Raw genomic sequence first — 57,671 nt, 5'->3', positions numbered from 1 at the left:
AAAATCTCAAGCGTTCCCTTCTCACCATCGACTAAAACCAGATCGCCATCACGCAACTTAGCGATAGCCCCATCGTCTAATGCTTCTGGTGACACATGGATCGCAGCAGGCACCTTGCCTGAAGCGCCCGACATCCGCCCGTCAGTCACCAGAGCAACCTTTTGCCCCCGCGCCTGTAGAATAGAAAGCATTGGTGTCAGGCTGTGTAGTTCTGGCATGCCGTTGGCTTTTGGCCCTTGAAAGCGAACAACAACAACCACGTCGCCAGTCAATTCGCCTGCTTGAAACGCCTCTTTCACCTGCACTTGATCCGAGAAGACGCGACATGGCGCTTCAATAACCCGGTTTTTCTCATCAACAGCAGAAACCTTCATCACCGCAGTGCCAAGATTACCATCAAGGCGTTTTAGCCCACCCGTCTCTTGAAACGGCAATGAAACAGGTCTGATGATGCGGTCGTCGAGGCTTTCTGCAGGTCCATCAACCCATTCAACGCCGTCATCTGTCAACTTTGGCTCTTTGGTATGAGAATAAAGCCCCTCACCCATGATCGTTTTCACATCTTCATGCAAAAGACCATTATCAAGAAGATTACGGATAAGCAGGCCAAGACCGCCAGCAGCGTGGAAATGGTTCACGTCAGCAAGGCCGTTTGGATAAACACGCGTGAGAAGCGGAATGGTGTCTGATAGGTCGCTAAAATCTTCCCAGTCGAGGATAATGCCACCTGCCCGAGCCATAGCGATTAAGTGGATAAGTAAATTCGTCGAACCGCCGGTTGCATTCAATCCGACGATGCCATTTACAAAGGCCTTCTCATCCAAAATATCACAAACTGGCGTATAATTATTTCCCAGTGCGCTCAATGACAAAGCATGAACAGCACCTGCTTTGGTCAAGGCGTCGCGAAGTGGTGTGTTTGGATTAACGAAACTCGCACCGGGCAAATGCAGCCCCATGAATTCCATCAACATCTGGTTCGTATTCGCCGTGCCGTAAAAAGTGCAAGTACCTGGCCCGTGATACGACCCCATTTCGCTTTTCAAGAGTGTGTCACGACCTACTTCACCTGTTGCAAATTGCTGGCGAACTTTAGCTTTCTCATCATTGGAGATGCCTGAAGTCATCGGGCCCGCTGGCAAAAACACAGTTGGAATATGCCCAAAGGCTTGAGCGGCGATCACAAGACCTGGAACAATCTTGTCGCAGACCCCAAGAAATACAGCAGCATCATATGTGTTGTGGCTAAGCGCGATACCCGCAGACATGGCGATAGCGTCGCGAGAAAACAGGCTAAGCTCCATTGACGCAGTGCCCTGTGTCACACCGTCACACATTGCAGGAACGCCACCAGCAACTTGGGCGGTCGCACCAATTTCACGCACCGCTTGGCGAATGGCGTCAGGATATACTTCAAACGGTTGGTGCGCTGAAAGCATATCGTTATAGGCAGTTACAATACCTAAATTTCCAGCGTCCTCTTTCACCATAGCAGGTTGGTCTTCCACCACCCCTGCATAAGCGTGAGCTTGGTTGCTACAACCGTGAAGTGAGCGCGCTGGCCCATCAGGCTTTGCCGCCGCCATATTAGCGAGATAGATGCTTCGAGTTTTTTCACTCCGCTCAATAATGCGGTCTGTGACACGTTTTAGTTTATCGTTCAGCGGATGCATTGTGATCAACTTTCTGCGTAATGAATTTCTAAAGCGGAGTGCCCTAAAATTGCGCGCACAGGCGCTTCTTTTTGTTCGCTCATCGCTTTGGCTAAATTAAGAGCGTCTAACTTTGCCTTCCCCACAATAAGCAAGTGAAGGTTGGCGCTGTTTACCAGCACTGGCGCGGTCAACGTGATCCGTTTTTCATCACCTGAAACAGGTGTCACAGCCGCAACATTGCGCTGGCAATCCAAGGAGATCGCCTCTTCAAGCCCTTCCGCCTTTGGGAAGAGACTGGCGATATGCATATCTGCACCCATACCAAGAACACAAACATCAAGCGGGAGCAGTTTTTGAACGCGGTCGTGCAATTCTAAAAGCCCAGCCTCTTGCTCACTGGCACTACTGTGGAGTGATGAAAACTGGGCGTCTTTAGCGTGGTTTATAAGCAGGTTTTCACCAACGAGCTTAGCATTAGAGCGATCAGAAGTTTCATCAACCACCCGCTCATCAGTTGTCGTCACTGTGACGCATTTCCAGTTGATATCGTGCGCCGACAATTCCTGCATGAATGGTGCAGGTGTGGTTCCACCTGGAATGGCAAGACTAGCATGACCGCGCAATTTAATCGCCTGATCAAGTTGATGAGCAACAGTTGCAGCTAACGCCTCGGTTTGCTGTTCGCGGCTATCATAACGTGTAATCAAATCAGTCACTCTCCAAGCCCTCGCCAGCGCCGACCGTCCTTGTGAACCATCATAAGTGCCTCTTCTGGCCCAGCACTTCCAACTTGATACCCGAATGGTTTTTGAGTACCCGCATCCCAAGCCGCAATAATGGGATCCATCCATTCCCAAGCGGTTTCCAACTCATCGTCACGCATGAACAATGTTTGATCACCACGGATAACATCCATGATCAGACGCTCATAAGCATCAGGCGTTGCTTGTGAACTATCAAGTGCATCGGCAAATGACATATCCAGTGGTACTTCCGCCAAGCGCATACCACCTGGGCCGGGTTCTTTGATGGTCATTTTCAAAGTGATCCCCTCATCCGGTTGCAAACGAATGATGAGCTCATTGCCTTTAAGTGGCGCATTCATTGAGAAGATAGAATGCGGTGGTTTTTTGAAGCTAATAACAATCTCGGAAATGCGCTGACGCAGTTTTTTGCCGGTTCGCAAATAAAACGGCGTTCCAGACCAGCGCCAGTTGGAAATGTCCACCTTCATCGCAACGAAACTTTCAGTCCGACTATCTGGGTTCTTCGCATGATCAACGTAATTTTCGCCAGCCTCAGAACTGCGATATTGTCCACGAACAACATCTTCCGCCGCAATCGAATCCAGCGCGCGTAACACCTTCAGTTTTTCATCTCGAACCGCATCAGGCGTAAATCGTGCCGGTGGCTCCATGGCGATTAGGCATAGCAATTGTAGAAGGTGGTTTTGCACCATATCGCGCATAGAACCTGATTTATCAAAATACTCACCACGCCCCTCAACACCCAGTGTTTCGGACACTGAGATTTGGACATGATCAATATTTTGCGCGTTCCATGATTGCTCAAACAATCCATTGGCAAACCGCAATGCCATTAAATTTTGGACCGTTTCTTTGCCAAGATAATGGTCGATGCGATAAATTTGTTTTTCTTCAAAGTTTTGGCGTAGCTTTTGGTTTAGCTCGCGTGCACTGGGAGCATCCTTACCAAACGGTTTTTCAACGATAATGCGCGAGTCCGCGGTTTTAATGCCATACTCGCCAAGCTTTGAAGCAATGTCGCCAAACAACGACGGCGCGACCGATAGATAAAAAGCGCGGATCACATCTTCACGAAAAAGGTCGCGGAGCGTGTCCCACCCAGCATCACCAAAGACATCAATTGGCACATAATCGATGAGGCCGAGAAATTGCTCTAAGGCTTCTTCTTCGTCTTTCGCGACCGACGCGAATTCATGAAATGCGTTTCTGATCGCATCCACAAACCCAGCCTGATCCATGTCGCTACGTGCGGCGCCGATTATTCTGGCCTCTATAGGCATCTGCCCCGCAACGAAACGTTTAAATAAACTCGGGAAAATCTTTCGTTTCGCGAGATCACCCGTCGCACCAAAAACCACCAAATCAAATGGTTGCACCGGAATTGTTTTTGCACTCATAACGAAAGCTCTTGGTTGGACATTGGGTGGCACACCTAATTAAATTTGGCATGGCACGATTGTCGGAAATGACCTGTATAAAAGACTAAACTCGGCCATCTCCAATGAGTGGCCGAGTAAAATCTCAACTAATTCTCGTCAAATGATACCAGTGCCATTCCAGAGGCACCAATACTAAAGCCTATAAAGACCTATCAAGAATCTTCAAAATCTGAGCTTGGTAAGCTTCTTCCGTCACAAGACCCTTGTCTCTTAATGACTTCAATTTAGCCAATTGCTGTTCTGCACTGCCGCTTGATCTTGCGCGCGCTGGCGCAGCGCTGGCTGCAGGTGACTGAGCAACAGATGGTGTTGCAGCTTGCTGCCGTTGCCCACCAATTTGGCCAGCACCAGCTTGTGTCGCTGAATCCAAACCAACCACGACCCAGTCATTACGTACTTTTCCGTGTAGGCGTGCTAACTTCACACTGTCAGTTGCTAAAATGTCGACAGCAATCCGTGATTTTGAGCTTCTTGATCCATCTCTGCCTTGCAACGATTTGCGTGTCTTGCGGATCCCAAATCTATTCGCACTAGAATCCACAGCACCTGTTGCGCGGCCGGCATCATTCAATGCAGAACCAAATATGATGTTAAGTCGGTTACCGCGATAAAACGCCCGCCCTGATGTAACAACGCTAGATGAAGCAAGTAGTTGCTGTCCTGTGCCACCGCGGCTAGATTTTAGGGAAAAGAAAACATCTTGGCCTCTACCCGCTTGCCGGAATGCTTGGACAAGAAAAGGAGTTAGCGTTCTCGCGTCATCATCTAGAAACAAAAAAGACGATCGCTTGTTGCCCCGTGCTCTTGAAACAATATTACCTAAACCGCTCTTTTTTTGAACTTTAAGTGCCCGTAGGGCAAAGTAGACATCACTGTCGCTAAACGAAATGGGATGCTGATTGGATGACGTCTTTTCCGCATCTACAATTTTCACCACACCCAGGGGTGACCGCCAAATATCTTGAGCGCTTGTCGTCGGTGTTGCACCAAAAGTCGCGATTATCGCGACAGCAAACGCAGTTACCCAACCAACAACCATCCGGTCTTTTGAACGTTTACACACAGCACTGGTATTTAGCATATTCTCTAGCTCCAATAATAATAATGGAGAGGCAGAAAATCTGCCTCTCCAAAACTTATACGTTAAATTTTAGAGTTCGAAAACCTAAAAACGTACAGACAATTCAGTAACAATACCGTCGAAACCACCGGTATCGCCTGCAGAGTTTTCATCTTCGTCTTGGTTTACATATTCAACTTTGAATAGTGAACGCTCATCGATGAACCAACCAGCACCAACTTGTAGGCGCTCAAGGTTACCACCATCAACATCATCTGTTGTGTTTCTAACTTGAGTAAAGCGACCAGCTACGTAGAACTTGTCTTTCAACAAGAACTGCTGAATGCCTACACCCCAGAAAGAAATTGAGCTTTCACGTTCGATAACACCGATAGTATTTGGGTTACCACCAGAAGTTTGGTTACCGTCTGCATCAACAAACGAGAAATCTGATTCAGCAAAACCACCCCATGCACGGATCAATGTGCCTGGACCGAAGTTCTGTGAACGGTATTGCGCGTTGAACTGAAGGATTTGACCATCAACACCTGGCAACAAGTTTTGGTGGAAAATACGTGATGACTGACCATCACCATTGCCACCGTTACCACCGAAGCGGTTGTTTGAAGCTAGGAAGTAGTTGTCGCCGTCACCAGCAAACAAGCCATCAGTCTGTACGCCGTCAAGTGAGAAAATGCCTGCAACGTTACCAACTGCAACAGAATCACCCTGACCGATTTGGTCGCCACCGCCACCAAGGAAGAAGCGTGTGCTGAATGATAGACCAGATGTTGTATCTACACCTGCACCAACCAAAAGGTTGAAGCCTTTGTCTGGGTTTGAATCGCCACCAAATGTTGGAACTGTAACCGCTACGTCAGCGCTGTATGACTTAACAAAGCCATCAAGCTGATCGGAGATTACAAGCTGTGCGCCTGATTGAGCAGTACCAAAACTTGTTGGTGAGTTACCGATCAATGGGTTGCCCTGAACAACAGAACCATCTGAGAAGCTGTGCAAGCCATCAAATGTACCAACACCGATGTTACCAGTTTTCAAGTGAACTTCTGGACCATCGTCGAGGCCAGCCAAACCTGTAAGGTTCAAATCAATGAAACCGAAGTCTTGGTTCAATGAGAATGGGTCTAGACCTTGGAAGTCATTTGGCTCTTCCGCAATATCAACAAACGCGAAAATGTTGTCTGTGATGTGGAAAGTTAGTTCCAAGTTAAAGCGAAGACGCTGGAAGCTTGGGTCTGTGTCTGCATTGATTGGGAAGAATGCTGAGTCAGAATCTGCCTCAAGTGCATTGAAGTGCTGTGCAGCACCCAAACCAATTTTCAAACGGCCACCAAATAGTGTTAGTGGATCTTCTTCAGCAGCTGGTGCTTGAATTTCTTCAAGGTCTGCTGCGTTGGCTGTGCCCACCATTGGGAAAACCAGCATTGTAGTAGTTAGAAGAGCTAGTGCGCTGTTGCGTCCTGCCCCGATCAAGCGTTGCCCTAATGTCTCCGCTCTTTCCATATTTTCGATCATTGTAATCCTCCATAAATCACAAGTGGTTGGGTATGTAAGGGTAAACACACCCGTCACATGGCCTAAATATCCACGATTGAAGGGAAAAACGTCAATAGTTAACGAGGCATAAACGAAGCGATTGACTGGAAAACTCGGCCATTTCTCCAAATCACCAATACTAAACAACCTTAAAGATGTACATTTTTGTCTTGAAAATCGATATGCTTAACAGTTCCATTATTTTATTAAGTGGTCGAAATTATCATTTTTAGTAAAATTTTATATTAAATTACAATAACTTAGAATTTAACTCGTAAGACTTTAATCAATCTTCTTTTTCAAAAAAATACACCCCAAAAAATGTCATGTTGCAAATTAGCATCAACCCAAACTAATGTTCCGACCGTTATGGAAAATCGTGGACTTGACAAGTTTTTATATTGGATTTGCGTCAATAAACCACCAGTGCCTTGAATCTTTTCATGCCGACTCGCCTTTCTGAAAAAGACGAACCGTCGAATCGAACAACCTAATAATTTCGACACGAGAAATAATACAAGTTTTGCGCAAATTTCGTATCGTTTGAAAGCTTATGGAATCACATGTAACACCTGAAACACAAGGTGAATTCGCTGCCCAAACCCCCGTTTTTCAAGCAATAGTACGCACTTGAATTAGCCTTTTAATTTACAAACGGATACAGCCGTGCAGGTGCAAATCCACACAACAATGCATGGAAAGAGCACAACAAGCTAGAATAATTGAGGGAGAAGAAACTGTCTAAATTGACAGTATAGTTTCCAAGTTAAATGAGCTACGCAACCCAAATTACTTGGAAATTTCGCACAAAAATGCACGTTAATCAGCCTGAATTGGCGTTCAAATATTGATTACGAGCCGATTTGCTCACGCCAAGGCGGAACAGCGCCCGCTTGGGAAACTGTATAGGCGGCGACATTGTTCGCCATATTCAAAGCATGATGTAGATTATCATTGCTAATGTCAGCAAGGGCCGTCTTTGTTAAACACCCCTTCTCTTCAAGGCCCGCCAAGAAGCCCGCATTGAACGTATCACCGGCGCCAATTGTATCGACGACCTCGACCTTTTTTGCGCTCTGGTGGCACTTTCCAGCTTTGTTATAAGCTGTAACCCCCGCAGAGCCTTCTGTCATTAAGACGACTTTCACGCCTTCTTGCAGCCACTTATCAATCGCTGAATGATGATCGCCGCCCTCGATAATCCAATCAAGGTCCTCGTCAGATACCTTCACAATATCAGCCTTTGAGATCATGCGATTGATGCGGGCACGGTGGCTGATTGCATCAGTAATGAAACTTGTGCGGATATTAGGGTCCAGCGAAATAACGCTATGTGGGGCATTATCTGTCAGCAACGCCTCATAAGCGGAACCACAGGGCTCTGGGATAAGGCTTATGGCACCAAAGTGAAATGCGCTAATCGCTTGAGAAAAACTTGGAATTTTATCGGCACTCAACGAGCGCCCAGCAGAATTTTCATCAAAAAACGAATACTGTGCTTGGCCGTTTGTTAGCTTAACAAAAGCAAGCGTTGTCGGTTGGTCAATTCGGACACAATATTGGGTATCAACTTTGGAATTTTGAAGCGCTTCGATCAATTGATCGCCAAACATATCCGAAGAGATGCCGCTTACCATTCCAGCATCGAGGCCAAGCCGCCCCAATGCTATTGCTGTATTAAAAATCGCCCCGCCAGCGACAGGATAAAACACATCCTCGCCGCTTGGTAGTTGACGAGGAAGCATATCAATTAATGCTTCGCCGCAGCAAATGATCACCGCAAGCGCCCTCCACTGTCTTTATCAAACATATGGATATTTTCAGGATCCGCATTGAAGTGCACAGTATCACCGCGTTTGACGCCTGTTAATTCGACAGCCTTAGCCACAAACTCAACACCAGTCTCCGTGGTAATATGTCCAAGCACATGGTCACCAAGCTGCTCAATAAGGTCAAGCTTACCAGAAATAAGCGCTTGCGCTTTTGTGCAGCTAACCAAGTGTTCAGGTCTAATCCCAATCACTATGTTTTTGCTCAATGCATCAGCGGCAACTTTAATTTTCTTAGCGCCACCAATAGCAAGACTCTTACCTGAAGCCTCGCCATCAAAGAAATTCATTGCTGGACTGCCGATGAAACTAGCCACAAACAGATTATCTGGGCGGTTATAAAGCTCCATAGGTGGGCCAACTTGTTCAACACGTCCATCCCGCAAAACAACAATTTTGTCAGCGAGTGTCATCGCCTCAACTTGGTCATGGGTTACATAGACCATCGTCGCTCCAAGGCGCTCATGAAGGCGTGCGATTTCAAGCCTTGTTTGGCCGCGAAGAGCTGCATCAAGGTTTGATAACGGTTCGTCGAATAGGAATACCTGAGGTTCACGTACAATCGCACGACCAATGGCAACACGTTGGCGTTGGCCGCCTGACAAAGCGCGCGGTGTACGTTCTAAATAGCTCTCGATGTCGAGAATTCGAGCTGCTTCACGTACGCGTTTTTCAATTTCAGCTTCAGGTGTCTTGGCTTGTTTTAAACCAAACGCCATATTGTTATAAACTGTCATGTGTGGGTAAAGCGCATAGGTCTGAAACACCATAGCAACACCACGTTTTGAAGGCGCCACATCGTTTACGACATTATCGCCAATCGACACATCACCGCTTGTAATATCTTCAAGACCAGCGATCATTCGTAGCAATGTAGATTTGCCGCAACCAGATGGTCCAACAAAAACGACAAATTCACCATCTTCAATATCTAAATCGACGCCATGCATAACCTGCAGATCGCCATAAGACTTCTTTACATTCTGAATTGTTACACCGGCCATGATTGCTCCATTTGTTTAATTGCCGACAACATACAAGGCACGAACTCGCCATAACGTTCAGGCAAGTCCCCCCATAATTGTTTTGTTTTGGCAAATTTCTCTTCTGCGCCAACCTCCAAGAGAGGTTCAAGCTGCCCCCACAAAGGTTCATGATAAATAATATGTACTTCACCTAATGAGAACCGCTTGGCATAAACATACCAACTGGCAATACTCGCGAAGCTCTTATAGGGCGTTATGCCTTGCTCCAGGCATGACTCGATCGTTGGACGAATATAGATGGTCATCTTAGAAAACCCATCCATACAAATCCGTTCCAGCTGATCAGCGAGCGCTGGATTAGAAAAGCGATCAGCAACCGTCTCAACATAGACGTTCTTGTCAAACGGCACATCAAGATCAAGCCCTGGCAAAACTTCGCTTTTCTCGAAATCGTAATAGAATTGCAGCAGGTCCGCCCGATCCATAATCTCGTCAAATGTATTTAAACCGGCAAGAGCACCCAAGTAACAAAGAGCTGTATGCCCACCATTCAATATTCTGATCTTGGTCTCTTCAAACGGGTCAACATCATCAACAATTTCCACACCAACTTTATCAAGTTGGGGAGTTGGTGCTGTAAATTTATCTTCTAATACCCATTGCGAGAACGCTTCGGCATGAATTGGATTGAGAGATTGACCAGGAAAGAGTGCTTTGATCTCAGTTTTCAAAGCTCCCGTTGCGCGCGGTGTAATTTTGTCCACCATCGAACAGGGAAAGCCAACATTTTCATTGACCCAATCAATCAACTCGTTTTCGCCACAAGCTTTCAGATAAGCTTTGAAATTACGCGAAAGCATTTTTCCGTTTGCCCGAATATTGTCGCAACAAAAAACGTTAATCGGTTGGTCAATCGTGTCAGCCCGCCCTTTAAGAGCGCGCAGCAAATAAGCATAAACTGAACAGCATTTCTCACCGGCGATTTCGCTCGAAATAAGTTCATCATCGAGATTAAGCGTCATATCGTCGTTTAGATAATAACCGCTCTCTGTAACCGTAACAGAAATGATATGGACACTCGGCAAGCTCGCAAGCTTTTCTGCCTCATCACTATCATTACTCCAATCGGCAAACCGGCAATGCGATCGCACCATTCGAAACGTTTCATCGCCATTTGGAGCTATAGTCTTCAGTAAATAGCCATCACTGTCCGAGATTGCATTGAAAGATTCACTTTCGCTCTCTCTCAAATTCACAGCCGCAATACCCCAGCGCAAATCGCCAGTTGATTCCATATAGTCATCAAAATAAACGGATTGGTGAGCACGGTGAAAGGCACCATAGCCTAGGTGTAAAACGCCAATATCGCACGCTTTATTATCGTATTTCGTTTTCTTAACTACGGGACTACACGTGTCCATTAGGCTGATACTCACTGTAATTCCAAACTATCGGACACAAGGCCTTTAACGGCTATTTCTCGATATTCTTTGGGGGTCAATCCCTTCATCTTCAGGAATTGTCTGTTGAAGTTTGCTAGGTTTTGAAAGCCTACATCAAAGCAGATTGTTGAGATCTGTTTGTCCGTTGAATAAAGCAACGAACAGGCTTGGCTGATGCGAACCCGATTAACGAACTCCGTAAATCTATTGCCAGTTACAATTTGAAAATTCCGAGAAAAAGATGTTGTGCTCATACCGGCCATTTTGGCGACAATCTCAAGTGAGATATTTTCAGCAAAATTCCCGGAAATATAATCAACAACTTCTGCAATACGGGCCTGTTTCGAATTGCCTTCAGGATGAACCATGCCAGCCACTGAAAGTGGCCGTTTTTCGGCATGCTCATTCAATCTGTATAAGAAGCGCAGAAAAGAGACGATACGCTCGACCCCTTTTGCATCTCTGATGCGCTTTAAATGAGTGCGAGCCATATCAGGGCTAAAACCAGTGAACTCAATTCCCGATTTCGCCAATTCCAACAAAGGAACAAACTCACGAAATTCAGGAAAAGCCTTTGTCAGCTGATCGATATTTTCTTGGCTAAACTGAACCAGCATATCACGCACATCCACGGGTGTAGGATTGGTGTACTCATCCGTAATCCAATTGTGCGGTAGGTATGGGCCTGTCAAAAACAAAGAACCAGGTTCGAATTCGCCGATATGATCGCCGATAAATGCTTTTCCATGCGTCTCAGCAACGAAATGCAATTCGTACTCCGCATGGCTATGCCAACGACAAAGTTTCGTCGGCCAGCCATGTTCAAGATAGCGGATACTTTGTATCCCGCGATCCACATACTCAAGTTCTGGTTCAATAATCGACATCGTTCACCACAAATTTCAATTAAAATGCCAAATATAGAGTCGGAGATGATGAAAGCTTCATCATTTGACCGCACCGAAAGTAAGGCCTTGCACCAATTGCTTTTGAGTAAGCCACCCAAAGATCATGATAGGAGCACATGCCAACATTGATACGGCAGACAGTTTCGCCCAGAACAAGCCTTCAGGACTAGAGAATGACGCAACCAAAGATACCAAGGTACCTGCATCACCTGAAGTCAAAGCAATCGACCAAAACGCTTCATTCCACAACAAGACGATCGACAACAACGCCGTCGAAGCAAGACCGCCCCATGCAAGTGGCATAACAATTTGGGTAATCTCGTTCATCGTCGATGTTCCATCCATACGACTTGCTTCTAGAATTTCCTTCGGAATTTCGCGGAAATAATTGAACAAGATCATCATGATAATCGGAAGGTTGATCAGTGAATAAATGATAACCAGCGCAATGCGTGTATCGAGCAAACCAAAATACTGAGAAATCAGGTAGATCGGCATAAGCACACCAACAGCTGGAAGCATTTTCGTTGAAAGCATCCAAAGCAGAATGTCTTTCGTCCAACGCCCCGGGCTAAACGCCATTGCATAAGCACTTGGGATAGCAATCAACATAGCCAAAGCTGTACCGCCAACACTTGTAATGACCGAATTCCAAGCGTGCTTCACGTAATCTGTACGCTCGTTGATCAGTGTGTAGTTTTCAATTGTCGGATCAAAGAACAGCAAAGGTGGCACTGCGATCGCCTGCCCTTCTGTCTTGAAACTTGTCAAAAACATCCAGAAAATTGGGAAGAAAAATAAGATCGTTACAACCCATGCTGCGGTCGTTGCAATCCGATTTTTGAGAACTTCTTTTTGTTTATCAGTCATAGCCACACCCAATTAAACCGTTAGATTTTTGCCGACAGCCTTCACGAGGAAGTATGCGACAATATTAGCTAAGATGATCGCAAAAACGCCACCCGCCGAAGCGCTACCAACGTCAAAGCCAAAGAGAGCTTCTTGGTAGATGAGGAATGTTAAGTTCGTCGATGAAGTACCAGGTCCGCCACTTGTTGTGACAAGGATTTCAGCGAAAACTGAGAGGTGGAAAATCATCTGGATCATAATCACAATTGAGATCGGTCGAGCCAAATGAGGCAGCGTTAGATTCCAGAATTTTGCCCAGAAGCCTGCACCATCAAGGGTGGCAGCTTCCATTTGTTCACGATCCTGACTTTGCAAAGAGGTCATGAAAATAAGGATAGCAAACGGGGTCCACTGCCAACTCACTATCAATATGATAGAAAAGAGCGGGAGATCTGCGAGCCATTCGATGGGGGTAGCCCCAAAGAAGCGAGATACAACGGCGAGTAGACCTTGAATAGGGTCCATCATCATGTTTTTCCAAAGCAGCGCATTGACTGTTGGCATGATAAAGAATGGAGAAATCAACATGACCCGCGCAATGCCCCGACCAGGGAATGGACGGTCAATCAAAATAGCAATCGCGAGGCCTAAGAATACTGTTATTGCGAGGACGGAGCCAACCAAAATAAGCGTATTTAATACGGCAGGCCAAAAACGAGGATCGGTATAGAAGAACTCGTAGTTCGACCACCCAATAAATCCAGACAACTGAGGCTTCTGCAACAGGTAGCGCTGGGTCGAGAAATAAACTGTCATTGACAGTGGCACAATCATCCATATGAGCAATAAGATAATGCTCGGCGCTTGCAGCCATCTTGCTAAAGTCGGATTCATGATGCCTCCTCGGTGGAAAAAAGCTCTGGTGCACGAGGCACCAGAGCCGTTACGTAGATGCTCCGGAAATCATCCAAACCGGATCATCGACTACTTCTTAGTAATAGCCAGCCTTGCGCATTTCGCGGTCGGCAGCTGCTTGGGAGTTCTTCAAAGCTTCCTTAACTGAGATTTGTCCAGCAAGTGCAGCTGTCATTTGCTGACCTACCGCAACACCAATTGACTGGAACTCAGGGATCGCAGCGAACTGTACACCAACATATGGTGATGGGTTCAGCGTTGAATCTTCTGGGTTAGCAGAAAGGATAGCTTTAAGCTCGGCTTCATCAAAAGTCGCAGCTTCCTGGAACTTAGGATTGTCGTAAGTAGACTGACGTGTACCAGTTGGAACACTTCCCCAGCCGTTTCTTGAAGCTACAAGCTCGATGTACTCTTTAGATGTCGCCCATTCGATGAACTTTTTAGCATCGTCAGCTTGCTTTGATCCAGCAGGGATCGCAAGAGACCAAGCCCAAAGCCAGTTAGCGCCCTTAGTGGTCACTTTCTGTGGAGCTTGTGCGAAAGCCATCTTATCAGCAACTTTAGACTGTTTTGGATCTGTTACGAATGACGCAGCAATTGTTGCATCAATCCACATACCACAACGACCTTCGTTGATGAGTGCGAGGATTTCATTGAATGAATTACCTTCTGATCCTGGAGGACCATATTTAGTTAGAAGGTCTACATAGAATGATACAGCAGCTTCCCACTCTGGGCTATCAAGTGCTGGTGTCCAGTCTTGATTAAACCATTGTGCGCCGAAGCTGTTTGCCATGGTCGTAATAAACGCCATGTTGTCGCCCCAGCCTGGTTTACCGCGCAAGCAGATACCAAACACGCCATCATCTGGCTTGTGAAGTGCTGCAGCTACATCTTTAATGTGATCCCAGCTTGGGTTGTCTTCGATTTTAAGACCAGCGCCCTCAACCAAGTCCTTACGGTACATGATCATTGAGCTTTCGCCGTAGAATGGTGCAGCATAAAGCTTACCATCGTAGCTCAAGCCACCGCGCATAGCTGGCAAGATGTCATCAACATCGTAGCTAGCATCGAATTCCAACGGAACAAGCCAATTTTGCTTACCCCAGATCGGTGCTTCGTACATACCAATTGTCATAACGTCGAATTGGCCGCCTTTAGTGGCGATGTCTGTTGTAACACGTTGGCGTAGAGTGCCTTCTTCAAGTGTTACCCAGTTAAGTTTGATACCAGGATTCGCTTTTTCGAATTCCGGTGTAAACTTTTGCATTTCTACCATGTGACCGTTGTTTACAGTCGCAATCGTTAGTTCGCCAGCGAATGCTGTCAATGCAGTAGTCGTTGTGAACGCAGCTGCCAACATACAGCTCTTAAATGCTTTCATTGTTTCCTCCCTAGAAATTAACTCAGCTTTTTGAGTAGGTTAAATCTACAATGAAAACCCTACCATCGGGCTAGTATTAATCAACATCATAATTGTATTTTTTTGCGGGCTATTTTCCCAAATCACAATATTAGCGTTCTTAAAGTATTAGTCGCTGGACATTCCAATCCACAACGACCATTCTGCGATTGCTAATACAACCTCATGCACCAGCACCCTTCCCCACAACTTATGTTCGCCAAATTTGATAGATAGAAATTATAGTATAATTACATAGACTTAGGGTTTTTCAGTTTGATGCTTCACCATTTAAACCGCACCCAAAAAGTGTACTTTATAAAATATCACCGAGAGAGTATTCATAGAGCAACGCAGACAACTTTTATCGTCAAGAGAAACTAATTTTACTATAGCCTCATCGATAATTGCCTGATTTTTATGCAATTACTCTTGTTATAAATTAAGTGGATTATTTTGTTTTACGCACTGAGGTAATGCAGCCCCTATTCTACAGGTAGAGGTATAAAACTACTTCTAGCCATGAATGCACGTTAGAAACTACAGCTCAAAATAGTAATGGTCGAAGCTATGGCGATTATGAGATTTCGCGCATACTGGTTTGCTTAAAATTTATCATTACAGCGAAAATCACTCTGTGACGCAGCCCATCCACATTTGGATTTATTGGAACGAAAGCAACCCTGCTGTGGGAGAACCAAGATATACAAAATAACTGGGAGTTAATTATGGAGCGGGTAGCGGGAATCGAACCCGCATATTCAGCTTGGAAGGCTGCTGCACTACCATTGTGCTATACCCGCATCCGTTGATCACTATAACACAAAAAACCAGGGGTTGATGGTGGAGGAGGTTGGATTCGAACCAACGTAGGCATAGCCAGCGGATTTACAGTCCGCCCCCTTTAGCCACTCGGGCACTCCTCCCTATCAACGTAACGAGCGGGTAAGCTCGCCTTTCGTCAAATTTGACGGGATATCATCTGGTAATCAGTGATGATCGAACTGGTTTATGGCGATATGGAACCGACCTGTCAATGGAAAATAACGCGGTAATTTCAACTCTCTCTGTTCTTTCTTGGTTGAAGGGTCTAGGGATGGTGAAATTGTGAAACACAAAACCATGGATACGCTTGAACATGAGCACGAGACGCAACCAAAATTCCTCAAAGTCGGGTGATCAAAAAAAACAACAAAGACACACGACAAAGCCGAAGAAGCGCCCCTCTCTTGGACTTAGTGGTGACGAAATTGTGCTTTATGGCTCGCACGCCGTTACAGCTGCGATCGCAAACCCGAACCGACAGATCAAACGATTCCTCGCAACGGAACAGGCTGCCGACAAACATTTTGATGAAGCCAAAGCGCGTGGGCTTACCATTGCTGTCGTTGATAATGATGAGATCAATGCAATCACGGGCGCTGGTGCCGTTCACCAAGGCCTCGCCCTTATCACCCGCCCCTTAGAAGGTGGCGACATTCATGATGCTGATACCATGTCGTTGGTTGTCGTGCTGGATCAAATCACCGACCCGCATAATGTCGGCGCAATTATTCGTTCAGCCGTTGCTTTGGGCGCTGAAGCCGTAATTTCAACGCACAAGAACGCACCGCGCGAAAATGGCCTCATGGCAAAAATCGCTTCTGGCGGATTAGATCATATTGAGATGATACAAGTGAGCAACCTCGCGCAGACGCTTGATAAGCTCCAAAGCTTCGACTTCTTGACCGTTGGCCTTGATAGCGAAGGCCCCAAAGACATGACCGAGAGCTTACACGGTAACAAGATCGCTCTTGTGCTTGGCGCCGAAGGCCAAGGCCTAAGACGCCTCACACGGGAACGCTGTGACATTCTGGCGCGTTTGGACATGCCCGGCGAGATTAAAAGCCTCAACGTATCAAATGCCGCCGCCCTATCGCTTTACCTAGCGCGGCAGCATCTTGGAAAGACAAGCAGCGAGGCTTAACTCTCGTCTATTGGCAGTACCCTGCCCCAGAACGGACAACGGTCGCATTATCTGCAACTGAAATGATTCGTGCGCGGCGATTGCAGCGCGCGATTTCCTGATCGCTCAATGTCTGCTCAGGCTTTATCAAGGTTGAGGATCCAATTGAGCGCTTGTCGCGCACTTGTTTTGTAAAGGCTGAAAAAGTCTTCACATTGCGGATGATGTTCACACCGGCATTTTCTTCAACAACCACCAACGCATTGGCAGGAACGGTTGCTGCAAAACCAGTCACAAGCATCGACAAAGCGAGTGTTACGGACTTAAGCATTGTTATTTTCATCATTGGCTTACTTGCTCCCTTGAGCATCAGATTTAAAAGTAAGCGCACCACATCAAGCGACCCGCAAAGGCCGCCCGCACCGTGGTTAATAAAAGGTAAATGATGAATTTAATCAAGCCCATCACGCTTTATTTCTGAAATTCCCCCTCACCTTATGGTGTTGAACGCATACAGCGAACAAGCCACTTTTTTCCCTCCAAATCACTCACCAAACCTGAAATCCGGTAAGAAAATTTGACAATCTCAACACCAAAACAGCGAGATGATACATTCTATGTCTGATTTCTTAGTTTTCGGCTTGATATCCCTTTAGCTTTTCTGTAACCCAGTCCGTGGAGACGTGGCCGAGTGGCTGAAGGCGCGCCCCTGCTAAGGGCGTATACGGGGAACCGTATCGAGGGTTCGAATCCCTTCGTCTCCGCCACTAATTCTATTTAAATTCTTGTTTTTAAATAGGTTGTTTGTTTTAGAACCCCTTCAATCATTACCATAATCATAACCAAGGCTTTGATTGCATCGTCAAACGACCCTTTGTGCAACCTTTGTGTTTTCCATCGCATTCCACGATAAAACGCTTCGAGTTCTGATTTATCAAATTTCATAACATTGCCAGACCGTGAGCCAGTCAAGCGTCTGAACGCAATCTTGTCGTTGGCTGATCCTCCCCCACTGAATTGGTCCACCTGATTTCATTCCAGGCCGCCTACTAGGTTAGGCCTACGACACGGCTTGCTATGTATTCGCGACACCTGAACATCCAAACACCGAAAAGTGCCATAAATAAACTGCCAATCCCCCATAAGAAAATACCGGTTAAAGTTTGGAATTTCCCCTGCCGCGGATTATATCGCGCATCAAAAATGTCTCCAACATCACCTGAAAAGCGGATAGCCCTGTGGCTATGGCGGTCTCCTTTAAATTCGCCTTCGACAACTTGATAAGTCTCATGCGTCCGCTTTTTTCGCTTTTTACAAATTCAATGCTTTCAGCAGGTGAGAGGCCACAACAGCCCTCTCTAGTTCTAGCTCTAGGCTATTCCTTGTCCCAAGCAAGATGAGGGTCTGATACGGCTCTCTCATTACGCCCATGCCGATAACCAGAAATCGCCGTGTAGACCTCTTTTCTTAGACGATTAAGACCACCCAATGCCTGAAATTCATCGGGCGTTCTTGCTGGATTAAAATCTGAATGCTCGCAAAAATCGTCACTATGGGCGTTCGCAAAATCCTGCTTTGGAATTTTGATGCGGCCAATTTCTTGAAACGGCATCACGTCCTCGCTCCAGTCCGCTGATGCATCTTCAACAGAAACCGACCCGTCATTGACCTGTACAGATAACGCAAAACACGCAGGCGCAACATCGAGATGCTTTTTCAAATTTCCCCTTAAATAATTAGGGTTGCTCTTATCGAGATTTAACACGACATCGGCTTGGTCTACTGTGCACGCCTTTGCTGTATATTTAATCTGTTGCTTGTCACCGAAACCATAAGGCGACATTGAAAAATACTGCATGTTGAGCGGCGTGGTAATTTCCAAACTGCTGTTTGTGTAAGCATCTATAAATGGCCGTATACGCCAGCTGAATGGATTTAAATTTGGCATGAAATATTTTCTCAAGCCATCGGGTTTGCCAATAAGAACCCCAGCTTTCACAAAGTCGAAATAGTCCACTGGATTAGGTGAGAAGAAAACCGGATAATTGCCAAGAAGAATATCAAACTGATCAACAGGCCCCGTTTCCGATGCTTTGGTTGTTGGTGGCGTATTGAGAATTTTCAACGCTAAACCACGGCCATCAAAATCAATATCATGGCGAGGTTTGAAAGCACCATTGGAAAAGCGCACCCACGCCTTATATTCCGCGCCCGCATTGGCAAACATGCCCACCTTCAAATTCTGAGGCAACTCGTCTTCAACCTCAAACGTTGCCTTCAAGCAGCCATGAGATTTCGCATGTGCATCCCGCGTTACCGTTCCTGGCTGAGCACGAGTTGCCCCTTCCAAGTCCGCAATAATTTGTTTGATGATCGCATCAAACGTTGCACGCTCAAGATCTTCCGCGCCCCTCAGCTCTGGCGGCAATTTGTTCTCAAATTTATCCGCTCCCCACAAAATCGCGGTCACGCCTATAAGGCTTAACCCTGCTATTTTTAAGGTTTTACTCAACCGTGACATCTAACAAACCGCCTATAATGTTTTCAAATAAGCGATGAGCGCCATGCGATCCTCGTCGCTAAACTTTTCATTGCCGTAATCATGCCCTCGGTTGGTGTTGCCATCAACAGAGTTCAAAGCACCACCCGTACTGTTACGCGCCTCAAACAGAAAACGATTTGCTTCCGTTTTATTGGTGATGAAACCGACCTTAACTGGATCATATTCATAACTGCCCGTCCAAAACCAATTAGGACGCTGGTCTGCAGGCAAGAGTAAATCATACAATGTAGGAACCGATCCATTGTGTAAGAAAGGCGCTGTTGCCCATATGCCATTCAAAGGGCGACTTGTGTAACCGAGATAATTGTTTCTTACATCATGTCCCGAAAGCAGGAGACAGACCCGCAAACAGTCTTCCAAACGCTTCGCTTTATCAGTCTTTCGATCGTAGTTTTGCCATTCGCTGCCCAGCTCAACCACGGACGCGTCATCATCAATTCCACCTATTCCTCTGGGAATACTCGGCGCACTTAAGAAGCTAGTACCAATCAATTCAGTCACATTGCTCTGATTGGCAGCCAGAATACCCGCAACCGTTAGGCTCAAAAGCTTACTTGCTTCTATCTTCTCACCCAAGGCAACAGGATCACCGCGCTCAATACTCTTGAAATCAACATTAGACGCAACCGCCCGATCACTGCTCCACAATCCTGTGCGCAGCGTCGCTGAATAAGCATTGCACGCCATCCAAGGATCGGTAGACAGTTTTTCGATGCGCTGATTGTGTAGGTTTTTAGGAAGGTACTGTAATCGCTCTTCAGCAATTTTCGCCGAGCTTGCTAGATAGTTCTCCTGAACAACGATGTCCCGCTTTGTATCCGTGCGGTCGACCACATCATGGCACAGAAGACAATTTTGTTGATAAAGGTCCTCCCCTCGCGCAACGAGCTTTGCCTCGTTCTTTTTTTCCTCTTCATCATGGGGACCAAAAATCTTTGTCGGCCATTTAGGCGAGCGCATATGTTCTGTTGATTTTTCAAGGCTGTATAGATTTTTAAGATCAACGCTTGATGCAAAACCATCTTTATCGATCTTTTTCTCAACGGTCACATCCCCAAAAACACCAATAAATTCGCCCATATTTCTGGCAAGTGCACCAACATCAACACCCCAAAAATAAACCCGTGGTGCAGCACCGTTATATTGCACCTTATTGTATTGCGGCGCGCTCCAGATGAAAGGGATACTTACCGGCGCATCAGGCTGGTTAAATTCTTGATCGCCATCTTTAAGCAGCAAGGCGATCTTGTTGTAGATGTGGCCAAAGGCATCAATCCTGCCATACCCATATTTGACGAAGGTGAAATTGCTAGAAGCCTCTCGTTTTTGCCAATCAAGAACCTTTTTAAACTCGGTTCTCAGTTTGTCGCCATATTCAGCCTTAGCTTCAGCATCCACCAAAATCTTCGACGCAAAACGGTCCCACTTGGCCTTTTCGATATACGTCTCTTCAAGCGCTAAATTGAACTCATACATAAATGACTGGAAGTTCATAAGCGAACCACCACCATCAACTCTCATTTCCTGCCCCTTGTAGGTGATACGGGAGGTATGGCAGGCAGAACAGGTAAATCCAGCCCAATATTCTTTATCTGTTTGGTTCGGCTTCCATCGTAATTGAGTGCGCGAAAAATTAAGGTCAGATTGATTATTGAGCGCCATTCCAAGCGTCAGCTGCGCCAAATTCTCACGATCGGGCACATGGACTCTTCTTGGAATAAAGTTATGAGATTCTACGTGGTCTGGATCCATAAAAAGAGCCGTGGATCCCCGCTGCTCCAGCGCTTCCATCCATTCAAGCGGCAAAAGGCGCGAACCTTGGGTTGCCTCATACCAAAATGCTCTCGATTCATCATCCCAGCCTTGATCCAGCTCAACATTAATCGCAGGATCGTCAGGCGATGCCTTATAGGCACCCTCACTATAGTTTTGGCCTGAAAAATATTGAGTACCAATAAATATTGCTTCCAGTATAAGTACAGGTAATACAAACCAAAATATTCGCTTCATAAGCACTTCCCGAAATTATTGCTTAATAAGCATGTATACTGACGAGATAAGGCCAAGTCTATTCACAATTGACCTAATCTTGATCACATTTGACAGCCAAAATAGATTGGCCAGATAGAAGCTTGATGATAAATTATGTCGAGACGAAAACGAGACGCCCTTTATGCGTTAACACCGCTCCTTCGCGCGTTTAAATTGGAACAGTTCATGTCTATCTCGATTAAAGCCATTTTGACTTTTTTTATTCTCGCTGTTTCCACGAATCTCGGCTCGTTACGCGCCCAAGACACCGCAGCAACTTGGCAAGCTGAGCAGACGTTTCGCCGCGCAGCACATGAAGCTTATCTCCAAAAACACCGCGTTGATTATGCATGGTTTGCCAAACATGCATTCAGTCAGAGCGACGGCATACCTTTCATTCTTTTAAAATTACTCCCACGGGTCGCGCCTGAGCATTGGGGCAGCAAAGAGAATTTCCTTGATGTCGTTGGTCTCTTCCACGATGAACGTGACCTCAATTACCCCATCGCAAGCGGCATAGGCCTGAGCTTTTTCAATCGAGAAACTCTGCCAACCGATAGCGTCGATTACACAAGTGTAACCTGTGGCTCTTGCCATATTGGCCGCATCAAAGACGATGATGACAAGACCATTTATCTTGATGGCGGGATTAATTCAGAATTCAACATCGTTCAATTCAAACTGCGCATTTTCAAATCTGTGCAAGCCATTGTTGACGGCGCAAGGGACGACGCTGGCAAGCGCGAAAAAGCCTCGACTATTTTCTTAAACGCGCTCGATAAAGTTCACGCGGAAAACCCGAATTACTTTTATCAAAACTACCAATACCAAGGCCGCCACCTAAACGCAGACTATGAACGCTCCCAAATTGAAAACTTTAAGCGTCAAGCACCGAAACTCATTGATGCCTTCATAACCAAAGCAGAACAAGACTATGAGGCCTTAGAGATCTTAAAGGATCAAAGTTACAAAGCGCTCGGTCAGGCTTTTTGGGATGGTACGCCCGGCATGGCGGACGCAACAGGCATCAGCACCACCGGCGGCTTCAACAAAATAGAGGGCTTTTTTGATCGCCTTATTGCTTGGTGGTTTATCAAACCACCAACACCAGGCATAACCGACTTCATGGCCGTATGGCAGCAAGATAGACGGAAAGTTAGCTGGGACAGTGACAAGCTCAATATTCATAACGGCGGCGGCCAATGGAACGGCAATATTCCGCTGCCGATTTACCGCAACCTTGCAGCTCAGCTAACCTCGGGCTTGAACGACAATGATATTCGTGTTTCCGCTTATTCAAGCAAGTTGCTGAGCGCTCTACCCGCCCCTGTTTATCCTTTTGAGGTGGATACCAAACTTGCGAGCAAAGGCCGCGCTCTTTTTGAAGAAAATTGTAGTGCCTGCCATCGCGATAATAACGGCACAGTCTATGACAACCTAGGAACAGAATTTAATCGCGCCAAGATTGTAACCTCCCCCATTCGCGATGCGGGAGTAGCGCGTCTTGCAAGCGTTTGTTCGCCTTCCACGGAAGTAAAAATACACGGTCAATCCGCGCGCCCTTGCGCCGAGTTTGACGGCGTTTCGCTTGTTGGCCGCGAAGACCTGATCATGGCAGACTCAGGCCAGCAGCTTGGATACAACGCCCTTCCCCTTGGTGGCATATGGGCACAAGCCCCTTACCTCCATAATGGCTCTATCCCAACGCTCTACCACCTGCTGATGCCTAAAAGTAGACCCGATCAATTTGTGAAAAGCAGATTATCTTACGACAAGACCAAACTGGGCTTTTCATGGCAAATGCCTTTATCCGATAAAGATCAGAATTCTGCCGCTTACGTCTTTGACACCAAGATAGCCGAGGTTTTAAGCAACCAAGGTCACGACAAAGACATTAGCGCCGACAGCAACACTTATAAGCTAGACTGGTCGAACGACCCTGAAGGCGCAAAGGCGCTGATCGAATATTTGAAAACGCTGTAAGCGGGCAATTAACGGCGAGGCATTCAAACAAGCGGTTCATGTGGTGTTGCGCGGAAGTCATCGGCGTAGCCTCTGTATAGGCCCAATATTTCGCTCATCATCTGGCGTTTGCCAGCGTCCATATCTGCGATAGCGCGTGCGGGACGGCCTGCCCAAACTTTCCCTGATGTAAGACGCTGCCCTTGTTCTGTATGAGCACCAGCTGCCACAAGGACATCACTTTCAACCACGGTGCCAGCGGAAATACGCGCACCGATACCGATCAAACTGCCTTGCTCAATCGTGCAGTCAGATAGCGTTACGTTGTGGCCGATAGTAACGCCAGGACCGAGCACGATATCTGTTTGGTTGCAGGTTAGAATGCTGTTGTCTTGGATATTGCTACCCGCCCCAATTAAGATGCGATGAGAATGTGCAGCAAGTTTGCAGCCATACCATATTCCAACACCATCCCCAGCTGAAACAGTCCCCTGCACCAGTGCGGAAGGCGCAACGAAACAATCTGGTTTAGTCGTTGTCTCGATAGTCTCACGCTCAGCGTTGGGTTCTGCGTTGCGAATATTCTGGTGGTACTCATGCAGTTGAGCTGCCGCAAGCTTTGCGACTGGCTTGGCGGGACAACCCCTATAGAGCCAACCACCTTCCAACTGGCTACGAGGAAACACAACCGAGCCAGCAGAAATGACCGCACCCGCGCCAACGCTTGCACCGTCGAGAATAACGGCATCACGTTCAACCACACAGCCATCCCCCACATCGCAGGCATGGATGACAACATTGTTTCCGCAGGTTACTCGGTCACCGATATTCGTGGGGTAAATATCGTGGGCGATGTGCACTGTTGCGTGGCTGCCTAGGTGGAAGTCATCACCAATTACAACGTCATGGCCATCAGCACGCAAAACGGCGAAAGCACCGAGCGATGCGCGGTTGCCAAGTGTAACGCGACCAAGGACAACAGCGCCCTCTCCCGCATTGGCAAGTTCGCCTTTGATGCTAGGAGAAATACCATCATAAGTCGCACGTAAGGGGATGAAGTTATCGGCCATCAATTTTCTTCTTTTCATGGAGCGCATGGATCACGGCGGATTGTCGCTCACCAATGTTTCAATATTTCTCCTGCAGAGCATCTAAAGATGCAAGCAAAATACTGTCATCATCAACAGACGATAGGAAACACCCATCCTACATGTATTAAAACTGGATGGGTTGTACTACACTTCGATAAACTCATCTAAGCACAACGCTCGTGATAGAAACCCTAGGGAATAGTTTTCGGCACAAGACATGGACGCGAAACTAGACACAATCGATCTCAATCGAACGACGGTTTTCCCAACTGTGCGCAGGGTCTTTGGTCAGCCAAAGTGGCTTCTATTTATGGCCGCCTTGGTTATTCTCACAACGGTTACAATTTGGCAATCTGGCAAGGCCGCCATGATGGTATCACTCACCCGTTTGGAGAGCGTTTCACAGGAGCGGGTGAAGCTCTATCGCACAACCCTTGAAACGGCCCTCAATACACTTGGCCATGTGCCTTTGCTCGTCGCCCAACATGATGCCGTGCAAGACCTGTTACAAGAAGGCAGCGGCCTGCAAGATGTGCGTGATTATTTATCGAGTACTGCAACGGCATCTGGTGCGGCTGTTATCTTTGTTCTGCAGCCTGATGGAACAACCGTTGCTTCCAGTAATTGGGCAAAAGAAAAAAGCTTTGAAGGGCGCAATTACGGTTTTCGCCCTTACCATCGCGACGCGATTGAAGGTCGCGAAGGGCGTTTCTTTGCGGTGGGTTACACCACGGGGCGCTCTGGCTATTTTATCTCGCGACCCGTTTTTTCTGATGATGCGATCAGCCGTATTTTAGGGGTCGTGGTTGTCAAAGTTGAGCTTGAGGGCGTTCAAACAGCTTGGCAAGAAGGTGGTGAGTTGGTCATGGTGACCAATAAAGACGGTGTTGTCGTTTCAGCCTCCAACCCCAATTGGCTTTTTCGCACGCTCAGCCCACTTACAGCTAAGGTCAGACAAAGGATTGACCGCAATCAAACCTTTGTTGGGCAAGACCTCGAGCCGATTGATTTCAAAGAGTTTTCAATTGGCGGCGTGAGTGCAGTCCACGTCAATCAGAGTGCCTACTTAAAAGCATCCGCGCAGCTGTCTTCACCACAATGGAGTGTGCATTATTTAGCAAGTATGTCCTCTGCAAAAACCACTCGATTGGTGGTGATGTTGTTTCTCGCTGGCGGCCTTTTGTTCATTCTGGTTGCTCTATTATATTGGCAGGAAAAAACACGCAAACGGCAGCTCTTACGAGAGGCAACCGAAGCCCAACGCATTAAAAAGATCAACACCAAGCTGACCGAAGAAATTGCGGTACGCGAAAAGGCTGAGGCTGACCTTCAAGTAACACAAGAAGAATTGGTCCTAGCGAGCAAAATGTCAGCCCTCGGTCGTATGTCTGCGGCGATTGCCCATGAGGTGAACCAGCCGATTGCCGCTATCAAGACATTTTCCGCAAGCGGGCGATTGCTGCTTGAACGCGAGAAATATGAAGAGACGGAACAAGCGCTGATAGATATTGGGGAAGTTACCGACCGGCTTTCAAAAATCACAAGCGACTTGAAGTTATTTTCCAGAACCACAAACCAAGAAAACACCGACATTGCTCTGCCAAAACTACTGTCCAAAGTACTGCGTGAATTCCGACCTAGATTTCAAGAACACAGCATCGGTTTAAAATATACGGGCCACGAAGGCGACTTCATCGTGCGTGGATCGGACCATCGCTTGCAGCAGGTCATCTCAAACATTTTGACCAATGCGCTTGATGTTTTAAAAGACGGCGAGCAGGCGAAATCCCTTGATATTTCACTACAGCAAGAAAACGACTTCGCCCTCCTCCGCTTCATTGATAATGGACCGGGCATTGATGAGGCAGTACTCGATAAAGTTTTCGATCCCTTCGTGACCACCAAACCACTGGAGCAAGGTGTCGGCCTTGGGCTTGCTATTTCTTTTGGCCTTGTGGAAGAAATGGGCGGTATGTTACGAGCCAGAAATAGCGAAACGGGCGGCGCTGTCTTTTCAGTCAGGTTGCCGCTGGTTCAATCTGGGGCGGATTTATTGAGTAATGTGGAATGAGTAAGCAAGTCATCCTGATTGATGACGAGAAAGATATGCGACGTTCTGTTGAACAGTGGCTATCTTTATCCGACTTCAACGTCCAAGCATTTGGTGATGCTAGAACAGCTTTGGATCATATTGATCAAAGCTTTGAAGGCATCGTTGTTAGTGATGTCAAAATGCCAAATATGGATGGCATGGCACTGCTCGATGCTGTGAAGCAGAAAGATGCCGATATCCCTGTAATCTTGATGACAGGCCACGGTGATGTCGCAATGGCAGTGGATGCCATGAAGCGGTCTGCTTATGATTTTATCGAGAAACCCTTCTCACCAGAAAAACTCGCGGAAACTGTCGCAAGAGCCTGCGCGAAACGGGCATTGGTTTTAGAAAATCGCCAACTTAAAGATCGCCTTGGTCAGGCAAGCGGGTTATCCCGTTATATTATCGGCGAGAGTGCTGCTATACGTGCCTTGCGTGCTGATATTGCCCATATTGCCTCAACCAATGTGAACGTTCTCATCAACGGCGAGACAGGGTCCGGTAAAGAACTTGTCGCCCGCGCATTACATGAAAGCGGCGAGCGGGCCAGCAATGTCTTTCATCCGCTCAACTGTGCCGCTATCCCAAAAGACTTATTTGAGAGCGAATTTTTCGGACACGTAAAAGGAGCCTTTACTGGCGCTGATGCGGCTCGGATTGGTGCTTTTCAATATGCTCACAATGGCACACTGTTCCTCGACGAAATCAACGGCCTACCGCTTGATATGCAGGTAAAATTATTACGTGCATTGGAAACAGGCACCGTTCAAAGGGTAGGAAGTAATGAACCTGTCCAGATCAATGCGCGCGTTATCTCAGCGGCAAATGAAGACTTGCAAGATGCAATCCGAGAGGGCCGTTTTAGAGACGATTTTTATTATCGTCTCAACACAATAGAAATCAACGTCCCGCCCCTTCGCGAACGCATGGAAGACATCCCTCTCCTGTTCAAGCATTTCGTCGCCATTGCAGAGACGCAGTTCAATTGCACGGCTCAACCCGTCGATAGCAATGGGTTTGCCGCCCTCCATGCCCATAGCTGGCCGGGTAATGTGCGTGAATTAAAGAACATCGCCGAGCGATACACCCTCGCCCGCTCTGATGAACAAACAAACATCGAAAACCTGATCAGCCGGACACACAAACCATCTGAGCAAAGCCGTCCATTGCATGATCAAGTCGCCGATTTTGAACGGGCTCAAATTGCCATCGCGCTTGACCAGAACAATGGAAACATAAATGCGGTCACAAAAGCGCTCGACATTCCCCGCCGTACATTAAACGACAAAATGCAGCGCTACGGACTTAGTCGCAAAAAATAGGCAATTTTCTGCCGATCAAACACACCGCCTCGGCAGGTTTCCGCCGAAGACAAGATGATGCTTATTCTGTTCTTTCTGCAATAACAGTCGGTTAACGGTTATTGCCACGCTGGCACATATGTTGCTACCCTCTCGTCAGCTATTCAAAGCTACGCAAGCTAAAAAATCTTCGGGAGGAAGAAATTGAAACATTTTTCACTTAAAAGCACAGCCATTGCTGTCGCTACATCTGCAACACTCGTTCTAGGCATGGGCGCTTCAGCGCAGGCCGCAGAGGAACGCAGCTACATTCTTTCAACCGCATCAACTGGTGGCACCTATTACCCAGTCGGCGTTGCAATCGCGACACTGACAAAAGTAAAGCTGCAGCCGAAGCAAAAAATCAGCATGTCAGCAATTAACTCCGCTGGCTCTGGTGAAAACGTACGCCTTCTTCGCGAAGGTGAAGCACAGTTTGCTATTATCCAAGGTCTATTCGGTCACTATGCTGCAACAGGCACTGGCCCCGTAAAAGCAGACGGTCCGCAAAAAGATTTGCGCTCTGTTTCTATGCTTTGGCAGAATGTTGAGCAGTTCGTTGTTTCAGCTGATGCAGCTAAAACAGGCACGATCGAAGACGTCGTTGCTCTTAAAGGTCAGTCTCTGGCACTTGGCAGAAAGAACTCAGGTACAATCGGTTCCAATGCTACGATCCTTGCTGAATTTGGTATCGACATTAACACCGACTACAGCCTTGTTCACGGTGGTTACGGCCCTTCTGCTGATGCTGTTGCTGATGGCAAAGCGGTTGGCATGGGTACACCTGCTGGTGTTCCAACGGGTGCTGTTACAAAATTGTTTGCATCAAAAGGTGAAGGCGTGAAATTGCTTTCATTTACAGATGAACAAGCAGCAAAAGCTGATGGCGGCAAAGGTCTTTGGACTAAGTTCACAATTCCTGCTGGCACATACCCAGGTCAAAAAGACGACGTGAGCACAATTGCACAGCCAAACTTCCTTGCAACACACGCAAGTGTTGATGAGGACGCGGTCTACCAGATCACGAAGACAATGTACGAGAACCTTCCGTTCTTGAACGCAATCCACCCTGCGACAAAAGCGATGGCTATTGAACGCGCGATTGGTGGCCTTCCAGTTCCGCTTCATGCAGGTGCTGCGAAATACTACAAAGAAGTTGGCATTGAAATTCCAGCAAACCTAGTAGCCCAATAAGTATCTGTATCACATACACCTGATGGCCATGGAAACTTGATCTTTGATCCCTCCAGTTGGAGAGTTTTCATGGTCTGGGGGCGTGCGGTCCGGAGCTGTGCGCCCCTTTGATTTTTACAAACTTAAAAAAGATTGCAGGCTACAGCTATGACCGAACTTGATAAGTCCGCCGAAGGAAAAGCCTCCTTCCTCGAAATGGCCACCATCACTCTCGCTATCGCACTAGCCATTGGCCACATTTGGATGAACACGTTTGGCAATGTCTCTACCCTGATCCAAAATGGTTTTCACTACGCAGGTTTCGCCCTTCTGTGTGCCCTCGCCGTTCCTGTCACGCAGAATGCATGGGCAACAAAATCGGGCATACAATTCATAAACATCGCTTTTGGTGTCTTGGTTGCAGCCTCTGCCATCTATCTCGTTTTCGCAGAAAATGCGATTTATGAGCGTGGCGTTCGCCTCTCCGTTTTTGATTGGATCGCAGGCGCCGTTGTTATTCTAGGCGGCATCGAATTCACCCGCCGCACAACGGGTTGGATCATCCCGTCACTCATCATCATTGCGCTAACCTATGCAGCGGTATGGGGCGCTTATGTTCCTGGTGTCTTTAAATTCCCTGGCCTCTCAATCGAAACCTTGATGTTCCGATCTATTTATGGTGACGACGCTATTTTCGGCAATATTGCGCGCATCTCATCTACCTTCGTTTTCCTCTTTATCATCTTCGGTGCTTTTTTATTAAAGTCAGGCGCTGGTGATTTCATTATCGACCTTGCCCGCGCAATCGCTGGACGCACAATTGGCGGGCCTGGTTTTGTGGCGGTCATTGCCAGTGGCCTTACGGGCACTATTTCTGGTTCAGCCGTTGCCAACACAGCTTCCACAGGTGTGATCACGATCCCCTTGATGAAGCGTGCTGGTTTTCCAAATCATTTTGCAGGCGGCGTTGAAGCGGCCTCTTCCACTGGTGGGCAGTTGATGCCTCCAATCATGGGCGCTGGTGCTTTTGTTATGGCTGCAACCACGCAAATTCCCTACACAACCATCATCTCTGTCAGCTTTCTGCCTGCGATCTTATATTTTGCAACCGTTGCCTTCTTCGTACGCATCGAGGCAAAACGTTCCAATGCAACAGCCATGATGCACGAAGAACAACCGCCTTTAATGAAAGTGTTGCGTGAAGGTGGGCCACAATTCATTCTACCTGTGGCATTGCTGATTTATCTACTCGTCTCAGGCTACACGCCGACTTATGCAGCAGGCTGGGCTATTCTAACTTGCATCGCCGCTTCTTGGCTGACACCACGCCGCATGGGCATCAAAGAAATTTTGGGCGCTCTGGAACTTGGCTCCCGCAATATGATCATGACAGGCGTTCTGCTTTGTACAGTTGGCCTTATCGTCAACATCATTACAACGGCAGGCATTGGCAACACATTCTCGTTGATGATTTCCAACTGGTCAGATGGTAACCTGTTCGTTGCAATTGTGCTGGTCGCCCTCGCCTCATTAATTCTCGGCATGGGTCTACCGGTCACAGCTGCCTATATTGTGCTTGGCACCCTTTCAGCGCCGGCGCTCTATCAACTCATCTTGCAAAGCCAAATCGTAGACATGATGGTGGCAGGCACTTTGCCAGAAGCGGCCAAAGCAATCTTCCTCATCGCGGCCCCTGATAAAATAGCACTCCTAGGTGCGCCGATGTCTTCAGTTGATGCATCAGCTTTGCTTGCGCTCGTTCCGCTTGAAAACATGAACCTGATTATCGACAACGCCTTTGATCCAGCAGTTCTTACCGTGGCGCTCTTATCAGCGCATATGGTGATCTTCTGGCTTTCCCAAGATAGCAATGTAACGCCGCCTGTCTGTCTGGCAGCCTTTACCGCCGCCGCTATCGCCAAAGCACCACCGATGAAAACTGGGTTTTACTCTTGGAAGATCGCCAAGGGATTGTACTTCGTGCCATTGATCATTGCCTACACGCCGTTCTTATCAGGCAACTGGCCAGAGATGATCCAGATTTTCTTCTTTTCAGTCTTCGGCCTGTGGGCACTTTCAGCGGGCATTGAGGGCTATTGGGAGAACAAACTCAACATCCTGCTTCGTTTGCTCGTTCTTGGAACAGGCGTCACCCTGCTATGGCCAACATCAATATGGATCAACCTCATTGCATTAGCAGCCTTCGCCATTCTGTTTACTTGGAACATTAAAGGCCAAAAAACGAGCCAACCAACGGTCCAGTGAGCAAACCATCACAAAAGGTAGCCTGAAAAGTGCCAGCGCAAGCTTGGCATCAAGCTCAAGCGCGCGTTCCTTGCCATGGCATTGTACACGGTTGGTATTCAACACAATTCGTAGTATTGGATACAATCAATTTGTTCAGTCATAGCCAATAAGCACACCAAATGATCACAGGTTAATCGATGTCATATATGAATAAATTCGAAGAACAGTTTCTTGATTTTTTTGCACACAATGCACAATCTTGCTACTCGCAGTTTGGGCAGGACATTTGGGCTTTGTGGGTGTTGAATGGGCTACATGATGGTTACTTCGTAGAATTTGGTGCCACTGATGGCCACGATACCAATAATTCTTTTTTGCTAGAAGCCACTGGATGGTCAGGTATTGTCGCCGAACCCTCCCCCATGTTCCATACTTCTCTTCAAGCCAATAGAAATTGTCACGTAAGCACGGAATGTATTTGGACCGAATCTAATCAACAAATCGAATTTTGTTTTTTGCCAGAAACGCCAGCACGATCGCATATCAACGCCCCACAACTTAAAACAGAATCCGACAGCAATCAAGAAACCAAAACGGCAACGTTTTTTCAGGTGCCTACAATACGATTAAATGACCTTCTTGATCGGCATGACGCGCCGCGTGTCATTGATTTCATCTCAATCGATACCGAAGGTTCAGAATTTGACATTCTCTCTGATTTCGATTTTTCCAATCACCAATTTCGTACAATTGCTGTGGAGCACAACTTCTCCGAAAGTCGGGAAAAAATCGCAGCGCTGCTTGAACCCTTAGGGTATACGCGCCTTTTTTCAAATCTTTCACATGTGGATGATTGGTATGTTGATGAAGAGACATTGGCGAAACTCAAGACACGCGTAGAAGGTTCAGATCGTGTGCCACTCTATAGAGTGCCAACGGTTCCACCCAAGACATTGCCGCCAGTCCCGCTAACCTCTCTGGCCAGTCTCCATTTTGCAAAACTTCTGAAATCCCATAAAATTCATGATTCAGAAGAGCTTACCCAACGCTTGATCGATACTCTTATTTCACAAGCGGTCATCATTGCTCCCAACATCCCTCAACCGCTTATTGCCAAAGCAACCAACGAAATTGATAAGCAAAACCATTTAGGCGCAATTCAAATCTATTCTGACGCTCTCCAACAATATGACTCGGCTCACCGGGGTAATTTCAAAGCAATCTATATGCGCTTAGGAAACCTTTTGATGCATCAACGAAACTTTGAAAGCGCAGCAAATACATTTCAGCTCGGGTTAGATTACTTCCCCAATGATGAGCATCTTACCCACGGCTTAAAAAAAGCAACCGAACGGCACGATCGCAAACGTTAGGCTGAAGGTTCGAAAGCTAATAATTGTTGATCGGCTGACTTTTAAACTAAAAGAGGCAAGTATCTATAATTGTTGAGTTTTTCAGACATCTTAGAATCGATCCAAATTAGAATAGTTCTAAGCCATTGTTTTTGCTCATATTTTATCTTGACTGTTTTAGTTAGGTATGAAAAACACAAGACAACATTCACTTGTACCTTGGAGAGCACCCCCAATGTCTCACTCAATCAAACTAGCCATCGCGGCTTTATTGACATCCACAATCGCAACGGCTGCCACTGCAGCTGAGGTCAACATTTACTCTTACCGTCAACCACAGTTGATCAATCCGATTTTGGCTGAGTTCACAAAGAAGACGGGTATTAAGACAAATGTCGTCTTCGCGAAAAAAGGTTTGGTTGAGCGTCTTAAAGCTGAAGGTCAAAACTCTCCTGCGGATCTTATTCTCACAGTCGATATCAGCCGCTTAGACGGTGCTAAATCTGGCGGCGTTACACAAGCCCTTAGCAACGACACGCTTTCAGGCAACATCCCTACTCAGTTCCGAGACGGCGAAGGTCACTGGTTTGGTCTTACAACACGCGCACGCGTTGTTTATGCCTCTAAAGACCGTGTTGCTCAAAATGAAATCACATACGAAGAACTTGCGGATCCTAAATGGAAAGGCAAAATCTGCACCCGTTCAGGTCAGCACGTTTATAACCTTGGCCTGTTCGCTTCTATGGTGAACCACAAAGGTGAAGCGGCAGCAAAAGAATGGCTCGACGGCGTAAAGGCAAATCTTGCCCGCAAGCCTACTGGCAATGACCGCGCACAAGTGAACGGTGTGTTTGCTGGCGAATGCGATATTGCACTTGGCAACACCTATTACATGGGCTTGATGCAGACCAATGATAAGAAGCCTGAGCAAAAAGAATGGGCTGCTTCTGTGAAAGTTCTTTTCCCGAATGCAAATGACCGTGGAACACACGTAAACATTTCAGGCATGGCGCTCACAAAACATGCTCCTAACAAAGCAGATGCCGTAAAATTGATGGAATGGCTTGCTGGCGATCAGGCGCAAAACCTCTATGCAACAGCGAATTTTGAATACCCTGTGAAAGAAGGCGTCGCCGCTTCTGAGCGTGTTTCAAGCTGGGGCACATTAAAAGCCGATGCTTTATCTCTCAACGATATCGCCACAAAGCGTGATAAAGCGAGCGAACTAGTCGACACTGTTGACTATGATGGTGGTCCTAGCTCGTAACGCCGGAGAATTGACGGAACATCATCGTCTCCTGGTGGCCGGTTTCTCCAACAAAAAATCGCCACCTCCTCGAGAAGCTGCTGGTCGACGGACCGGCAGCTTTTGTTTGTTTGAATATGATGCTAGGGTCTCGTTATTCGCTCTGCCTTCTTAGGAAAGAATCAACTCAATGCGCCTGACAAAACAATCTAATTATGCTGTTCGCATTTTGATGTATTGCGCCGCCAATACCGAAGAATTGAGTAAGGTCACAACCATCGCGCAAGTCTATGACGTATCAGAGTATTTCCTGTTTAAAATTTTAAAGCCATTGGTCGACAATGGCTACATTGCAACCGAACGTGGGCGTGCTGGCGGCATCCGTTTGGCAAAACCTGCAAGCGAAATGCAATTGGGCGCTGTTATTCGCGCAACTGAAGATAAATTCATTATGGCTGAGTGCTTTGAAGAAGGCGCAGACTGCCCGCTCCTCTCTTCCTGCGCATTCAACTCAGCGTTGACTGAAGCACTCGGTGCGTTCTTCAAAGTCTTAGACAGCTACACAATCGCTGACTTAGTCGAAAACAAGTCACGTGTTCGCGAGCTTTTGGGTATGTTTGGGCTCAATGAAGAAGGTCAGGTGGCTAGCGCTTAAGTCTCACAAAGTTAAGCATGGCGATAACAATCAGCCACATCCGTGTGAACTAATGGGTTTTGCATATTGAATCCCAGATCAGAAATGTCATAATACCAACCTACTTATTTTGCGTATCGAGCTATTGAAGGTAATATCCCGTGCTGATTTGCAGCTGTAATGTTGTCACAAAACTGGAAATTGAAGAGACAATCCGTGGGTTTCTCACTGAAGACCCGTGGACACTCATCACCCCTTCCCGCGTTTATCACGAGATGAACAAACGTGGTCGTTGCTGTGGCTGTTTTCCAAATGTGATCAATATCATTGTGGCGACAACCGAGAACTTCCACAGACAAGCTGATACGCCTGAAACATCCATTATTCCGTTCGTTGCAGAAATTCGCGAAGAACATAACAGATGCGAAACGGCTCGCCTGATGGAAATGCGCCAAAATTCGCTCAAGCGCAAACAACAAAAAGCGTAAACCTGTTTGACAATATGCGGCGTAGGTGCTGATCATCAGGCATGACCATGAACACAGATTTCCTCATTATCGGTGGCGGCATTGTTGGCATGGCCACAGCGCTTAAACTATCTGAAAAACACCCTGACAAATCCATCACCGTCTTGGAAAAAGAGGCCACACTTGCGGCTCACCAAACGGGGCGCAACAGCGGGGTAATCCATGCAGGCGTTTATTATCAACCGGGCAGCTTAAAAGCGGAGTTCTGCCATAAAGGCGTTGAGGCAACTATCGCGTTTTGTAGCAAGCACCAAGTGGCATTCGAGCAAGTTGGTAAGCTGATTGTAGCAACCAGCGACGAAGAACTGCCCCGTATGGAAGCGCTCTATGAACGGTCAAAAACCAACGGCTTAAATCCTGTACGTGTGAGCGTTGATGAGTTGCGGGAACGTGAACCTAGTGTAGCAGGCGTCGGTGCCCTATTTTATGAAACCAGCGGCATTGTTGACTATCCAGCTATGACGCGAAAAATGGCGGAGCTGGTTGAACAGAGCGGCGGCAAGGTGGTTCTCAACTCTGAAGTGACAGCTATCATGGAACACGCTGACCATGTGATTGTTGAAACATCACAGGGACAGTTTAAAACGGACCACCTCACCGTTTGCGGAGGCCTTCAGGCAGATCGTCTTGCTAAAATGGCGGGGATTGATATTGATTTTCAAGTCGTCCCGTTTCGCGGTGAATATTACCAGCTCAACCGCCGCCTTGATGATGTGGTGAAGCATCTGATTTACCCCGTTCCAAACCCTGACCTGCCATTCCTTGGTGTGCACCTTACTCCCATGATCGGCGGAGAAGTAACCATCGGCCCTAATGCCGTGCTAGGCTTGGCGCGTGAAGGGTATGCGAAAGGCTCTATCAATTTCAAAGACCTCGGTCAGATGATCGGATTTTCGGGATTTTGGCTCTCCATATTCCAGAATTTAAAATTTGGCATACGCGAAATCCGTAATTCACTGAGCAAGCGCTATTATCTTTCGCTCTGTCAAAAATACTGCCCATCGCTCACCCTCGATGATTTGGAGCCCTACAAAACAGGCATCCGCGCTATGGCTGTATTGAGTGACGGCTCGCTCTATCATGACTTCTTGGTCAAACAGACACCCCGCATGTTGCATGTTTGCAATGCCCCCTCTCCAGCCGCCACCTCGTCGCTGCCAATTGGTGATTATGTTGTAGAGCTTATAACCAAGGCAGAACAAACCGACGAAGGTTGACGCCCAGCACGAGCCACGACGAAAGTAAGCGAATGCTCTATGCTAAAAGGTGTAAATTTTGATATACTGGAAGAACACCAACGGTTCCCCCAAGATGGATAAAACGTCAGGTAGAGTGGCGAGTAGGATTGAGAGTTATGGAAGCTGATTTTGTCATTATAGGCGCAGGCTCTGCCGGCTGTGCCATGGCTTATCGCCTGTCAGAAGATGGCAAAAACAGTGTGCTGGTTATTGAGTTTGGCGGCTCTGACGCAGGCCCGCTGATCCAAATGCCTGGTGCGCTTTCATACCCTATGAACATGCCGCGCTATGATTGGGGTTATCAAAGTGAACCAGAACCGCATCTGGGAAACAGACGCCTCGCCACTCCCCGTGGCAAGGTAATTGGCGGTTCTTCATCCATCAACGGCATGGTCTATGTGCGCGGCCATGCGGGTGACTATAACCATTGGCAAGAAAGCGGTGCGGATGGTTGGTCCTATGCTGACGTGCTTCCTTATTTCAAACGCATGGAGAACTGGTCAAGCGGTGGTCACGGTGGTGATGCTGAATGGCGCGGCAAAGATGGTCCGCTTTATGTCTCTCGCGGCAAACGCGATAACCCGCTGGTTCAGGCCTTCGTTAGTGCAGGCAAACAAGCAGGCTTTGAGACCACCGATGATTATAACGGTGAGCAGCAAGAAGGCTTTGGCCCGATGGAACAGACCGTCCACAAAGGACAGCGCTGGTCGGCTGCAAACGCCTATTTAAAGCCCGCTCTCAAGCGAGACAATTGCAACCTTGTAAAAGGCCTTGCGCAGCGCGTTATCATTGAAGATGGCCGTGCTGTTGGTGTTGAGATTAAAACGTCTAAGGGCGTTGAAATTGTGCGAGCAAAGCGCGAAGTGATCGTTGCTGCCTCCTCCATCAACACGCCGAAGCTTTTGATGCTATCAGGCATTGGCCCCGCGCCTCACCTTAAAGAGCATGGCATTGAAGTTGTGGCGGATAGGCGCGGCGTTGGTCAAAACCTTCAAGACCATCTTGAGCTCTACATTCAAATGGCGAGCCTTCAGCCGATTACCTTGTTTAAATATTGGAACCTTCTGGGCAAAGCCTATGTGGGAGCGAGATGGCTCTTCACCAAAACAGGCCCTGGCGCATCCAACCAATTTGAATCGGCGGCCTTCATCCGTTCTGCTGCTGGTGTTGATTATCCAGACATCCAATATCACTTCCTGCCGATTGCCGTGCGCTATGATGGGCAAGCAGCAGCCGAAGGTCATGGCTTCCAAGCCCATGTCGGCCCGATGCGCTCCCCTTCACGCGGCGAAGTGACGCTGAAATCATCTGACCCATCAGAGCCGCCTCGCATTGTGTTTAATTATATGAGCAAAGCGGAAGACTGGGAGAACTTCAGAACCTGCATTCGACTGACACGAGAGATATTCGAGCAAGAGGCGTTCAAACCCTATGCTGGCAAGGAAATTCAACCAGGCAATGCGCTACAAAGCGATGACGAACTCGACAGCTTCATCCGCGAACACGCCGAGAGCGCTTATCACCCCTGTGGCACAGCGAAAATGGGCAGCGTTGATGACCCGATGGCCGTGGTTGATCCTGAATGTCGAGTTATCGGCGTTAATGGCTTGCGTGTGGCAGACAGCTCCATCTTCCCACGCATCACCAACGGCAACTTGAATGGCCCATCAATATTGGTTGGCGAAAAAGCATCTGACCATATTCTAGGGCGCGATCCCTTGGCCAGATCAAACGCGAAACCATGGTTTCATCCAAATTGGAAGACAAGTCAGCGCTAAGAAGGGCTTAGCGGTCCCAAGCGTCTGAGATCATTTTTGAAAGTTTTGCTGGGTTATGGATCACCAACCCTCCGCGTAAAACTTCCACCACGCCATCTTTTTTAAGTTTGGCGAGTTCGCGAGAAATCACTTCACGACGGCAGCTTATCTTCTCCGCCATTTCTTTTTGAACAGGCGGCGGCGAAACAATGCGCTGCTCTTCAAACCCTTTACGCGGGCGTGATTGCCGTAATAGCTCGTTATAAAGACGATGTTTGGCATCAAGGAAGGATTGCTCAGTCAAACGCGTGTTCAACGCGCGCAACCGCGAACTCAACAGTCGCATCAAAGCCAATGCCATATCTGGATACTCGCGCATCGAAGCCAAGAACACGGATATAGACATGGCACCAACTTGCGTTGGCTCAATTGCAACCACATTTGCCGACCGCGATAGCCCATCAATGGCGGAAAGTTCGCCAAAAATATTATTCTCCGCAATTTCGGTAAGAACTATTTCTTTGCCGCCCTCAGTTCGGATTATAACCCGCACTTTTCCGCGTGTAATGAAGTAAACACTGCCAATATCATCTTCAAAGTCGATAATGGTCTCGTGCTCATTATATTTCGTCCAGGCACACCGTTTTGACAAGCTGTCGATCACATTTTCAGGCAGTTCTGAGAAAATATCGATGTTTGCGAGCGTACTCATAGTGTTCCCCCTGATACCCTCAAAGATTGCAACAAAGAGAAATCTTGGTGCAAGTTTAATTGCTTCGATATGCCCATAAACTTAATTTGCGAGCATTTATCACTTTAATTCCAGTTAATATCCTTCCTGAACAAACCATTCATCTTCCATACAGGAAACAAACACTACAAATACAAACAGTTCTGCGTGTTGGGTATCCCCATAGAAGTGGTCGTGCAGATATGAGAATAAAAAACCACGACGCGAAGATGACCATTGTCGCTGAAAGAATGCGGAAAATTAGAGACATATGGTCGACTCAAAAACTGAACAAGGAACAGCAACATGACATCTAATCTTAAAAAAGCAGTGATTGCTACGTTGACAGCAGCTGCAATGTCGATGGGTGCAACAGCTGCCAACGCAGTTGGCGGAGTAAATGCACTTGCAAGTTTTGAATCTGGCAAATCGATTGAACAAGTTCAATCACGAGGACGTGGCTTTAGAGGCCGTGGATTCAGCAGAGGCGGACGTGGCTTTAGCAGAGGACGTGGTTTTAGTAGCCGTGGCCGTGGCTTCAGAGGTCGCAATATCGGATTAGGTATTGGTGCAGGTATCCTTACTGGTGTCGTGGTTGGTTCAGCTATCAAGTCTGGTCGTCGTCATCATGGTCACAGCGGTAACCTTGCATTACGTAAACACGTTGCATGGTGCGCAAAACGATACAAAACGTACAATGCCCGTACAGATACATTCATCTCGTACAAACACGGTAAAAAGCGCTGTAATTCGCCATTCACCTAGGGTGAGTGCACCGATTAAAACACAAAAGCCGGCCTCTTATGAGGCCGGCTTTTTTTATTTCTCATATTAGAAAACGTTGTTTTTCAACAGCTAGTCATTCCAGTGAATGCAATGTGCATCAATGCACATCTTTTGTTTCCTGCTCCCCTACATTTAAATCATCGAAGGGCGAACAAACGCTCAGACACAAAATTAGACAGTTATTTTAAACAGGGAATAATAAGATGACGCATACATTCAAAAATTTAGCGATTGCAACACTTGCAGCAGCAACAGTGTTCGTGGGGGCAACGGCCGCGAATGCCAACGGCATAAATTCAGTTTCCAGCATCGAAACAACGACTGCCATCGAAAAAGTAGGTTTCTTTAAAAAGAATGGAAAGTTTACAAAACGAGGTGTCGCTACGATCGGCGTAAGCGCAGCTGTTGTTGGCGGATTGCTTGCAAGCGAAGCCTCTAAGTCACGCAACCGTCCCCGCAAGCGCCGTGAATACCGTGTGAGACGTCAGGAAAAGCATTTCGACTGGTGCTACTCAAAGTACAGAACTTACGACCACCGCTCAGACACATATATCTCACGTCGCCACGGTGAAACTTATTGCAACTCTCCATATAATTGAGAAGATTCTAGGCAACCTTACAAAAGGTCGCTCTAAAATGAAAAAGCCCCGTTCATACTGACGGGGCTTTTTCATTGTTATTCAGCAGCGCTCTAACGGACATAACCCATAACGATATCAAGCACATTCTTTTGTGTCTTCACATCACCGTTCTCAACTTCAACGTTGAAATAGCTACCAAGTTTGTTGAGCACCACATAATTGGAAAGCGAACAATCATTTTGGGTTGGCTTTACATATTCATAGAGCACATTCACGCCAGCTTTCTTCGTGAAATACTCCAACGCCTTTGCCTGCTCGCGATCTTTTCCTGGCGGCTTGGTGCTTGCGATCACGATCAACGTATCTTCATCCGCAAGGCGACGTGAACGAGCAATAGCAGTTACGAACGGGCGCATGACTTTGCTGTTGCGATTGATTGAGATTGTACCGCTACCGCCATTACCAGACCAGCCGTTTGAATTGCTGTGAAGCGCTATAATTGGTTGACCTGATTTACGGTGCTCCATAATTGCATTGGTGTATTTTGGCGCAGGCGCGCGCTGTTTTGGACAGGCCGCGGCGGCTGAACGGGTGGTGCCAAAGTTACGGTTCGGGTCTTGTCCTTTAAAGATGCGCTGTTCGCCCGCTTCCACAGCCACTAACGTGCCGCCATATTTTGCTAGGCCGTAAATTGCGGAAGGAAAAGCAGAATTCTCATTGTCATGCGGAATTACAAACAGCGGACCAGATCGCTTTGTGTTTTTGATGACATGAAGCTTCCAGTTCAACCCACCTTCCCTCACGCGTGTCTCAGTAATGCAATATTTTGAACTGCTGAGCGTTTTACGTTGCCCACGAATATCTGGATCAACCACCTGAGACGGATCAAGACACCCCTTTGCTGATGCCTGTGTCACTTGCGGTCTTGCGGCTGCTTGAGTTGCTTGCTGGGAGGATTTTGTTTGGTATCTTGGGCGTGGTGTTGGAAACGGAATTAAAAAACTTGCTTTTGTAACGGCTGCCCGATGATCCGTTTCTGCTGGTATAACTTCAATTGCTTCCGGTTTTGCCAACACGGCGCGGGTTGGGTCAAACTGGTTTGCACGAGACTTGGGGATCGGAATAAAGCCAAGTGGAACCACTTTAACAGGTTCTTGAACCGTCGTCGTTCCCTGCTCTTCATCGATTTGTTGTGGCGCTGGTTGCTTCGGCAACAATAGCTTTCGCAACAAAGAAACGGCCACACCACAACGTTCAGACTCGATATGGTTTTTGTGACAAAATGATGTGTTATTTGCAGAAAAACTGCTGGTGACAGGCAAAATTGTTGTGGCAGAAAATACGCCAGCTAGAAGAAAATAAATGTTTTTCGAAATAAACATATTGCATCCCAAATATGTAGAATGTCACTGAATTAGGTGAGCTGGCCAAATTAAAAATGACAAATATGGCCAAATTTAACTTTAACAAACCATCGCTTACAAATCATTAACCATAAAATGGCCGAGACTCGGTGACTTTCCCCTTATTCTGGCCTATTTCAATTGTTAATCGACAACAGCAAGAACACAGACAGTCGTTCAAACGAAGCGTTAATTGTGGGTTTGCTTGATGCAAAGACAGTATTACTATCTCGCAAAATGCTTCAATCTTTGCTAGAACTAACAATCGGCTAGCTTTAAAGAGTCGTTTTTGGGGAGACTATAGGATTTGTTTCGCAGCCTCGTAAAATGGGTGGCAATTTTAGGCGCTATCGCGGTAGCAGCAATTATTATTGCACCCTTCATTCTGCCGTCAGCGACTATAAAGCGTGAGCTTGTCAATCTGATTGAGAACAACACTGGATGGAGAATTGAGCTCAATGGGGATGTCTCCATGTCAGTTTTCCCAAGTCTTGCCCTTCAGGCTGAGAAGATTGAAATAAGCCCGCCCAATTCTGACCCCCTCATATCGGCTGAAGAAGCTCGCTTTTCACTGGCGGCGGCTAAACTGATAAGCGGTACGATCGCGATTGAAGAAATCAGCCTGGATACACCTTTTATAAATCTGACACTTGATAAGGACGGCAACCCACTTTTCTTGGCAAACAATGGCGAAGAGCAAGCGGAGGTTGCGACAACTCAAGATGACGCCCCTGAAGCGGCGAACGGATTATTTACCACGCTATTCAACACCCTAAGTGTCGAAAAGCTCGCGATAGATAAGGCGCGTATCGAAGTCGGCAAACAAGGCGAAACGCCGACCATCGTCAAAAATTTCAATCTTGCAGCCTCACTTGCTGATCCTCAAGGGCCACTGGTGATGACCGGATCTGCGGCCATCAACGATGAAGTTGTCGCTTTGAGTGGGACAATACCTTCATTCAAGAATTTTTTGAACGAGAGCAAAGGCTCAATTGATACAGAACTGACCTTCAAAGAGGCAACATTAAGCACCAAGGGTAAGCTCGATTTAAACGCTAAAACGCTCTACTCAGGTGATTTGGAACTGAATGTACCAGACATTCAAAAGACTGCGGGGAGCGATGCTATTGCCCCAGGCCAAGTCGTTGCAAGCGGCAAGGTATCTGCGTCTGATGGCGAATTTTCATTGAAGCTAGAAGAAGGACGCATCATCGACACGCTGTTCTTCGTCGATCTTGCTGTAAACACAAAAACGCCACGCCCTCTTCTGTCAGGCAAGATTGATCTTGGTGCGATCGATATTCAAAAACTTTTCCCGAAACAATCGGTTAGCCCTGCAAGCTCAAATAATGATTCAACAAGTTCAACCGAAACCATCGGCCACGATCTGTCCGCTCTTCAAAGCATAGACACCAATATTGCGTTTGCATCGGGTTCGATCCAGTCTGGCGATTATAAAATTGAAGACCTTTCTGCAAAACTGATTTTAAACAATGGCGCAGCCAACCTCATCATTGATGACATATCCCTAGTGGGCGGCTCTGCAAGCGGTTCGATTTTTGCGGACACCAAAGTCTCCCCCCTGTCTACCTATGGGTCAATCAAGGCGGAACGGTTCTCGCTTAAATCGCTTCTCGCCATCGCAGGCCAACAAGATCAAATCGATAAACTAGATGGCCTTCTCGGTGTTGATTTATCGTTTGGTTTTCAAGGGACGAGCCCAGAGAACATCACCAATACGGCTAATGCAAAAGGCTCTATTTCGCTATCTAACACCACAATAAAAGGCCTTAATCTTGCTGATGTCGTCGGAGATCCGGCGGCCGATGTGGTGAATAAATTAAACCTCACAGTGAAGATCGACGAGTTCTCGAAACCGATCTCATTAGACGGCAATGCAAACTGGCGCGGCGAACGCCTTAGTTTAAGTGCGACAGCAGACCCCAACGCCTTGCTTAGTGGGGGTGCTGCGTCAACCAATGTCAGTCTTTCATCATCAAAAGCAAACCTTGGCTTTAATGGCACCATCGCAACAGCACTGCCTGCATCAGGCACAGTAAGTGCAAGTGGCCCATCTCTTAAAAGCCTAGCAGCATGGCTCGGCACAGAGCTTCCGGCTGGCGAGGGTTACGGCAAATTCAACATTAAAACCGATCTTACCGTGGGCGAGAACACCATCGCGCTCAAGAAGCTAAACGCAGAACTCGACGACATCAAAGGCACAGGCGAAGTGTCCGTCAATCTTGCGGGCAAGCCTGCAATCAACGCGACAATCAATTTCGACTTGTTGGATGTTAATCCCTACCTTGCAACGTCCGCTTCATCTGGCGGCGGCAATTCAAGCAGCAATTCAGGCAGCTCGTCTGCACAATGGAGTGCTGACCCAATTGATTTTAGCGCCTTAAACGCTGCCAATATTGATCTAACAGCCAGCGTCAAAACGCTCAAAGCAGAAGGCATGAGTGTTGGCCCGCTTACACTGAAAGCCAGCATCGCTAATGGCAAACTCAATGCAAACCTTGACGATATGAGGCTATATGAAGGGACTGGTACGGCCAAAGTTCAACTTGATGCATCAGGACCGACGCCAGCGCTTAATCTGTCTCTTACCTCTGCCAATGTCAGCGCCCTACCCTTTTTAACGGATGCTGCAGAATTTACGCGCATCGAGGGCGGGCTCGCCCTTGACCTCGCCTTAACGGCTGCAGGTAAATCGCAAAAATCATTGGTTTCATCGCTTAACGGCTCATCTAAATTCGCCTTTACTAATGGAGCCTTGCGCGGCATCAACATCGCCCGCTCCATGCGCAACCTCACTTCGGGTGCTTTGTCAGGCTGGAACAATAGTGAATCCGAAAAAACTGACTTCAGCGCATTTAACGCCTCTTTCAACATTAAAGACGGGATTGCGAGCAATTCTGATCTAAGCCTCATTGGTCCATTGGTCCGTGTTACCGGCAAAGGCAGCGCGAATATGCCAGCGCAGACCGTCAACTACCGTGTAGACCCCAAAGTTGTTGCCAGCCTAAAAGGTCAAGGTGGAGATAATGAACTCTCAGGCTTTTCGGTTCCTGTCGTGATTGATGGCCCATGGGCAAAACCACGCATCTACCCAGACATCAGCGGATTTTTGGAAAACCCAGCTGCTGGACTTGCCAAGCTCAAATCACTCGGCGGCGGATTTGCAGCAATTGCGGGAAGTAAACCTGCTGATCTTGTAAGCAAGATTACGAGCGGTGAAGGCGGCATTGCAGGTACAGCGACCAAAGCCCTTGGCGGCTTATTGAGCGGTGGCAATGGCAACCAAGAAGGCAGTGGCGGCATCGCAGGTGCCATTGGTGCGCTTGGGTCTGCCCTTGGTCAAAACAATCAGCAAAGCGCACCTGCTGCCGCTTTACAGCCTGGGGATATTCCCGTGCCGCGTACCAAGCCAAAAGCCCCTGCGGGATCAAGCATTGGCAATGCGGTAAGCAATATCATTCAGCAACAAACAGGCGGTGGCAGCACGGCACCTGCTGGCGGCGTACAAGTTCCAGCAGTCGCGGCACCTGCTGAGCAAGCAGAAAAGCTGATCAAAGGTCTTGGTGGTCTGCTGAAACGAAACTAAGCGCTAGCTCTAAGCCACAACCTCATAGCCGAATTGTTCCGCCGTATGGGTCAACCAATGCCAGAACGAACGGGCAAAGCCTGAATAGACGTAAAGGTCATATTCCGGCTTGTTGCTCTTTTGGTAGATCGTCACACCAACTTGCGCCATCACAGTTTGAGCAGTGAAGCCCTCACCAGCAGCAGAGGGGTGCAAATCCAAACGACAGCCCCGTGACATAAGATCACGCGCATTCTCGCCTGAGATACGAATACGCACGCGCGATGCACTTTGTTCTGACACATGACCGATGCCTGCGACAGCCTTCGCCAGTTCATCACCAAAGGCTGGGCTCTTCTCTTTATCGGCCACAACAAGCCATTGACCAGGTGCCATTGGCAAATAAGTAATGCCTTTAGCGCTCATGCCTTTGCCCGCTTCTGTTTCAAAGCCGAGCTTCTTCATAACGGCGCCCTCTTTGCCCTTTTTGGCAAACAGCTGAACCAGAGACCCGAACTCTGCAAGCTCAATGCGCACAGGTGCCCCCTCTTGAGATCGCACTAGCGCTTCTTTATCGCCAAGGGCATGAATTGCTGAAAACTTAGCCATTGAGCCGCTCTCCTTTTGGATCGAAGAAATGAGGTGAGACAACTTCTACTGCTGGCGCTTCACCAAACAGTGGGTTTACTGCATAAAGCGTTTGTCCTGCATAAGCCTCGACGCCACCTTTAAGATAGCCAAGACCAATCCAGCACCCAAGTTGCGGGCTATCACAGACGGAAGTGATCCAACCAAGATCGTTTTCGCGGTTGGCGTCATCAGCGTCTTCAAACAAATGCGCACCGCCACGAAGACGTTCCGCACCCTCAATCAATTTGAGGCCAACAAGTTGCTCGCGGTCATCGGCAATCAAGCCTTCACGCCCTGCGAGTTTTTGACCGATGAATGGCTTCTTAGACGACATCATGCGCCCTAGCCCCATGTCTGCGGCTGTTGTGCGCCCGTCTAGTTCGTTACCGGCCACATGACCCTTCTCAATACGCAAGACAGAAAGCGCCTCTGTGCCGTAAGGGATAAGCCCATGATCTTGACCCGCGTCCCAAATGGCATTCCACATTTCCTCACCATAGGTCCAAGGCACATTCACCTCATAGGCAAGTTCACCAGAGAAGCTGATGCGGAAGATGCGGGCTGTCGTGCCGTTCCACTCAAAGGTTTGAACGCCCATGAATGGCAAGGCCTCTTCGCTCATATCAAGCGCTTTGCCAAAAGCTTTTTCCAAAATCTTGCGAGCGTTCGGACCTGCAACCGCAACACCACACCATTGTTCGGTGGCGGAACAGAACTGAACATCCAAATCAGGCCAAAGCACTTGGCTTGCATGTTCCATATGAGAAAGCACACGGGCAGCATTCGCCGTTGTGGTGGTCATGAAGTAATGGTCGTCAGCAAGGCGGGATGTCGTCCCATCATCAAACACAAAACCATCTTCACGCAGCATTAAGCCATAACGCGCTTTGCCGGGTTTTAGGAGTTTCCAGCCGTTGATATAAAGGCGGTTTAGGAACTCGCCCGCGTCATCGCCGAAAATCTCAATTTTGCCGAGGCTTGAAACATCGCAAATACCCGCTGTTTCGCGCACCTGTTTGCTCTCGCGGTAAATTGCTTCCATTACCCCTTCATTGGGTTTTGGATAATATTGTGGTCGCAGCCATTGGCCCGCTTCTACGAAGACAGCGCCAAGTTTTTCACCGCATGCGTGCATGGCCGTGCGGCGCACAGGTTGGAATTCATAGCCACGCTCATGGCCTGCAAAGGCACCAATTGCCACAGGTGAATAAGGTGGGCGGAAACGGGTTGTTCCAACATCAGGGATCGGCTCGCCCCGCGCTTCGGCCAAAATGCCGATGCCTGTAACGTTCGAGGTTTTACCTTGGTCTGTCGCCATGCCCAGTGTTGTGTAGCGCTTGGCATGTTCAACAGAGACGAAGCCTTCTTGCTCAGCAAGGGTGATGTCTTTTGCGGTTACATCATTTTGGAAATCGACAAAGGCTTTGCCGTTGCCAGCACATCGCCAAATTGCGGCGATTGGACCATTGGCGATTGCTTCCGCAGATGGTGCATTGCCTGCTTTAGCTTCAAAGCCAGCAGCGCCTGCCGCTTCAAGTCCAGCTGCATGGCCCTCTTCTAAACAAGCGGCCAAATCAAACGAACCTTTTGACGCACCAGCAGACCGTTCTGCACGGATGGGCGCAGGTGGTACAAAGCCTTTGAGGGCATCATCCCATACGGGTGCCACGCCTGTTTGGCTTGCTAAATGCACATCTGGCGAATAACCGCCCGCCATTGCAACGCAGTCGCAACCGAAGGTTCTTGTGACAATGCCATCTAAGGCTTGCAACGTCAGGCTTTTAACCCGCTTACCGCCATTTGCTTGTCTTGGAATAGTGCCAAGATCAACCTCAACACCGCGTGCTTTAATGCGACTTGCTGCCTCGCTCAACTCAGTTCGTGCATCTGCAATCACTGCAACCTCAACACCAGCATCAAGCAAGATTTCAGCCGTGCGATAGGCATCATCGTTGGTTGTGACAAAGGCAATCTTCTTACCCGGTGACACGCCGAACTTTTCAACGAAGGTACGAACGGCGTTGTTGAGCATGACGCCCGGCTTATCGTTATTGTCAAACGTCATCGCCCGCTCATGGGAACCACAAGCAAGCACCACCTCTTTAGCCCGAAGGGTCCAAAGGCGCTGACGCGGCATGCCGTCTTCTGGCTCTTTCACATGATCGCTAACACGCTCAAGCGCTGCCATGACGTTGTGGTCATAATAACCAAACACCGTGGTGCGCGGCATGATGGTGACGTTCTTCATGCCTTCAAGTTGTTTAAGCGTTTCCGCCACCCACTTGTCAGCAGGTTTGCCATCAATCATATCGGTTGGCGACACCATACCGCCGAAGGCCATTTGTTCTTCGGCAAGGATAACGCGACCGCCCGATTTCGCAGCACTTAATGCCGCCGCCAAACCAGCAGGACCACCACCAACAACTAAAACGTCGCAGTGATCATGGGAGTGTTCATAAGTATCAGGATCAGGCTCTACCGCAGCACTACCAAGGCCTGCGGAACGGCGGATGATCTTTTCATAGATTGGCTCCCAAAAGGAAGCAGGCCACATGAAGGTTTTATAATAAAATCCAGCGGTCAAAAACGGGCTGAGGAGTTGGTTCACAGATTGAACATCAAACGCCAAAGACGGAAAGCGGTTTTGTGACTTTGCTTCCAAGCCTTCATAAAGCTCCGCAATGGTTGCGCGCGTATTCGGTTCTCGCCGTGCTCCAGAACGCATTTCGACGATGGCATTCGGCTCTTCTGAACCCGCACTTAAACACCCACGTGGACGGTGATATTTGAACGAGCGGCCCATAAGGGTGACGCCATTGGCAAGCAGAGCTGATGCCAAGGTATCGCCCTCAAAACCTTGGTAGCTCTTGCCATCAAAGGTAAAGTTCACGGGCTTGGAACGGTCTATGAGTATGCCGCCATTCTTTAAACGATGTGCGCTCATTATTTGTCTCCCTCTGGCAGAGGAAGGTCATCGTGCGGACCACCTGTTGCGTGTATCTCATGGGTGAGCGTGTTGCGTACAACTTTCACCCACTGACGGCACCCACCAGTGTGATGCCACCACTCAGTGTGCCAGCCCTTCGGATTATCTCGGATATAGGCATAACGGAAGAACTCTTCTTCACTCGCATCCGGCTCAGGGCGCACAACAGTCGCGTCGCCTTGATATTGAAATTCTGCTTCATCGCGTAGCCCACACCAGGGGCAATTAATTCTATGCATGGTTGCCTCCTATTGTATCCACGGACTTGGGCCAACGCCCTTTTCGTCAATCATTCGTCCCTCACGGAAACGCTCAATGGTGAACGCCTCATTGAGTTTATGCGGTTCATCTTTTGCAATTGTGTGCGCGAAGCACCAGCCAGAGGCAGGCGTCGCTTTAAATCCGCCATAGCACCAACCGCCATTGAGGTAGAGTTTATCAACGCCCGTTTTACAGATGAACGGCGAACCATCAAAGCTCATATCCATAATACCGCCCCAGTGGCGCAGCAGCCGAACACGACCAATGGCTGGCATAATCGCCATGCCGCCTGCCATAACGTGTTCCATCATCGGCAAATTGCCGCGTTGGGCATAAGAGTTATAGCCATCAAGATCACCACCAAATACCAAGCCGCCTTTGTCAGACTGGCTGATATAAAAGTGCCCTGCTCCGAACGTCACCACTGTATCAATCAACGGCTTAATACCTTCTGACACAAAAGCTTGAAGCACATGGCTTTCAATTGGCAATTCGATACCCGCCATTTTCGCGATTTGCGAGGTGTGGCCAGCGACCGCCATGCCGACTTTCTTCGCCATGATTTTTCCTTTGGTGGTTTCAACACCCACCACAGCGCCGCCTTCAATGATGATGTCTTTCACTTCGCAGTTTTGAATAATATCAACACCGCGACTATCTGCACCACGCGCATAGCCCCAAGCAACCGCATCGTGACGAACTGTGCCGCCGCGTCGTTGCATTAAGCCGCCTTGGATGGGGAAACGCGAATTTTCAAAATCGAGGATTGGCACCATTTTCTTGAGTTCTTCAGGCGACACAATATCTGCATCAACACCAGCAAGGCGCATGGCATTACCACGACGCACATAGCCGTCACGCTGGGCATCTGAATGGAAGAGATTGACGATGCCGCGCTGGGAAATCATCGCGTTGAAGTTGAAGTCTTGCTCCAAGCCTTCCCAAAGCTTCATGCTTTTCTCGTAAAAATGAGTATTTGGCGCATGCATATAGTTAGAGCGGATGATCGTCGTATTCCGCCCAACATTACCGCCGCCAATCCAGCCTTTTTCGATCACGGCGACATTAGTAATGCCGTGCTCTTTTGCCAGATAATAAGCTGTTGCAAGACCATGACCGCCGCCACCGATGATGATCACATCATACTCAGCCTTTGGTGCCGGATCACGCCACATGCGTTTCCAGCCCTTATGGCCAGTAAGACCCTGCTTTAAAACGGATAGAGCTGAATATTTCACGTGGCTTGGCCTTTCTTGCTGACGGATAGGCAGTAGACCCGTCATTTAAAGATAGTGCAATCAATTAAGCGCCAGCTTCTGCTCAATAACATAAATTCCGAACAACAAATCGGACAAATAAGAATATAAATTGGACATGCACAATTGAATTGGTTCATAATGGTTGCATGAAGCAGCACGCTAATACATTTGCCTTTTTTTTGGTGCCAGGCTTTTCCCTCGTCGCCCTATCCAGCGCGATAGATGTGCTGCGCGCGGCTAATGTTGAGGTTGATCAGACCCATTTTGAATGGACCTTAGTTGGCGAAGAAAACGGGATGGTTGCATCCTCCAGTGGTATTGAGTTGCCCGTTGAAAGAATTTCACCCACGGCTAAATCAGATGTCATTGCGGTGTGCGGCGGTGAACGAACGCATTTATTCTCTAACCCCAAAGTTGAAAAATGGCTTCGTGATTGCGCGCGAGAAAAATGTCGCATTGGGTCGCTATCTGATGGGGCTTACCTTGTTGCCAAAGCAGGTTTATTCAACCAATGCCGCTCCACAATTCATTGGAAATGCCAAAATGCTTATCGTGAACTTTATCCCAGCCTAGATGTTCGCACGTCTATTATGGAGATCGACGCCTTTCGATTTTCATGTGCGGGTGGAACGGCCAGTCTGGATTTAATGCTGAATTTCGTAGCGTCATCGCTGGGAACAGCCATTGCAGGCCGTGTGGCGGACAATTATTTCCATGATGTGATACGCGGTGACGACCAAACCCAACACCTAACCCGCGCCTTTCGTTTTGCCACACGCAACGAGACTGTCTCTAATGCTCTTTTCAAAATGGAAACAGCCTTAGAAGTGCCATTACCCGTCGCAAAAATTGCCAGTGAGCTTAACATTTCTCACCGCCAATTAGACCGATTGTTTAGGACCCACCTTGGGGCCTCACCCTCTCATTTTTATCGCGACCTCAGGCTTGCGCGGGCCAGTAGTTTGTTGAAGCAGACCGCCCTATCGGTTGCAGAGGTTGCGGTAAGTTGCGGATTTCAATCTGCCTCGCATCTAGCAAAATTCTTTTACCGAAAATACGACGAAACCCCGCTACAGCACCGAAAAAAAGGCCCCCAACAGCCGAGTTTTTAAGAGAAATTCAGTCGGGAAATTTGGGGCTATACTTATTTATTAATGAATGGTTAAATACCAATTGCATACCAATGTTGACCATTTTGGTATGCTCGATTTTTGGCTGTTAATTTAGCCGCAGATAATAAACCAATCGAGGGGGACTATTTAATGGAAGAGGAAGTTGCCAAATTAATGGCGGAGGTCGCAGCTTTGAAAGCCGCAAATGCGACTGGAAATACGGTCGCGGCAGAGACGTATTATTATCTTACGATACCGCTTATGATCCTAATCCACGTCGGATTTTTGGGATATGAGATGGGCGCATCGCGCGCCAAGAACGTTCTAGCATCCGGAATTAAAAATATTTTGGCCTTCGCATTCATGCTGCCAACATTCTACTTTTTCGGCTGGTGGGTATATTGGGCTTTCCCAACTGGTCTAAACTTTGGTGTCGGGCCAAATGAAATCAGTGGTTTGGCTTATGCAGCAGCCGTTGCAAATCCTGCAACAGAAGTGATGGGCCCGCATTTGGGTGACAATGCTTCTGGTGTGTTTGTCGGTGCCTTTACGTTGTTTGCGTGTGCTACCGCCTCCATTATGTCGGGTTCTGTTATTGAACGTATCCGCCTCGTACCATTCGTTGTGCTTGCCATCATCCTCGGCTCTTTTGCTTGGGTTGTTGCTGCGGCATGGGGTTGGCATGCAGATGGCTGGCTTGTTCAAAAATGGGGTTACCACGACTTTGGTGCTTCTGGTGTTGTTCACATGATTTCTGGTTTCTTCGCTCTCGGGGTTCTTATCCCACTCGGCGCACGGATCGGTAAATTCAATGCAGACGGCTCAGCAAACCAAATTACAGGTCACAATATGCCAATGGCAATGATCGGTTTGATGATGATTATCGTGGGTTTCTGGGGCTTCCTTATGGCTTGTTTGATCTACCCAGGTGAAGCATGGTCTTGGTCTGCTACAGAGTTCACAAACATCTACGGCACACCAATGACGCTTTCTGCATTGACCTTCAACTTGTTGATGGCAATCGGTGGCGGTATCATCGGTGCATGGATGACAACACGTGATCCGTTCTGGATGATGTCTGCTGGTCTTGGCGGCATTATCGCAACAGCTGCTGGTCTTGACGTTTATCTGCCATCAATGACATTTGCGATCGCCTTTGTTGCTTGTGCCTTCATCATGCCTGCTTCAGCAAAATTCATCGAGAAGATGGGTATTGATGATGCAGTTGGTGCTGTAACGGTTCACGGTGTCCTTGGTGCAGTTGGTGTGCTTGGCGTTGGTATCTTCGCTTCTGGCATCCCATCAACAGCAGCTGAGGGAGCAGCACAAATCAGCTTCTTCGGTCAGTTGATTGGTACAATCGTGATGGCGCTTATCGGCTTCGTTCCGGGTCTTGTTTTCGCTTCACTCTTCAATGCAATGGGCATCTTGCGCGTTTCTGAGAAAGTGGAACGTGACGGTCTGGATATCTCTGAAGTGCCAGCAGTGGCTTACCCTGCTGAGTAATCAGCCACGGTAAGGCGTGACCTTCACGCCCTACCGGTCTTCAATTAACGAAAACCATGAAAGGAAACACCAATGGGTGCATCTTTTGAAACTTGGGACGCGGTAACAGACGCGGCTTATTATGTGGGTGCTGGGTCTGAAGGGATCTGGCTCGCTATCGCAGTCATCCTGTGCGTTGTCGCACTTATGGTTGGCCACTCACACGAATCCAAGGTCAACAAAGACTAATCGCTTAACAAAGCGAACAAAATCAGGGGTCGCCACTTGGCGGCCCTTTTTTCCGCACTAAAATCTAAGAAATAACATCATCATGCTAAGTGAGAAAACCTTGCAACCACACGACTATTCCCACCACTTTTTAACGTGGCAATGCCGCATCCGTCAGATTGCTTTACGCGAAGATGGTGGCCGCCCTAGCCAAGGCATGCGCCCAGCCCTTTATGATGGCGAAGGAACGCAATTATCCGCTGGCGTCATCGTTTTGATGGTGAAAGAGAACCCAGAAGAAAGCACAGATTTTCTAAAGTTTCAGGTGCAAAAGCATAACGATCCGCAAGACGTTTACAAAAAGGCACTCACCTATTTGCAGGCAACACACTACCAACGGGCGATTGAGTTTTCAGATGAACTGACCGCACTCTTTGCCAAGAATTCAGCACTGGTTGAGCAGCTCTTAGTCGAAGGAAAGTGTCTATTATCTTTCCAGCAATTCACCCAGAGTTACAAAATCCCTTGCCACGTTCGCATCTTGAAAGAGGAAGAAGCCGCCCACAGCGCCACCCTTTGGCATAACCGCGTCTTCAATCCCAATATTGGCGATGACATCGTGATCGTTGGCTTCCAACCAGATTGGGACGAAGCAGTAACGATGCTGAAAAAGTAAGGCTATCTAACGCTGTAGCTAAGGGGCAAGCTTATGGGGCTAGTGTTGCCGCTATCTGGGAGATACTGCGCACCCTCCACATCGAAGTCCTGCAACACACGCCCCAAAGCCCGCAACGCGCTTGCCATATCCGTGCGGGCGACATAATGGCCAATACAATGATGCGCCCCACCGCCAAAGCCGAAATGACGTTTGCGCGGGGCTAGAATATTGAACGATGGTTCCTCGCAAATTTGCGGGTCTCTTGCGGAAGAATGAACCAGCATGTGAAGCGTGGTCCCCGCTTTGATTTCAACATTTTGAAAACTGAAATCTTCAACCGCTTCTCTGGTCGCCCATGTGGTGGTTGGCCAAGCGCGGATGATTTCTTCGATTGCTTGCGGGCACAAATTTGGATCAGCACAAAGCGCCTGCCATTGGTCCTTATGTTCAGCGAATAAGCTCATTGCAAAACCAAGTTGGGAGCGCGTTGTATCAACACCGCCGAAGATGGAAATCAGAATGAGGTCGACGAGCGCTTGCTCATCCTCAAGGCTCATCTCTTCGTAGCGTCTCACAAGACGAGCAATATAACTCGCTTGATCATCGCCTACCCTCGCCCGTGCAATCAATTCATGCGACAATGTCGTCAGCCGATCACAAGCCGCGTTGAATGTCTCTTGATGGTCAAGGCCGTTGATGCCCATTGCAAGACCAAGGTCTGATGCGTCGTGTGAAATCTGCGACCACTGATCAAGCGGCAACCCCAGTAAGATACAGATCGCTTGCCCTGCAAAGGGAATGGAAAAATCTTCCATAAACTCGCATGACGAACGCCCACGCAAAGCATTGGCAAGCGTCTCAGCCGCCACATCAAATTGCGGAATTAAACTATCAACAAATTCCTCTGATAACGAAGGAATGGCAAGGTCACGCAATATTCGGTGATCTTTGCCTTCGCGGGAAATCACCGAGCGCTTCCAAAATTCTGCGAAACTGCCCTTTAGGTTATTCTTGTCCGGCCACGCATAACTGCCCTGTCGCAGTCTTTTGTCTCGCAATAAAAGGCCTACTTCGCGGTAGCGCAGCACAGCCAAACCGAACGGTGTTTCCGCACACCAGTTCTCAGCCCGCGCATCCTTTGCCTCTTGCCCTTTTGTGGAAAAATTGGGGTCTTTGAGGTTCAGGAATGGAAGAGGTTGAGCCTGCTGCATTGACACAATCAATCTATATAAGCATCGCGACGCATGCCCGCCCGTTCATGGTGAAGCAGGCGCTTGCTATAAAGCGAGGCAATACGGTGGAGTGAATAGCAGCCCTGGAAGAGCGGCATGTCGCTCGGTTCCAGATCAATCAGATTTTGCCTCTGCATAGCGACCTCCCTCACAACTTTTACGCATGGGATGCTAGACGCTAAACCCACCCCATATCAAGCTGCCGCTCCCATGAACGCGCGGCATTGCGCATTAAGATCGCGACAGTAACGGGGCCAACGCCGCCCGGAACAGGCGTGATCCAGCTTGCGACCTCTTTGACCGCATCGGTATCAACATCGCCAACAATGCGCGACTTCCCGTTGTCATCTGTGATTTGATTGATCCCGATATCAATAACGGCAGCACCCGGTTTTATCATATCTGCCCCGATCAAATGCGCCTTTCCGACAGCCACAACCACAACATCCGCACGTCGCGAATGCATGGCAACAGATCGCGTCATGTGGTGACAAACAGTGACCGTCGCGCCTTCCGCCATTAACATCATGGCCGCAGGTTTACCGACGATCTCAGAATGCCCCACCATAACAATTTCCAAGCCCTTCATATCGAGACCAGTTTCTCGGATAAGTTCAACGGCTGCAGCAGCCGTACACGGCGCCATGGTGACATCGTTATAAACGATATTGCCAATGGATGCGGGGTTCATGCCCTCAATGTCTTTCAGCGGGTGGATGGCTGATTGTAAGGTACGCAGATTGATGCTGTCTGGCACAGGCCGCTGCAAGATGACGCCGAGCACTGTCGGGTCGTCGTTCATCGCAACCAATTGCGCTTTTGCTTCCGCCTGCGTTATCGCCTCAGGCCATGCAAGACGTTCAAAAGGAATGCCGACTTTCGCCGCAGCGCGTTCTTGATTGCGGATGTAAACGTCGACCTCCGCGACATCCCCGATGCTAACAGAGACAAGACGTCCAATTGGTTTTTCCTGTGTCAGTGTTTCGACAAGCCCTGCGATCTCGCCCAGCAATTTCTGCTGAACAGCGCGGCCATCAATGATGCGATGATCGTTCAATTTTTAGTTCCTAATTACTATCTATTTACAGCGGCTACTAACCACCAAAACCACTGCCCGCTCTTCGATACTCGTCACGTGCTGGCGCAAATATGTCAAGCGTGATCAGCACCTTTCGCTCCTGCTTGCATGGGCTTATCATAACGCTGGATATGACCTCATCATCGCATTGCCAAAAGAAAAGCCCGCCGTATCAACAGCGGGCTTTCTCATTCTCGTTAAATGCAGTGCATTAGAACTTTTTATAAGCTTTGTTCAACTGCACCATTGGATGATCTGGTGACATTTGAAACTTGATCAAAAGCTCACGAGCAATCATGTCACGGTCTTGCTGGTTATCTGCCAAATCCATGCTTTCTGGAATTGCGACCCAACCGTTGATGTTACGATCAAAAACGGCTGCTTTACCGTCATCATAACCCATGTGAACATCCTCAAGCCAGTTGAGGTCTTCCCAGCCCATGAATTCGATATAACCCTTCAAGAAAGGGGTCAGACGATCATAGTCTGGCAATAGGTTCACGTCATAACGGTAACCAATGTGCTGACCGATGATTTGTTCGCGCTCGCTGTCGATACCACCACCTTTGAGGAAGTGATCGACGTCTTCAATTTCAGCGCCTTTATAGCTTGTTCCAGCCATTTATTCTCTCCTTGTGCCTGTCGCCACAGCCGAACGATGTCCGGCTGAGCGAGCGGGGCTTAAATGTGGTGGTAGTCGTCAACACCAACGGTGTATTCAGTACCAGCGAGAGGAACCTGAGCGATTGCAGAGGCTTCCATTGTAAGCGCTCCTAGATCTTCTGGCTCCAGTGAATGGATATTGGTCTTGCCACAGGCACGCGCCATCATCTGTGCTTCCATCGTCAATGTGTGAAGGAAGTTATAGACGCGCTCTGCTGCTTCATCTGGGTCCAAACGCTTACGAAGCTCTGGATCCTGTGTCGCAACACCTACTGGACAACGGCCTGTGTGGCAGTGGTAACACTGACCAGGACGGACGCCCATTTCTGACGGATAATCTGCTTCAGGAATGTCCTTGTTACAGTTTAGCGCCATCATGGCTGAGTGACCAATCGCAATGGCGTCTGCACCAAGGGCAATCGCTTTTGCAACATCACCACCGTTACGGATACCGCCAGCATAAACGAGAGTGATCTCGCCACGCTTACCAATATCGTCGATCGCACGACGGGCCTGACGGATCGCGGCCATACCTGGAACACCGGTTTCTTCCGTTGCCAAGTGTGGGCCAGCACCCGTGCCGCCTTCCATGCCATCAATGTAGATTGAATCAGGGTCACATTTTGCAGCCATACGAACATCGTCGTAAACCCGCGCTGCGCCGAGCTTCAACTGAATTGGAATTTGCCAATCTGTTGCTTCACGGATTTCCTGAATTTTGAGTGCCAGATCATCTGGACCCAACCAATCTGGGTGGCGAGCAGGTGAGCGTTGGTCAATACCAGCTGGTAGTGAACGCATCTCTGCCACTTGGTCAGTCACTTTTTGACCCATCAAGTGACCACCGAGGCCTACCTTACAGCCTTGCCCGATAAAGAACTCACAGCCATCTGCTAGTTGCAGGTGATGTGGGTTAAAACCGTAGCGTGACTGAATACACTGGTAGAACCATTTTGAAGAGTAACGGCGCTCGTCCGGGATCC

The 57,671-nt window shown here is 48.0% G+C and carries 46 protein-coding genes and 3 tRNA genes (1 of these 49 running past the window's edge); 20 read left to right on the top strand and 29 right to left on the bottom strand.

Features of this window, described 5'->3' with window-relative positions:
- The 14 genes from edd to ABJO30_08220 all read right to left on the bottom strand — a co-directional run.
- On the bottom strand, positions 1 to 1,673 hold the 5' portion of the coding sequence (edd, locus tag ABJO30_08285) for a phosphogluconate dehydratase (GenBank protein MEP3232809.1). It extends 139 nt beyond the left edge of the window; the window shows 1,673 of its 1,812 coding nt (coding positions 1–1,673); the start codon lies at positions 1,671 to 1,673; its stop codon lies off the left edge, out of view.
- A 5-nt stretch (positions 1,674 to 1,678) separates the two neighbouring features.
- Positions 1,679 to 2,371, bottom strand: a complete 693-nt coding sequence (gene pgl / locus ABJO30_08280) for a 6-phosphogluconolactonase (GenBank protein MEP3232808.1) — start codon at positions 2,369 to 2,371, stop codon at positions 1,679 to 1,681.
- The gene (gene zwf, locus ABJO30_08275) at positions 2,368 to 3,819 is read right to left on the bottom strand and encodes a glucose-6-phosphate dehydrogenase (protein MEP3232807.1); all 1,452 of its coding nucleotides are present in this window, start codon (positions 3,817 to 3,819) and stop codon (positions 2,368 to 2,370) included. The genes pgl and zwf overlap by 4 nt, the downstream gene beginning before the upstream one ends.
- 181 nt (positions 3,820 to 4,000) lie before the next feature.
- Positions 4,001 to 4,942, bottom strand: a complete 942-nt coding sequence (locus tag ABJO30_08270) for an SHOCT domain-containing protein (protein ID MEP3232806.1) — start codon at positions 4,940 to 4,942, stop codon at positions 4,001 to 4,003.
- Positions 4,943 to 5,026: 84 nt separating this feature from the next.
- Positions 5,027 to 6,457: a hypothetical protein gene (locus ABJO30_08265; protein MEP3232805.1), complete on the bottom strand. Its 1,431-nt coding sequence runs from the start codon at positions 6,455 to 6,457 to the stop codon at positions 5,027 to 5,029.
- Between the two features lie 872 nt (positions 6,458 to 7,329).
- Positions 7,330 to 8,256, bottom strand: coding sequence for a carbohydrate kinase (locus tag ABJO30_08260; GenBank protein ID MEP3232804.1), 927 nt, complete (start codon positions 8,254 to 8,256; stop codon positions 7,330 to 7,332).
- The gene (gene ugpC, locus ABJO30_08255; protein ID MEP3232803.1) at positions 8,253 to 9,311 is read right to left on the bottom strand and encodes a sn-glycerol-3-phosphate ABC transporter ATP-binding protein UgpC; all 1,059 of its coding nucleotides are present in this window, start codon (positions 9,309 to 9,311) and stop codon (positions 8,253 to 8,255) included. The genes ABJO30_08260 and ugpC overlap by 4 nt, the downstream gene beginning before the upstream one ends.
- Positions 9,299 to 10,714, bottom strand: coding sequence for a mannitol dehydrogenase family protein (locus tag ABJO30_08250; GenBank protein ID MEP3232802.1), 1,416 nt, complete (start codon positions 10,712 to 10,714; stop codon positions 9,299 to 9,301). Before ABJO30_08250 ends, ugpC begins: the two co-directional genes overlap by 13 nt.
- 11 nt (positions 10,715 to 10,725) lie before the next feature.
- A complete protein-coding gene (locus ABJO30_08245; protein MEP3232801.1) occupies positions 10,726 to 11,622 on the bottom strand; it encodes an AraC family transcriptional regulator in 897 nt (298 codons plus the stop codon).
- A gap of 60 nt (positions 11,623 to 11,682) precedes the next feature.
- Positions 11,683 to 12,513 (bottom strand): carbohydrate ABC transporter permease, encoded by an 831-nt coding sequence (locus tag ABJO30_08240; GenBank protein MEP3232800.1) that lies wholly within the window; start codon positions 12,511 to 12,513, stop codon positions 11,683 to 11,685.
- 12 nt (positions 12,514 to 12,525) lie between these two features.
- Positions 12,526 to 13,386 (bottom strand): sugar ABC transporter permease, encoded by an 861-nt coding sequence (locus ABJO30_08235; protein MEP3232799.1) that lies wholly within the window; start codon positions 13,384 to 13,386, stop codon positions 12,526 to 12,528.
- A 97-nt stretch (positions 13,387 to 13,483) separates the two neighbouring features.
- Positions 13,484 to 14,770, bottom strand: a complete 1,287-nt coding sequence (locus ABJO30_08230) for a sugar ABC transporter substrate-binding protein (GenBank protein MEP3232798.1) — start codon at positions 14,768 to 14,770, stop codon at positions 13,484 to 13,486.
- 768 nt (positions 14,771 to 15,538) lie between these two features.
- A tRNA-Gly gene (locus ABJO30_08225) sits at positions 15,539 to 15,612 on the bottom strand.
- 38 nt (positions 15,613 to 15,650) lie between these two features.
- Positions 15,651 to 15,735 (bottom strand) — tRNA-Tyr (locus ABJO30_08220).
- Between the two features lie 212 nt (positions 15,736 to 15,947).
- Between ABJO30_08220 and rlmB the strand changes: the two genes are divergently transcribed.
- Positions 15,948 to 16,775: a 23S rRNA (guanosine(2251)-2'-O)-methyltransferase RlmB gene (gene rlmB, locus ABJO30_08215; GenBank protein ID MEP3232797.1), complete on the top strand. Its 828-nt coding sequence runs from the start codon at positions 15,948 to 15,950 to the stop codon at positions 16,773 to 16,775.
- 7 nt (positions 16,776 to 16,782) lie between these two features.
- Here rlmB and ABJO30_08210 read toward each other — a convergent pair whose 3' ends face one another.
- Positions 16,783 to 17,100: a hypothetical protein gene (locus ABJO30_08210; GenBank protein ID MEP3232796.1), complete on the bottom strand. Its 318-nt coding sequence runs from the start codon at positions 17,098 to 17,100 to the stop codon at positions 16,783 to 16,785.
- A 331-nt stretch (positions 17,101 to 17,431) separates the two neighbouring features.
- Between ABJO30_08210 and ABJO30_08205 the strand changes: the two genes are divergently transcribed.
- Positions 17,432 to 17,521 (top strand) — tRNA-Ser (locus ABJO30_08205).
- Between the two features lie 608 nt (positions 17,522 to 18,129).
- Here the strand turns inward: ABJO30_08205 and ABJO30_08200 are convergent.
- Together ABJO30_08200 and ABJO30_08195 are read right to left on the bottom strand one after the other, a co-directional pair.
- Entirely contained in the window at positions 18,130 to 19,275 is a 1,146-nt protein-coding gene (locus ABJO30_08200; GenBank protein ID MEP3232795.1) for a catalase, read from the bottom strand.
- 12 nt (positions 19,276 to 19,287) lie between these two features.
- A complete protein-coding gene (locus ABJO30_08195; protein ID MEP3232794.1) occupies positions 19,288 to 21,327 on the bottom strand; it encodes a di-heme-cytochrome C peroxidase in 2,040 nt (679 codons plus the stop codon).
- Between the two features lie 207 nt (positions 21,328 to 21,534).
- Here ABJO30_08195 and ABJO30_08190 point away from each other — a divergent pair, with 207 nt between their 5' ends.
- On the top strand, positions 21,535 to 23,331 hold the full coding sequence (locus tag ABJO30_08190; protein ID MEP3232793.1) for a cytochrome C: 1,797 nt from the start codon (positions 21,535 to 21,537) through the stop codon (positions 23,329 to 23,331).
- 23 nt (positions 23,332 to 23,354) lie between these two features.
- Here ABJO30_08190 and ABJO30_08185 read toward each other — a convergent pair whose 3' ends face one another.
- Positions 23,355 to 24,380: a gamma carbonic anhydrase family protein gene (locus ABJO30_08185; protein MEP3232792.1), complete on the bottom strand. Its 1,026-nt coding sequence runs from the start codon at positions 24,378 to 24,380 to the stop codon at positions 23,355 to 23,357.
- A gap of 238 nt (positions 24,381 to 24,618) precedes the next feature.
- On the opposite strand from ABJO30_08185, the gene ABJO30_08180 reads away from it, so the two are divergent.
- The 10 genes from ABJO30_08180 to betA all read left to right on the top strand — a co-directional run bounded on the left by ABJO30_08180 (position 24,619) and on the right by betA (position 38,031).
- Entirely contained in the window at positions 24,619 to 26,472 is a 1,854-nt protein-coding gene (locus ABJO30_08180; GenBank protein MEP3232791.1) for an ATP-binding protein, read from the top strand.
- Positions 26,469 to 27,818, top strand: a complete 1,350-nt coding sequence (locus tag ABJO30_08175; protein ID MEP3232790.1) for a sigma-54 dependent transcriptional regulator — start codon at positions 26,469 to 26,471, stop codon at positions 27,816 to 27,818. Before ABJO30_08180 ends, ABJO30_08175 begins: the two co-directional genes overlap by 4 nt.
- Positions 27,819 to 28,001: 183 nt before the next feature.
- On the top strand, positions 28,002 to 29,030 hold the full coding sequence (locus ABJO30_08170) for a TAXI family TRAP transporter solute-binding subunit (GenBank protein ID MEP3232789.1): 1,029 nt from the start codon (positions 28,002 to 28,004) through the stop codon (positions 29,028 to 29,030).
- A 147-nt stretch (positions 29,031 to 29,177) separates the two neighbouring features.
- A complete protein-coding gene (locus tag ABJO30_08165; GenBank protein ID MEP3232788.1) occupies positions 29,178 to 31,274 on the top strand; it encodes a TRAP transporter fused permease subunit in 2,097 nt (698 codons plus the stop codon).
- Positions 31,275 to 31,462: 188 nt separating this feature from the next.
- The gene (locus ABJO30_08160; protein MEP3232787.1) at positions 31,463 to 32,629 is read left to right on the top strand and encodes an FkbM family methyltransferase; all 1,167 of its coding nucleotides are present in this window, start codon (positions 31,463 to 31,465) and stop codon (positions 32,627 to 32,629) included.
- 214 nt (positions 32,630 to 32,843) lie between these two features.
- Complete coding sequence (locus tag ABJO30_08155; protein MEP3232786.1) at positions 32,844 to 33,875, top strand: Fe(3+) ABC transporter substrate-binding protein; 1,032 nt, start codon at positions 32,844 to 32,846, stop codon at positions 33,873 to 33,875.
- 169 nt (positions 33,876 to 34,044) lie between these two features.
- Positions 34,045 to 34,509, top strand: a complete 465-nt coding sequence (gene rirA / locus ABJO30_08150) for an iron-responsive transcriptional regulator RirA (GenBank protein ID MEP3232785.1) — start codon at positions 34,045 to 34,047, stop codon at positions 34,507 to 34,509.
- Between the two features lie 140 nt (positions 34,510 to 34,649).
- Positions 34,650 to 34,976 (top strand): (2Fe-2S)-binding protein, encoded by a 327-nt coding sequence (locus ABJO30_08145; GenBank protein ID MEP3232784.1) that lies wholly within the window; start codon positions 34,650 to 34,652, stop codon positions 34,974 to 34,976.
- Positions 34,977 to 35,023: 47 nt separating this feature from the next.
- Positions 35,024 to 36,232, top strand: coding sequence for an L-2-hydroxyglutarate oxidase (lhgO, locus tag ABJO30_08140; GenBank protein MEP3232783.1), 1,209 nt, complete (start codon positions 35,024 to 35,026; stop codon positions 36,230 to 36,232).
- Positions 36,233 to 36,369: 137 nt separating this feature from the next.
- Positions 36,370 to 38,031, top strand: coding sequence for a choline dehydrogenase (gene betA / locus ABJO30_08135; GenBank protein ID MEP3232782.1), 1,662 nt, complete (start codon positions 36,370 to 36,372; stop codon positions 38,029 to 38,031).
- Between the two features lie 7 nt (positions 38,032 to 38,038).
- Here betA and ABJO30_08130 read toward each other — a convergent pair whose 3' ends face one another.
- Entirely contained in the window at positions 38,039 to 38,722 is a 684-nt protein-coding gene (locus ABJO30_08130; GenBank protein ID MEP3232781.1) for a Crp/Fnr family transcriptional regulator, read from the bottom strand.
- Positions 38,723 to 39,046: 324 nt separating this feature from the next.
- Between ABJO30_08130 and ABJO30_08125 the strand changes: the two genes are divergently transcribed.
- Together ABJO30_08125 and ABJO30_08120 are read left to right on the top strand one after the other, a co-directional pair.
- Entirely contained in the window at positions 39,047 to 39,505 is a 459-nt protein-coding gene (locus tag ABJO30_08125; protein ID MEP3232780.1) for a BA14K family protein, read from the top strand.
- 224 nt (positions 39,506 to 39,729) lie between these two features.
- The gene (locus tag ABJO30_08120) at positions 39,730 to 40,125 is read left to right on the top strand and encodes a hypothetical protein (GenBank protein MEP3232779.1); all 396 of its coding nucleotides are present in this window, start codon (positions 39,730 to 39,732) and stop codon (positions 40,123 to 40,125) included.
- Between the two features lie 92 nt (positions 40,126 to 40,217).
- On the opposite strand, the gene ABJO30_08115 is transcribed toward ABJO30_08120, so the two are convergent.
- A complete protein-coding gene (locus tag ABJO30_08115; GenBank protein ID MEP3232778.1) occupies positions 40,218 to 41,489 on the bottom strand; it encodes a hypothetical protein in 1,272 nt (423 codons plus the stop codon).
- Between the two features lie 328 nt (positions 41,490 to 41,817).
- On the opposite strand from ABJO30_08115, the gene ABJO30_08110 reads away from it, so the two are divergent.
- Complete coding sequence (locus ABJO30_08110; GenBank protein ID MEP3232777.1) at positions 41,818 to 45,117, top strand: AsmA family protein; 3,300 nt, start codon at positions 41,818 to 41,820, stop codon at positions 45,115 to 45,117.
- Between the two features lie 9 nt (positions 45,118 to 45,126).
- Here ABJO30_08110 and ABJO30_08105 read toward each other — a convergent pair whose 3' ends face one another.
- From ABJO30_08105 to ABJO30_08090, 4 genes are read right to left on the bottom strand one after another with little or no spacing between them, the layout of a single operon-like run.
- Positions 45,127 to 45,705, bottom strand: a complete 579-nt coding sequence (locus ABJO30_08105) for a sarcosine oxidase subunit gamma family protein (GenBank protein ID MEP3232776.1) — start codon at positions 45,703 to 45,705, stop codon at positions 45,127 to 45,129.
- Entirely contained in the window at positions 45,698 to 48,670 is a 2,973-nt protein-coding gene (locus ABJO30_08100) for a sarcosine oxidase subunit alpha family protein (GenBank protein ID MEP3232775.1), read from the bottom strand. Before ABJO30_08100 ends, ABJO30_08105 begins: the two co-directional genes overlap by 8 nt.
- Entirely contained in the window at positions 48,670 to 48,951 is a 282-nt protein-coding gene (locus tag ABJO30_08095) for a sarcosine oxidase subunit delta (protein ID MEP3232774.1), read from the bottom strand. Before ABJO30_08095 ends, ABJO30_08100 begins: the two co-directional genes overlap by 1 nt.
- A 9-nt stretch (positions 48,952 to 48,960) precedes the next feature.
- Entirely contained in the window at positions 48,961 to 50,211 is a 1,251-nt protein-coding gene (locus ABJO30_08090; protein ID MEP3232773.1) for a sarcosine oxidase subunit beta family protein, read from the bottom strand.
- Positions 50,212 to 50,378: 167 nt separating this feature from the next.
- Between ABJO30_08090 and ABJO30_08085 the strand changes: the two genes are divergently transcribed.
- The 4 genes from ABJO30_08085 (at position 50,379) to ABJO30_08070 (ending at position 53,733) form a co-directional block, all read left to right on the top strand.
- Positions 50,379 to 51,344 (top strand): GlxA family transcriptional regulator, encoded by a 966-nt coding sequence (locus tag ABJO30_08085; GenBank protein MEP3232772.1) that lies wholly within the window; start codon positions 50,379 to 50,381, stop codon positions 51,342 to 51,344.
- Positions 51,345 to 51,494: 150 nt separating this feature from the next.
- Entirely contained in the window at positions 51,495 to 52,850 is a 1,356-nt protein-coding gene (locus tag ABJO30_08080; protein MEP3232771.1) for an ammonium transporter, read from the top strand.
- 72 nt (positions 52,851 to 52,922) lie between these two features.
- A complete protein-coding gene (locus ABJO30_08075) occupies positions 52,923 to 53,078 on the top strand; it encodes a hypothetical protein (protein MEP3232770.1) in 156 nt (51 codons plus the stop codon).
- 82 nt (positions 53,079 to 53,160) lie between these two features.
- Entirely contained in the window at positions 53,161 to 53,733 is a 573-nt protein-coding gene (locus ABJO30_08070; protein ID MEP3232769.1) for a hypothetical protein, read from the top strand.
- A 2-nt stretch (positions 53,734 to 53,735) separates the two neighbouring features.
- Here the strand turns inward: ABJO30_08070 and ABJO30_08065 are convergent, their stop codons facing one another.
- The 5 genes from ABJO30_08065 to ABJO30_08045 all read right to left on the bottom strand — a co-directional run.
- Entirely contained in the window at positions 53,736 to 54,926 is a 1,191-nt protein-coding gene (locus ABJO30_08065) for a cytochrome P450 (GenBank protein ID MEP3232768.1), read from the bottom strand.
- Between the two features lie 8 nt (positions 54,927 to 54,934).
- Entirely contained in the window at positions 54,935 to 55,084 is a 150-nt protein-coding gene (locus ABJO30_08060; GenBank protein MEP3232767.1) for a hypothetical protein, read from the bottom strand.
- Positions 55,085 to 55,125: 41 nt separating this feature from the next.
- Positions 55,126 to 56,004 carry a bifunctional 5,10-methylenetetrahydrofolate dehydrogenase/5,10-methenyltetrahydrofolate cyclohydrolase gene (locus tag ABJO30_08055; protein ID MEP3232766.1) on the bottom strand — a complete coding sequence of 293 codons (879 nt, stop codon included), beginning with the start codon at positions 56,002 to 56,004 and terminating at the stop codon, positions 55,126 to 55,128.
- Between the two features lie 232 nt (positions 56,005 to 56,236).
- A complete protein-coding gene (locus ABJO30_08050) occupies positions 56,237 to 56,647 on the bottom strand; it encodes a hypothetical protein (GenBank protein MEP3232765.1) in 411 nt (136 codons plus the stop codon).
- A 59-nt stretch (positions 56,648 to 56,706) separates the two neighbouring features.
- The coding region (locus ABJO30_08045) for an FMN-binding glutamate synthase family protein (GenBank protein MEP3232764.1) at positions 56,707 to 57,671 on the bottom strand (965 nt) is incomplete at its 5' end.

The sequence above is a fragment of the Hyphomicrobiales bacterium genome (assembly GCA_039973685.1).
Classification (GTDB): domain Bacteria; phylum Pseudomonadota; class Alphaproteobacteria; order Rhizobiales; family JACESI01; genus JACESI01.
The sequence above is the reverse complement of the archived record's forward strand: the minus strand, read 5'-3'. Positions and strand labels throughout refer to the sequence as shown.

What these genes read in the sequence shown, in the direction of transcription:
- ABJO30_08105 (MEP3232776.1), bottom strand. Translation starts at nt 45,705, where the DNA reads ATGGCTAAGTTTTCAGCAATTCATGCCCTTGGCGATAAAGAAGCGCTA.
- lhgO (MEP3232783.1), top strand. Translation starts at nt 35,024, where the DNA reads ATGAACACAGATTTCCTCATTATCGGTGGCGGCATTGTTGGCATGGCC.
- ugpC (MEP3232803.1), bottom strand. Translation starts at nt 9,311, where the DNA reads ATGGCCGGTGTAACAATTCAGAATGTAAAGAAGTCTTATGGCGATCTG.
- ABJO30_08165 (MEP3232788.1), top strand. Translation starts at nt 29,178, where the DNA reads ATGACCGAACTTGATAAGTCCGCCGAAGGAAAAGCCTCCTTCCTCGAA.
- ABJO30_08190 (MEP3232793.1), top strand. Translation starts at nt 21,535, where the DNA reads ATGTCTATCTCGATTAAAGCCATTTTGACTTTTTTTATTCTCGCTGTT.
- betA (MEP3232782.1), top strand. Translation starts at nt 36,370, where the DNA reads ATGGAAGCTGATTTTGTCATTATAGGCGCAGGCTCTGCCGGCTGTGCC.
- ABJO30_08250 (MEP3232802.1), bottom strand. Translation starts at nt 10,714, where the DNA reads ATGGACACGTGTAGTCCCGTAGTTAAGAAAACGAAATACGATAATAAA.
- ABJO30_08185 (MEP3232792.1), bottom strand. Translation starts at nt 24,380, where the DNA reads ATGGCCGATAACTTCATCCCCTTACGTGCGACTTATGATGGTATTTCT.
- ABJO30_08080 (MEP3232771.1), top strand. Translation starts at nt 51,495, where the DNA reads ATGGAAGAGGAAGTTGCCAAATTAATGGCGGAGGTCGCAGCTTTGAAA.
- ABJO30_08155 (MEP3232786.1), top strand. Translation starts at nt 32,844, where the DNA reads ATGTCTCACTCAATCAAACTAGCCATCGCGGCTTTATTGACATCCACA.
- ABJO30_08130 (MEP3232781.1), bottom strand. Translation starts at nt 38,722, where the DNA reads ATGAGTACGCTCGCAAACATCGATATTTTCTCAGAACTGCCTGAAAAT.
- ABJO30_08270 (MEP3232806.1), bottom strand. Translation starts at nt 4,942, where the DNA reads ATGCTAAATACCAGTGCTGTGTGTAAACGTTCAAAAGACCGGATGGTT.
- ABJO30_08085 (MEP3232772.1), top strand. Translation starts at nt 50,379, where the DNA reads ATGAAGCAGCACGCTAATACATTTGCCTTTTTTTTGGTGCCAGGCTTT.
- ABJO30_08245 (MEP3232801.1), bottom strand. Translation starts at nt 11,622, where the DNA reads ATGTCGATTATTGAACCAGAACTTGAGTATGTGGATCGCGGGATACAA.
- ABJO30_08240 (MEP3232800.1), bottom strand. Translation starts at nt 12,513, where the DNA reads ATGACTGATAAACAAAAAGAAGTTCTCAAAAATCGGATTGCAACGACC.
- ABJO30_08175 (MEP3232790.1), top strand. Translation starts at nt 26,469, where the DNA reads ATGAGTAAGCAAGTCATCCTGATTGATGACGAGAAAGATATGCGACGT.
- ABJO30_08210 (MEP3232796.1), bottom strand. Translation starts at nt 17,100, where the DNA reads ATGATGAAAATAACAATGCTTAAGTCCGTAACACTCGCTTTGTCGATG.
- ABJO30_08235 (MEP3232799.1), bottom strand. Translation starts at nt 13,386, where the DNA reads ATGAATCCGACTTTAGCAAGATGGCTGCAAGCGCCGAGCATTATCTTA.
- rirA (MEP3232785.1), top strand. Translation starts at nt 34,045, where the DNA reads ATGCGCCTGACAAAACAATCTAATTATGCTGTTCGCATTTTGATGTAT.
- ABJO30_08120 (MEP3232779.1), top strand. Translation starts at nt 39,730, where the DNA reads ATGACGCATACATTCAAAAATTTAGCGATTGCAACACTTGCAGCAGCA.
- ABJO30_08060 (MEP3232767.1), bottom strand. Translation starts at nt 55,084, where the DNA reads ATGCAGAGGCAAAATCTGATTGATCTGGAACCGAGCGACATGCCGCTC.
- ABJO30_08230 (MEP3232798.1), bottom strand. Translation starts at nt 14,770, where the DNA reads ATGTTGGCAGCTGCGTTCACAACGACTACTGCATTGACAGCATTCGCT.
- ABJO30_08070 (MEP3232769.1), top strand. Translation starts at nt 53,161, where the DNA reads ATGCTAAGTGAGAAAACCTTGCAACCACACGACTATTCCCACCACTTT.
- ABJO30_08115 (MEP3232778.1), bottom strand. Translation starts at nt 41,489, where the DNA reads ATGTTTATTTCGAAAAACATTTATTTTCTTCTAGCTGGCGTATTTTCT.
- ABJO30_08100 (MEP3232775.1), bottom strand. Translation starts at nt 48,670, where the DNA reads ATGAGCGCACATCGTTTAAAGAATGGCGGCATACTCATAGACCGTTCC.
- ABJO30_08180 (MEP3232791.1), top strand. Translation starts at nt 24,619, where the DNA reads ATGGACGCGAAACTAGACACAATCGATCTCAATCGAACGACGGTTTTC.
- ABJO30_08160 (MEP3232787.1), top strand. Translation starts at nt 31,463, where the DNA reads ATGAATAAATTCGAAGAACAGTTTCTTGATTTTTTTGCACACAATGCA.
- ABJO30_08125 (MEP3232780.1), top strand. Translation starts at nt 39,047, where the DNA reads ATGACATCTAATCTTAAAAAAGCAGTGATTGCTACGTTGACAGCAGCT.
- ABJO30_08050 (MEP3232765.1), bottom strand. Translation starts at nt 56,647, where the DNA reads ATGGCTGGAACAAGCTATAAAGGCGCTGAAATTGAAGACGTCGATCAC.
- ABJO30_08095 (MEP3232774.1), bottom strand. Translation starts at nt 48,951, where the DNA reads ATGCATAGAATTAATTGCCCCTGGTGTGGGCTACGCGATGAAGCAGAA.
- ABJO30_08065 (MEP3232768.1), bottom strand. Translation starts at nt 54,926, where the DNA reads ATGCAGCAGGCTCAACCTCTTCCATTCCTGAACCTCAAAGACCCCAAT.
- ABJO30_08200 (MEP3232795.1), bottom strand. Translation starts at nt 19,275, where the DNA reads ATGTCACGGTTGAGTAAAACCTTAAAAATAGCAGGGTTAAGCCTTATA.
- zwf (MEP3232807.1), bottom strand. Translation starts at nt 3,819, where the DNA reads ATGAGTGCAAAAACAATTCCGGTGCAACCATTTGATTTGGTGGTTTTT.
- ABJO30_08195 (MEP3232794.1), bottom strand. Translation starts at nt 21,327, where the DNA reads ATGAAGCGAATATTTTGGTTTGTATTACCTGTACTTATACTGGAAGCA.
- ABJO30_08075 (MEP3232770.1), top strand. Translation starts at nt 52,923, where the DNA reads ATGGGTGCATCTTTTGAAACTTGGGACGCGGTAACAGACGCGGCTTAT.
- ABJO30_08265 (MEP3232805.1), bottom strand. Translation starts at nt 6,457, where the DNA reads ATGATCGAAAATATGGAAAGAGCGGAGACATTAGGGCAACGCTTGATC.
- rlmB (MEP3232797.1), top strand. Translation starts at nt 15,948, where the DNA reads ATGAGCACGAGACGCAACCAAAATTCCTCAAAGTCGGGTGATCAAAAA.